Annotated in this window: 56 protein-coding genes (1 of these 56 running past the window's edge); 12 read left to right on the top strand and 44 right to left on the bottom strand. The window is 66.8% G+C overall.

Features of this window, described 5'->3' with window-relative positions:
• From purF to L810_RS47055, 12 genes are all read right to left on the bottom strand, one after another.
• Window positions 1-544, bottom strand: partial view of an amidophosphoribosyltransferase gene (gene purF / locus L810_RS12575; protein ID WP_021158732.1) — the 5' end (the start) only. Its footprint begins 989 nt before the window's first position; only the first 544 of its 1,533 coding nucleotides appear in the window; it begins with the start codon at window positions 542-544; the stop codon falls past the left edge of the window.
• A 51-nt stretch (window positions 545-595) separates the two neighbouring features.
• Window positions 596-1,090 (bottom strand): CvpA family protein, encoded by a 495-nt coding sequence (locus L810_RS12570; protein WP_006491262.1) that lies wholly within the window; start codon window positions 1,088-1,090, stop codon window positions 596-598.
• A gap of 6 nt (window positions 1,091-1,096) precedes the next feature.
• Window positions 1,097-1,936 (bottom strand): SPOR domain-containing protein, encoded by an 840-nt coding sequence (locus tag L810_RS12565; protein WP_021158731.1) that lies wholly within the window; start codon window positions 1,934-1,936, stop codon window positions 1,097-1,099.
• 29 nt (window positions 1,937-1,965) lie between these two features.
• On the bottom strand, window positions 1,966-3,276 hold the full coding sequence (gene folC, locus L810_RS12560) for a bifunctional tetrahydrofolate synthase/dihydrofolate synthase (protein ID WP_021158730.1): 1,311 nt from the start codon (window positions 3,274-3,276) through the stop codon (window positions 1,966-1,968).
• 100 nt (window positions 3,277-3,376) lie between these two features.
• Window positions 3,377-4,249, bottom strand: coding sequence for an acetyl-CoA carboxylase, carboxyltransferase subunit beta (gene accD, locus L810_RS12555; protein WP_021158729.1), 873 nt, complete (start codon window positions 4,247-4,249; stop codon window positions 3,377-3,379).
• A gap of 64 nt (window positions 4,250-4,313) precedes the next feature.
• Complete coding sequence (gene trpA, locus L810_RS12550; protein ID WP_042974247.1) at window positions 4,314-5,129, bottom strand: tryptophan synthase subunit alpha; 816 nt, start codon at window positions 5,127-5,129, stop codon at window positions 4,314-4,316.
• A 41-nt stretch (window positions 5,130-5,170) separates the two neighbouring features.
• The gene (locus tag L810_RS12545) at window positions 5,171-6,025 is read right to left on the bottom strand and encodes a DNA-methyltransferase (protein WP_021158728.1); all 855 of its coding nucleotides are present in this window, start codon (window positions 6,023-6,025) and stop codon (window positions 5,171-5,173) included.
• Between the two features lie 9 nt (window positions 6,026-6,034).
• Window positions 6,035-7,228, bottom strand: coding sequence for a tryptophan synthase subunit beta (gene trpB / locus L810_RS12540; RefSeq protein WP_021158727.1), 1,194 nt, complete (start codon window positions 7,226-7,228; stop codon window positions 6,035-6,037).
• Between the two features lie 55 nt (window positions 7,229-7,283).
• Window positions 7,284-7,985 (bottom strand): phosphoribosylanthranilate isomerase, encoded by a 702-nt coding sequence (locus tag L810_RS12535; protein WP_042974244.1) that lies wholly within the window; start codon window positions 7,983-7,985, stop codon window positions 7,284-7,286.
• Window positions 7,982-8,794 (bottom strand): tRNA pseudouridine(38-40) synthase TruA, encoded by an 813-nt coding sequence (gene truA / locus L810_RS12530; protein WP_021158725.1) that lies wholly within the window; start codon window positions 8,792-8,794, stop codon window positions 7,982-7,984. The genes L810_RS12535 and truA overlap by 4 nt, the downstream gene beginning before the upstream one ends.
• Complete coding sequence (locus L810_RS12525; RefSeq protein ID WP_042974242.1) at window positions 8,794-10,938, bottom strand: FimV/HubP family polar landmark protein; 2,145 nt, start codon at window positions 10,936-10,938, stop codon at window positions 8,794-8,796. Before L810_RS12525 ends, truA begins: the two co-directional genes overlap by 1 nt.
• A gap of 621 nt (window positions 10,939-11,559) precedes the next feature.
• A complete protein-coding gene (locus L810_RS47055; protein WP_021158723.1) occupies window positions 11,560-11,745 on the bottom strand; it encodes a hypothetical protein in 186 nt (61 codons plus the stop codon).
• A gap of 38 nt (window positions 11,746-11,783) precedes the next feature.
• Here L810_RS47055 and flgE point away from each other — a divergent pair, with 38 nt between their 5' ends.
• Window positions 11,784-13,028: a flagellar hook protein FlgE gene (gene flgE / locus L810_RS12520; RefSeq protein ID WP_021158722.1), complete on the top strand. Its 1,245-nt coding sequence runs from the start codon at window positions 11,784-11,786 to the stop codon at window positions 13,026-13,028.
• A gap of 105 nt (window positions 13,029-13,133) precedes the next feature.
• Here flgE and asd read toward each other — a convergent pair whose 3' ends face one another.
• The 9 genes from asd to L810_RS12480 form a co-directional block, all read right to left on the bottom strand.
• Window positions 13,134-14,255: an aspartate-semialdehyde dehydrogenase gene (gene asd, locus L810_RS12515; protein WP_027791140.1), complete on the bottom strand. Its 1,122-nt coding sequence runs from the start codon at window positions 14,253-14,255 to the stop codon at window positions 13,134-13,136.
• 81 nt (window positions 14,256-14,336) lie between these two features.
• The gene (locus L810_RS12510) at window positions 14,337-14,456 is read right to left on the bottom strand and encodes a hypothetical protein (protein WP_021158720.1); all 120 of its coding nucleotides are present in this window, start codon (window positions 14,454-14,456) and stop codon (window positions 14,337-14,339) included.
• A 98-nt stretch (window positions 14,457-14,554) separates the two neighbouring features.
• On the bottom strand, window positions 14,555-15,622 hold the full coding sequence (leuB, locus tag L810_RS12505; RefSeq protein WP_021158719.1) for a 3-isopropylmalate dehydrogenase: 1,068 nt from the start codon (window positions 15,620-15,622) through the stop codon (window positions 14,555-14,557).
• Between the two features lie 76 nt (window positions 15,623-15,698).
• The gene (gene leuD, locus L810_RS12500; RefSeq protein ID WP_021158718.1) at window positions 15,699-16,349 is read right to left on the bottom strand and encodes a 3-isopropylmalate dehydratase small subunit; all 651 of its coding nucleotides are present in this window, start codon (window positions 16,347-16,349) and stop codon (window positions 15,699-15,701) included.
• A gap of 68 nt (window positions 16,350-16,417) precedes the next feature.
• Window positions 16,418-16,564 (bottom strand): entericidin A/B family lipoprotein, encoded by a 147-nt coding sequence (locus L810_RS12495; protein ID WP_021158717.1) that lies wholly within the window; start codon window positions 16,562-16,564, stop codon window positions 16,418-16,420.
• Between the two features lie 3 nt (window positions 16,565-16,567).
• Complete coding sequence (gene leuC, locus L810_RS12490; RefSeq protein ID WP_021158716.1) at window positions 16,568-17,977, bottom strand: 3-isopropylmalate dehydratase large subunit; 1,410 nt, start codon at window positions 17,975-17,977, stop codon at window positions 16,568-16,570.
• Window positions 17,978-18,181: 204 nt separating this feature from the next.
• Window positions 18,182-18,358, bottom strand: a complete 177-nt coding sequence (locus L810_RS47050; RefSeq protein WP_021158715.1) for a hypothetical protein — start codon at window positions 18,356-18,358, stop codon at window positions 18,182-18,184.
• A 56-nt stretch (window positions 18,359-18,414) separates the two neighbouring features.
• The gene (locus tag L810_RS12485) at window positions 18,415-19,176 is read right to left on the bottom strand and encodes a hypothetical protein (RefSeq protein WP_042974259.1); all 762 of its coding nucleotides are present in this window, start codon (window positions 19,174-19,176) and stop codon (window positions 18,415-18,417) included.
• Window positions 19,177-19,206: 30 nt separating this feature from the next.
• Complete coding sequence (locus tag L810_RS12480) at window positions 19,207-20,028, bottom strand: hypothetical protein (protein WP_042974240.1); 822 nt, start codon at window positions 20,026-20,028, stop codon at window positions 19,207-19,209.
• Window positions 20,029-20,418: 390 nt separating this feature from the next.
• Between L810_RS12480 and L810_RS12475 the strand changes: the two genes are divergently transcribed.
• Window positions 20,419-20,742, top strand: coding sequence for a cupin domain-containing protein (locus L810_RS12475; protein ID WP_042974258.1), 324 nt, complete (start codon window positions 20,419-20,421; stop codon window positions 20,740-20,742).
• Window positions 20,743-20,874: 132 nt separating this feature from the next.
• Entirely contained in the window at window positions 20,875-21,600 is a 726-nt protein-coding gene (locus tag L810_RS12470; RefSeq protein ID WP_042974238.1) for a glutathione S-transferase, read from the top strand.
• A gap of 48 nt (window positions 21,601-21,648) precedes the next feature.
• Here the strand turns inward: L810_RS12470 and L810_RS12465 are convergent, their stop codons facing one another.
• On the bottom strand, window positions 21,649-22,047 hold the full coding sequence (locus tag L810_RS12465; protein ID WP_021158714.1) for a hypothetical protein: 399 nt from the start codon (window positions 22,045-22,047) through the stop codon (window positions 21,649-21,651).
• Between the two features lie 15 nt (window positions 22,048-22,062).
• Window positions 22,063-23,448 (bottom strand): MFS transporter, encoded by a 1,386-nt coding sequence (locus L810_RS12460; protein ID WP_021158713.1) that lies wholly within the window; start codon window positions 23,446-23,448, stop codon window positions 22,063-22,065.
• 200 nt (window positions 23,449-23,648) lie between these two features.
• On the opposite strand from L810_RS12460, the gene L810_RS12455 reads away from it, so the two are divergent.
• Window positions 23,649-24,563, top strand: coding sequence for a LysR family transcriptional regulator (locus L810_RS12455; RefSeq protein ID WP_021158712.1), 915 nt, complete (start codon window positions 23,649-23,651; stop codon window positions 24,561-24,563).
• Between the two features lie 109 nt (window positions 24,564-24,672).
• Here L810_RS12455 and L810_RS12450 read toward each other — a convergent pair whose 3' ends face one another.
• The 5 genes from L810_RS12450 to L810_RS12430 all read right to left on the bottom strand — a co-directional run bounded on the left by L810_RS12450 (window position 24,673) and on the right by L810_RS12430 (window position 29,608).
• Entirely contained in the window at window positions 24,673-26,205 is a 1,533-nt protein-coding gene (locus tag L810_RS12450; RefSeq protein ID WP_042974237.1) for an amino acid permease, read from the bottom strand.
• 102 nt (window positions 26,206-26,307) lie between these two features.
• Entirely contained in the window at window positions 26,308-26,772 is a 465-nt protein-coding gene (locus L810_RS12445) for an Lrp/AsnC family transcriptional regulator (protein WP_021158710.1), read from the bottom strand.
• 98 nt (window positions 26,773-26,870) lie between these two features.
• On the bottom strand, window positions 26,871-27,629 hold the full coding sequence (locus L810_RS12440) for a dimethylarginine dimethylaminohydrolase family protein (RefSeq protein ID WP_021158709.1): 759 nt from the start codon (window positions 27,627-27,629) through the stop codon (window positions 26,871-26,873).
• 228 nt (window positions 27,630-27,857) lie between these two features.
• A complete protein-coding gene (locus L810_RS12435) occupies window positions 27,858-29,108 on the bottom strand; it encodes a DUF1479 domain-containing protein (protein WP_021158708.1) in 1,251 nt (416 codons plus the stop codon).
• A 110-nt stretch (window positions 29,109-29,218) separates the two neighbouring features.
• A complete protein-coding gene (locus L810_RS12430; RefSeq protein ID WP_021158706.1) occupies window positions 29,219-29,608 on the bottom strand; it encodes a VOC family protein in 390 nt (129 codons plus the stop codon).
• 72 nt (window positions 29,609-29,680) lie between these two features.
• Here L810_RS12430 and L810_RS12425 point away from each other — a divergent pair, with 72 nt between their 5' ends.
• Window positions 29,681-30,646 carry a helix-turn-helix domain-containing protein gene (locus tag L810_RS12425; protein ID WP_021158705.1) on the top strand — a complete coding sequence of 322 codons (966 nt, stop codon included), beginning with the start codon at window positions 29,681-29,683 and terminating at the stop codon, window positions 30,644-30,646.
• An 89-nt stretch (window positions 30,647-30,735) separates the two neighbouring features.
• Here L810_RS12425 and gltA read toward each other — a convergent pair whose 3' ends face one another.
• The 7 genes from gltA to L810_RS12390 form a co-directional block, all read right to left on the bottom strand.
• Complete coding sequence (gltA, locus tag L810_RS12420) at window positions 30,736-32,037, bottom strand: citrate synthase (RefSeq protein ID WP_011355741.1); 1,302 nt, start codon at window positions 32,035-32,037, stop codon at window positions 30,736-30,738.
• A gap of 66 nt (window positions 32,038-32,103) precedes the next feature.
• Window positions 32,104-32,376, bottom strand: a complete 273-nt coding sequence (locus L810_RS12415; RefSeq protein WP_011548107.1) for an FAD assembly factor SdhE — start codon at window positions 32,374-32,376, stop codon at window positions 32,104-32,106.
• Between the two features lie 12 nt (window positions 32,377-32,388).
• Entirely contained in the window at window positions 32,389-33,090 is a 702-nt protein-coding gene (locus L810_RS12410; RefSeq protein WP_006479352.1) for a succinate dehydrogenase iron-sulfur subunit, read from the bottom strand.
• A gap of 21 nt (window positions 33,091-33,111) precedes the next feature.
• Entirely contained in the window at window positions 33,112-34,887 is a 1,776-nt protein-coding gene (sdhA, locus tag L810_RS12405) for a succinate dehydrogenase flavoprotein subunit (RefSeq protein WP_021158704.1), read from the bottom strand.
• A gap of 3 nt (window positions 34,888-34,890) precedes the next feature.
• Window positions 34,891-35,259, bottom strand: coding sequence for a succinate dehydrogenase, hydrophobic membrane anchor protein (sdhD, locus tag L810_RS12400; protein ID WP_011355745.1), 369 nt, complete (start codon window positions 35,257-35,259; stop codon window positions 34,891-34,893).
• Window positions 35,260-35,263: 4 nt separating this feature from the next.
• Window positions 35,264-35,680, bottom strand: a complete 417-nt coding sequence (gene sdhC / locus L810_RS12395; protein WP_021158703.1) for a succinate dehydrogenase, cytochrome b556 subunit — start codon at window positions 35,678-35,680, stop codon at window positions 35,264-35,266.
• A gap of 171 nt (window positions 35,681-35,851) precedes the next feature.
• On the bottom strand, window positions 35,852-36,676 hold the full coding sequence (locus L810_RS12390) for a GntR family transcriptional regulator (RefSeq protein ID WP_034196031.1): 825 nt from the start codon (window positions 36,674-36,676) through the stop codon (window positions 35,852-35,854).
• A 288-nt stretch (window positions 36,677-36,964) separates the two neighbouring features.
• On the opposite strand from L810_RS12390, the gene L810_RS12385 reads away from it, so the two are divergent.
• From L810_RS12385 to acnA, 5 genes are all read left to right on the top strand, one after another.
• The gene (locus L810_RS12385; protein ID WP_027791119.1) at window positions 36,965-37,951 is read left to right on the top strand and encodes a malate dehydrogenase; all 987 of its coding nucleotides are present in this window, start codon (window positions 36,965-36,967) and stop codon (window positions 37,949-37,951) included.
• Between the two features lie 186 nt (window positions 37,952-38,137).
• Window positions 38,138-39,145 (top strand): HpcH/HpaI aldolase/citrate lyase family protein, encoded by a 1,008-nt coding sequence (locus L810_RS12380; protein ID WP_042974233.1) that lies wholly within the window; start codon window positions 38,138-38,140, stop codon window positions 39,143-39,145.
• A 229-nt stretch (window positions 39,146-39,374) separates the two neighbouring features.
• On the top strand, window positions 39,375-39,890 hold the full coding sequence (locus tag L810_RS12375) for a hypothetical protein (protein WP_021158700.1): 516 nt from the start codon (window positions 39,375-39,377) through the stop codon (window positions 39,888-39,890).
• Between the two features lie 22 nt (window positions 39,891-39,912).
• Window positions 39,913-41,364 carry a bifunctional 2-methylcitrate dehydratase/aconitate hydratase gene (locus L810_RS12370; protein ID WP_021158699.1) on the top strand — a complete coding sequence of 484 codons (1,452 nt, stop codon included), beginning with the start codon at window positions 39,913-39,915 and terminating at the stop codon, window positions 41,362-41,364.
• A gap of 52 nt (window positions 41,365-41,416) precedes the next feature.
• Complete coding sequence (acnA, locus tag L810_RS12365; RefSeq protein ID WP_021158698.1) at window positions 41,417-44,134, top strand: aconitate hydratase AcnA; 2,718 nt, start codon at window positions 41,417-41,419, stop codon at window positions 44,132-44,134.
• Window positions 44,135-44,259: 125 nt separating this feature from the next.
• Here the strand turns inward: acnA and L810_RS12360 are convergent, their stop codons facing one another.
• Genes L810_RS12360 through L810_RS12350 form a run of 3 tightly spaced genes read right to left on the bottom strand, consistent with a single transcriptional unit; the run spans window position 44,260 to window position 45,442 of the window.
• The gene (locus tag L810_RS12360) at window positions 44,260-44,691 is read right to left on the bottom strand and encodes a DUF1801 domain-containing protein (protein WP_021158697.1); all 432 of its coding nucleotides are present in this window, start codon (window positions 44,689-44,691) and stop codon (window positions 44,260-44,262) included.
• A complete protein-coding gene (locus tag L810_RS12355) occupies window positions 44,688-45,119 on the bottom strand; it encodes an SRPBCC family protein (protein ID WP_021158696.1) in 432 nt (143 codons plus the stop codon). The genes L810_RS12360 and L810_RS12355 overlap by 4 nt, the downstream gene beginning before the upstream one ends.
• Window positions 45,119-45,442: an ArsR/SmtB family transcription factor gene (locus L810_RS12350; RefSeq protein ID WP_042974255.1), complete on the bottom strand. Its 324-nt coding sequence runs from the start codon at window positions 45,440-45,442 to the stop codon at window positions 45,119-45,121. Before L810_RS12350 ends, L810_RS12355 begins: the two co-directional genes overlap by 1 nt.
• Window positions 45,443-46,089: 647 nt before the next feature.
• Between L810_RS12350 and L810_RS12345 the strand changes: the two genes are divergently transcribed.
• Entirely contained in the window at window positions 46,090-47,823 is a 1,734-nt protein-coding gene (locus tag L810_RS12345; protein ID WP_042974231.1) for a S53 family peptidase, read from the top strand.
• Window positions 47,824-47,887: 64 nt separating this feature from the next.
• Here the strand turns inward: L810_RS12345 and L810_RS12340 are convergent, their stop codons facing one another.
• The 5 genes from L810_RS12340 to L810_RS12320 form a co-directional block, all read right to left on the bottom strand.
• A complete protein-coding gene (locus L810_RS12340; protein ID WP_021158692.1) occupies window positions 47,888-49,309 on the bottom strand; it encodes an MFS transporter in 1,422 nt (473 codons plus the stop codon).
• A gap of 222 nt (window positions 49,310-49,531) precedes the next feature.
• Window positions 49,532-50,368, bottom strand: coding sequence for an ABC transporter permease (locus L810_RS12335; protein ID WP_027791109.1), 837 nt, complete (start codon window positions 50,366-50,368; stop codon window positions 49,532-49,534).
• A 37-nt stretch (window positions 50,369-50,405) separates the two neighbouring features.
• On the bottom strand, window positions 50,406-51,662 hold the full coding sequence (locus L810_RS12330) for an ABC transporter permease (protein WP_042974253.1): 1,257 nt from the start codon (window positions 51,660-51,662) through the stop codon (window positions 50,406-50,408).
• Window positions 51,663-51,772: 110 nt separating this feature from the next.
• On the bottom strand, window positions 51,773-52,819 hold the full coding sequence (locus tag L810_RS12325) for an ABC transporter substrate-binding protein (RefSeq protein WP_021158689.1): 1,047 nt from the start codon (window positions 52,817-52,819) through the stop codon (window positions 51,773-51,775).
• A gap of 77 nt (window positions 52,820-52,896) precedes the next feature.
• The gene (locus L810_RS12320; protein WP_042974229.1) at window positions 52,897-54,003 is read right to left on the bottom strand and encodes an ABC transporter ATP-binding protein; all 1,107 of its coding nucleotides are present in this window, start codon (window positions 54,001-54,003) and stop codon (window positions 52,897-52,899) included.
• Between the two features lie 108 nt (window positions 54,004-54,111).
• On the opposite strand from L810_RS12320, the gene pdxR reads away from it, so the two are divergent.
• Window positions 54,112-55,635: a MocR-like pyridoxine biosynthesis transcription factor PdxR gene (gene pdxR / locus L810_RS12315; RefSeq protein WP_021158687.1), complete on the top strand. Its 1,524-nt coding sequence runs from the start codon at window positions 54,112-54,114 to the stop codon at window positions 55,633-55,635.
• 36 nt (window positions 55,636-55,671) lie between these two features.
• Here the strand turns inward: pdxR and L810_RS12310 are convergent.
• Window positions 55,672-56,531, bottom strand: an 860-nt coding sequence (locus tag L810_RS12310) for a lipase secretion chaperone (RefSeq protein ID WP_042974226.1), incomplete at its 5' end; no start/stop codon positions are given.

Genomic DNA, 56,531 nt, shown 5'->3' with positions numbered 1-56,531 from the left:
CGAGCAGGCCGTAGCCGGCGATCAGCGACACGATCGCATACGAACCCTGCAGGCGGCGATGCACGCCCGAGACGGCCTTGAACACCGAGGCCGGATCGAGCTCGAGGCCCGTGGTCGACAGTTGCAGCTCGTGCGCGAACACGTTGAGCAGCACTTCGCTGTCGGAATTGGTGTTGATGTGCCGGCGGTCGATCCGGAACATCTCGTCCTTCAGTTGCTGCCAGTTCGTCAGGTTGCCGTTGTGCGCGAGGATGATCCCGAACGGCGCGTTCACGTAGAACGGCTGCGCCTCGGCTTCGCTCGACGCCGAGCCGGCCGTCGGGTAGCGCACCTGGCCGATGCCGTAGGTGCCGGGCAGGCTGCGCATGTTGCGCGTGCGGAACACGTCGCGCACCATGCCGTTCGCCTTGTACATGTGGAAATTGCTGCCGTCCGCCGTCGCGATGCCCGCCGCGTCCTGACCGCGATGCTGCAGCAGCAGCAGGCTGTCATAGATCAGCTGGTTGACCGGGGATTGGGAGATAACGCCTACGATGCCGCACATGGCATGTCCTTCAGAATGACAAAATCGGTTCCGTCCTGCCCAGCCGCGTCGTCACACGCGTACGTACTGGGCCATGCCGTCGGGCAGGAGCTGCTTCAGCTCGTGCACGCCCTGTTCGGCGAAAGGACGCAATAGCGCATTGCGCCAGAAATCCTGTTTGGGCAGTTCGGTCAACCCGGCCGCCGCGACCAGCAGCACCACCAGCACGCAGCCGCGGACGAGCCCGAACATCATGCCCAGCGAGCGGTCGACGCCGCCCAGGCCACTGGCCTGCGCGATCCGCGACAGCAGCGCGTTCGCGACGCCGGCGACCAGCACCACGCCGATCACGACCAACGCGAAGGCGATCACCCACTGCGTCAGCGCACCGCCCGGCCAGTTCGCCGGTATATACGGTACGACCAATCCGACGTAGCGGCCCGCGATCACGATCGCCGCGATCCAGCCGATCAGCCCGAAAATCTCGGACACGAAGCCGCGCCACGCACCGCGCAGCGCCGACAACACGATCACCGCCAATACAGCGTAGTCGAAAGCCGTCAGCATCGTGCGTTACTGCGTCAGACCGGCTTCGCGCACCTTCGCGATCGCGGCGGAAGCCGCCGCGCGATCCGCGAACGGGCCTGCACGCAACAGTGTAGCCGTGCTGCCATCCGACTGCTTGCGATGCTCGACATATGCGGGCACGCCCGCCGATTTCAACTTGGTGGCCCACGAACGGGCCGTCGCGTCGTCCTTGAACGACCCGAGCTGCACCGCGAAGCGCGCACCGGCCGGCGACGACGGCGACGACGCGTCGCCGGTGTCCGGGCTCGCGGCGTCGGCATTCGCGACGGCCGCGGGTGCGGGCTTCGGCGCAGCCGGCTTCGCCGCGGGCGCAGCCGGTTTCGGCGCAGGCTTCGGCGGCGTCACGCTCGCCGTGGTCGTGGTATCGGGTTTCGCGGCCGGCTTGGCGGCATCCTTCGGCGTGGGCGCCGGTGCGGCCGCAACGGCCGTGTCGGATGCCGGCGGTTCGTCATGCGCGACGCCGGCCTGCACGTCGGACACATCGTCGTCGCGCGGCGCGACCGCCTGGTGCGCGGGCCGGTTCGGGATGTCGATCGCGATGTCGTCGGTGACCGGCTTCGGGTGCGAATCGAGCACCATCGGCAGCACGATCACCGCGGCGACGACGAGCGCGATCGCGCCGACGAGGCGACGGCGTGCGCGTTGCTTTTCTGGAAGGGTCGGATCGAGGAGCAGCGCGTCCGATTCCGGACGTTCGGTGCGGCGCGAGCGGCGCTCGACGCGTTCAGTGGTGCGCTCCGTGCGCACGTTCCGGGAGGTCCCGGTGCGACCGCCGCGCCGCGGGGGCGCGTCGTCGTCTTTCTTGCCGAACGAGAAAATTCCCATGAATGGCTGAGTCCGAAACTGCCCGTCAGTCAGTGTTGCTGCGATTTACGGTAGGCCAGCACGCCGGCAACCGTATGGAAACTGCCGAAAACCACGATTCTATCATTCTCGGATGCTCTTTTTAGTGCATCGCGAAACGCTTCGGCGGGCGACGTGTAACGCGTGACGCTCGAATCGGGCCCCTCCTCGACGCCGGCCTTGCGCAGCGCGGCTTCGAGCTGCTCGGCGGTGGCCGCACGCGGCAGCGGCAGGTCGGTCACGCACCAGTGGTCGATCTCGCCCTTCAGGTGCTGCAGCACGCCGTCGATGTCCTTGTCGTGCATCGCGCCGAACACCGCGTACGTGTACGGGAAGAAACCCATGTTGCCGAGGTTCTGCTCGAGCACGGCCGATGCATGCGGGTTGTGCGCGACGTCGAGCACGATCGCCGGCTTGCCGGGCAGCACCTGGAAGCGCCCCGGCAGTTCGACGTTCGCGAGGCCGAGCCGGATGTCCTGCGCCGACACCGGCAGCACCGGGCGCAGCGCCTCGAGCGCGGCAAGCGCGGCCGATGCATTGATCAGCTGATTCGCGCCGCGCAGCGCCGGATACGCCAGCGCCGGATAGCGCTTCTCGCGGCCGAGGTAGCTCCACTGCTGGCGCTCCGCGCCTGCCTGCGCCTCGTAGCGGAAATCGCGGCCGACGAGCCACAGGTCGGCGCCGATCGCTTCCGCGTGGTCGATCAGCGTTTGCGGCGCGGCCGGATCGCCGCAGATCGCCGGCTTGCCGGCACGGAAGATCCCGGCCTTCTCGAACGCGATCTTCTCGCGCGTGTCGCCGAGGTATTCGGTGTGGTCGATGTCGATGCTCGTGACGATCGCGCAATCGGTATCGATGATGTTGACCGCGTCGAGCCGGCCGCCGAGGCCGACTTCGAGGATCACCGCGTCCAGTCCGCGCGATGCGAACAGGTGCAGGATCGCGAGCGTCGTGAATTCGAAGTACGTGAGCGACACGGGCTCGGGCAACGACGTGCGTGCGGCTTCGACGGCCTCGAAGTGCGGCAGCAGTTCGTCATCGGTGACGTTCTGCCCGTTCACGCGCGCGCGCTCGTTGAATTCGAGCAGGTGCGGCGACGTGTGGCAGCCGACCTTGTAGCCCGCGCGCACGAGGATCGTCTCGAGGAACGCGCAGGTCGAGCCCTTGCCGTTCGTGCCGCCGACGGTAATGACGGGGCACGCGAATTCGAGCTGCAGCGCCGCCTTGACCTGCCCGATGCGGGTCAGGCCCATGTCGATGCCGACCGGGTGCGCGCGTTCGAGATGCGAAAGCCACGCGTCGAGAGTGGGAAAAGTGCTCATCGGTTCAAATCTGGATCGGTACCGCCACTACGCCAAAAAACGAAGCGCGTCGCCTGACGCGGAAGCCAGGCGACGCGCAGAGTTCACAACCTTGCGCCGGTCAAGCCAGCGCGTCGGCCGGCTGTCGCTGCAGCAGCGCGAGCAGTTGCGCGATCTCGTCGCGCATCTTGCGACGGTCGACGATCATGTCGATCGCGCCCGTCTTGATCAGGAATTCGGCGCGCTGGAAGCCTTCCGGCAGCTTCTCGCGGACCGTCTGCTCGATCACGCGCGGGCCGGCGAAGCCGATCAGCGCCTTCGGTTCGGCGATCACGACGTCGCCGAGGAATGCAAAGCTCGCCGACACGCCGCCCATCGTCGGGTCGGTCAGCACCGAAATGAACGGCAGCTTCGCTTCGGCCAGCTTGGTCAGCATCGCGGTGGTTTTCGCCATCTGCATCAGCGACAGCAGGCTTTCCTGCATCCGTGCACCGCCCGACGCGGTGAAGCAGATGAACGGCACCTGCTGTTCGAGCGCGTTCTGCGCGCCGCGTGCGAAGCGCTCGCCGACCACCGAGCCCATCGAGCCGCCCATGAACGAGAACTCGAAGCAGGCCGCGACCACCGGCAGCGTGTGGATCGCACCGCCCATCACGACCATCGCGTCGGTCTCGCCCGTGTCGTCCATCGCTTCCTTCAGACGATCGGGGTACTTGCGGCTGTCCTTGAACTTCAGCGTGTCGACCGGCACGACTTCCTGACCGATTTCATAACGGCCTTCCGGATCGAGCAGCCCGTCGAGGCGCTCACGCGCGCCGATGCGCATGTGGTGATCGCACTTCGGGCACACGTGCAGGTTCGCGTCCACGTCGTTGCGGTACAGCACGGCCTCGCAGGACGGGCACTTGACCCACAGGCCTTCCGGAATGCCCTTGCGGCTTTTCGGGTCGGTCTGCTTGATCTTCGGCGGCAACAGTTTGTCGAGCCAGCTCATCGTATGGTTTCCTGTTCCGTGGCGGGCCGGGCCGACCGGCCCGTTCCCGCTTCCTGTGTTGTGTTTATCGCGCCGTCTTGCCCGCGCCGTCCAGGGCGGCGCGCAGCTCGGCAATGAAAGTCTTCAGCGCGGCGGCGGCACCCTCCGGCGCAGCGCTTTCGAGCAGCTGCACGAGGCGGCTGCCGATCACGACCGCGTCCGACACCTCGGCCACCGCGCGCGCCGTTTCGGCGTCGCGGATACCGAAGCCGACGCCGACCGGAACCGGCACGCGCGACTTGATGGCCGGGATTTTACCCGCAATGCTCGAAACATCCAGATTTCCTGCGCCGGTCACGCCCTTGAGCGACACGTAATACACGTAGCCGCTCGCGATCTTGCCGACGTCGGCGATACGTTCATCGGTCGACGTGGGCGCGAGCAGGAAGATCGGATCGATCTGCGCGGCGCGCATTTTCTCGGCGAACACGCCCGCCTCTTCCGGCGGATAGTCGACCACAAGCACGCCGTCGACACCGGCCGCCTGCGCTTCGGCCGCGAACGCGTCGACGCCCATCCGCTCGATCGGGTTCGCATAACCCATCAGCACGACGGGCGTTTTGGGGTCGGTTTCGCGAAAGCGCTTCACGTCGGCGAGCACGCTCTTCAGCGTGACGCCGCGCGCGAGCGCGCGTTCCGACGAGCGCTGGATCACCGGGCCGTCGGCCATCGGGTCCGAGAACGGCACGCCGAGTTCGATCACGTCCGCGCCGCCTGCGGCGAGCGCGTGCATGAATTCGACGGTTTTCGCGGGATCGGGATCGCCGGCCGTGATGAACGGGATCAGGCCCTTACGGCCTTGTTCGGCGAGCGCGGCGAAGGTTTGCTGAATACGGGACATGGCAATTTTTCCTCAATGCTTCGGCGACGCGGCGGCGCGATTCACGCGCACGCCGGCGCAGCGAGCGCGTTCACACGCTCGTGCGCGATCGCACAATAGCTTTCGTTGATCTCGTAGCCGACGAAGTCGCGCCCCTGCCGTGCGCAGGCCACCGCGGTCGTGCCGCTGCCCATGAACGGATCGAGCACGCGGCCGCCCGGCGGGCAGCTTGCGAGCACCATCCGCTCGATGATTTCCAGCGGCTTCTGGGTCGGATGATCGACGCGCTCCGCGTGCTGCCGGTGCAGGCGCGAAACCGACCAGACGTCCTTCGGGTTGTAGCCCATCTCCAGCCACTTGCTGCCTTCGAACAGCTTGCGCGAGCGGGCCTTCTTCGTGTCGGCGTCGTACGGGATGCGGACCGGATCGAGATCGAAGTAATACGCCCTGGAAACCGCGAAAAAGCCGATGTTGTCGTGCACCGACGTGAAACGGCGCGTCGTGCCGCCCATGCTCGGCACGCGCCGGTCCCAGATGATCTCGTTGACCATCGTGAGCTGCGTCTTCAGGAAACTGAAGATTTCCGGCGCGTACTGCCACGTGCAGAAGATGTACATCGACCCGCTCGGCTTCAGCTTCGGAATCGCGAGCTCGAGCCACTCGCGCGTCCACGCGAGAAAGTCGTCGCCCGAACGCTTGTCCGAGTCGTTGCCGTAGTCCTTGCCGAGCCCGTACGGCGGATCGGCGACGATCAGGTCGATCGACGCGTCCGGCAGGTGCGCGGCATCGGTCAGGAAATCGCGGTTGTGCAATTCGATCCCGGACGGCAGCGCGCGCGGCACGGCGGCGGCGGGTTGAACCGCCGCCCCCGCCTCGCTCGCGGCACCGCCGCCCGGTTCTTCGATCAGGTCACGCATCGGTCGGGGTCAGAGCTCGATGCCCGATCGCTCGGCGACCGTGTGCATGTCCTTGTCGCCGCGGCCCGACAGGTTGACGAGCAGGATCTTGTCCTTCGGCAACGTCGGCGCGAGCTTCACGCCGTACGCGATCGCGTGGCTCGACTCGAGCGCGGGAATGATCCCCTCGATCCGGCAGCAGTCGTGGAACGCCTTCAGCGCCTCCTCGTCGGTAATGCCGACGTACTGTGCGCGGCCGCTGTCCTTCAGCCATGCGTGCTCGGGGCCGACGCCCGGATAGTCGAGGCCCGCCGACACCGAATGCGTCTCGATGATCTGGCCGTTGTCGTCCTGCAGCAGGTAGGTACGGTTGCCGTGCAGCACGCCCGGGCTGCCGGCGATCAGCGACGCCGCGTGATGGCCCGTGTTGAGGCCGTCGCCGGCCGCTTCGACGCCGATCAGCTGCACCGACGTGTCGTCGATGTACGGATAGAAGATGCCCATCGCGTTCGAGCCGCCGCCGACGCAGGCGATCACCGCGTCCGGCTGCCGGCCCGCGAGCTCGGGCATCTGCACCTTGCACTCGTCGCCGATCACGCGCTGGAAGTCGCGCACCATCATCGGGTACGGGTGCGGGCCCGCGACCGTGCCGATGATGTAGAACGTGCTTTCGATGTTCGTGACCCAGTCGCGCATCGCTTCGTTCAGCGCGTCCTTCAGCGTGCGCGAACCCGATTCGACCGGCACGACCGTCGCGCCGAGCAGCTTCATCCGGTAGACGTTCGCGGCCTGGCGGCGCACGTCTTCCGAGCCCATGTAGACGACGCACTCCATCCCGAAGCGGGCGCAGATCGTCGCGGTCGCGACGCCGTGCTGGCCGGCGCCCGTCTCGGCGATCACGCGCTTCTTGCCCATGCGCTTCGCGAGCAGCGCCTGGCCGATCACGTTGTTGATCTTGTGCGCGCCCGTGTGGTTCAGGTCTTCACGCTTCAGGTAGATCTGCGCGCCGCCGAGCGTCTCACTCCAGCGCTGCGCGTGATAGATCGGCGACGGGCGGCCGACGAAATGCTTCAGCTCGCGCTCGAATTCGGCGACGAAATCGGGATCGTTCTGGAATTTTTCATACGCCGCGCGCAGTTCGTCCAGCGCGTGAATCAGCGTCTCGGCGACGAACACGCCGCCATACGGGCCGAAGTGGCCGCGGTCATCAGGAAGGTTGTACATGGTGTCTCTCTCGATCGGTCGGGGCGCCCCGCTTTCGGGGCCGCGCCGGCTTGCATCACCCGGCGTCCGCTTCGCGCACCGCGCGTACGAACGCCGCCATCCGGGCGTGATCCTTCACGCCCTTCGCGCCCTCCACTTCGATGCCACTCGAGACATCGACAGCAAACGGGCGCAACTGGCGAATCGCATCACCGACGTTTTGCGCGCTCAAGCCACCACTCAAAACGGCCCGATGCGCGAGCTCTGCGGGAATAAGAGACCAATCGAAGACCTTGCCGCTACCGCCGTAATCCGGCACCAGGGTGTCGAACAGGAGGCCGCGCGCTTTCGAATAATGAAGTGCCGATTCTACCAAATCGGCACGCTGCGTCGAGGGGCCGACGCGCACCGCGCGCAACCACGGCAGGCGGGCCGCGCGGCCGAGCGCGTCGCACTGTTCCGGCGTCTCGTCGCCGTGGAACTGCAGCAGCGTGAGCGGCACGTCGCGCACGACGGCTTCGATCTCGGCTTCGGTCGCGTTCACGAACAGCCCGACCACCGACACGAACGGCGGCGCGAGGCGCGCCAGCTCGGCCGCCTGCGCGATCGTCACCGCGCGCGGGCTCTTGGGGTAGAACACGAGACCGATCGCGTCGGCGCCGAGCGCCGCCGCGTGCAGCACGTCCTCGGGACGCGACAGCCCGCACAGCTTGATGCGCGTGCGCGGCGGCAGGCCGGCCGCGGCGGGAGTCGAAGGAGACACGGCGTGATCCGTCATGGTTGAGGGTCCAGGTCGGCCCAGACGCTGCTCCACGGCACGCTGCCGAGCTGCGCGGGCGGGACGGCGAATTCCGCCGGGTAGCCGACGTGGGCGAGGTACAGCCCGTCGGCCATGAACGTGGGCGCCGCGAGAGTGCGATCGCGCCCGGCCAGCACGTCGGCAAGCCAGCCGGCCGGATAACGACCGCGGCCGACCGCGACGAGGCAGCCCATCAGGTTGCGCACCATGTGGTGCAGGAACGCGTTGGCGCGGAACCGGAAATGAATGAAATGGCCCACGCGCCGCACGTCGATCTGGTACAGGTGTTTGACCGGCGTCTTCGACTGGCATTCCGACGACCGGAACGACGAGAAGTCGTGCTCGCCGATCAGGTGCGCGGCGGCGGCGCGCATCGCGTCGTCGTCGAGCGGCGTGTGGATCCAGCCCGCGCGCCCCGCCAGCATCGGCGAGCGCACGGGATGCACGTACAGCGCGTAGTAATAGGTGCGCTCGAACGCCGAGAAACGCGCGTGGAACGTCTCCGGCATCGGCTTCGCCCATTGCACCGCCACGGTCGGCGGCAGGAACGCGTTGGTCCCGCGCACCCACGAGAACACCTCGCGATCCAGGTCGGTATCGAAATGCACGACCTGCCCGAGCCCGTGCACGCCCGTGTCGGTCCGCCCGGCCACCGTCGTATGCAGCGGCACGCGCGCGAACTCGGCCAGCGCGTGCTCGAGCCGGTCCTGCACCGTCTTGCCGTGCGGCTGCGCCTGCCAGCCGCAGAACGCCGCGCCGTCGTACTGAATGCCGAGCGCGATCCGCATCACGCCTCGTCCGCCAGTTTCGCGAGCAGCGCACGCGCATCGTCGCGCGTCGCGGTGTCGTTTGCGTCGACCACTTCCTGCAGCAGCGTCCGTGCGCCGGACAGGTCGCCCAGCTCGACATATTCGGTCGCGAGGTCGAGCTTGTTGCGCGCGATGCGGGCAAGTTCGTCCGGCGTCAGCGCCGGCAACGCGGCGCCCGGCGTGGACGGCAGGTCCAGATCGAAGTCGAGCTTCAGCGCGCCGAACTGCGCGCCGCCGAGCGGCGGCAGCGACGACGTCGCGAACGGGCTGCCCGCCTGGCCGGCAGGCGTCGCCGCGTCCGGATCCCAATCGAACTCGTCGTCCTGGTCGGCCGGATGTTCAGGGGCCGGATCGATCGCGCCAATCGGGAGGCGCTGGCCGGCTTGACCGTTAGTTGCAACTTGATCGATGTCGGACTGCGTTGCCTGCGCGGCAGACTCGTCCGTCGCCAGCGACGGCTCGTCCTGCGTGCGCGGCGGCAGCGGCATGTCGAGGCTGTTGAGCGCGCTGATCGCGTTCTGCATCAGCGCCGCGTGCTGCGTTTCGGTGGCCGCGGGTGCGATCGGCGTCTCGGCAGGCTGTTCCGCGGGCTTTTCGGCAGCGATCTTCTCTACCGGCTCGGCATCGTGCGGAGCCGGAGCCGCCTCGCTCACGGTCGGCACAACGGCGTGCGCAGCCGGCAATTCGGACTGCTCGTCATGCGGCGGCACCACTTCCGGCGCCGGCGACACATCCGTGTCAGGCGCCTCGACCGTCTCCGCCGCTGCGGCAGTGGCCGCGGCAAGGCTCAAGTCGGAAGCCGCGTCGCGTGCGACCGGCATCTCGGGCCGGATCGGCAGTTCCGGCTCGACGGACGGCGCGGCGTCGGTTTCTGCCGCAGCAGCCGCGGCCCCGCCCGCGACGACCGCAGCAGCCGTCGCGCTCGTACCCGCATCACCCGCTTCTTCCGCGCGCCGGCCCTTCCGGCGCTTGCGCCACGCAAAACCCGCGGCGAGGACGATCACGGCCGCACCGGCCACCGCGGCCGGACGCCAGTCCATCTGCCCGGTACTGCGCGCAGGTGCCGCCACCGGCGCTGCCGGTTGCGCGGGCGCCGTTACCGATGCCGGCTGGACTGCGCTGGCAGCAACGCCGGACGCGGCTTCACCTGCCGTCGGCGCGGCAGCGGACGCGCCCGTATCGTTCGCGGCCGGACGCGGCGCAACAGGTGCCGGCGCCAGCGCCGGCGTGACCTCGTTCGTCGTGGCCGGCTTGCCGATACCGTGCTTCTGCAGTTCCATCAGCACGCGGTTCTTCAGCGCCAGCAGTTGCTGCAGGCTCGACGGCCGCGGCTGCGACGCGCCCGTGGCGGGCGCCGCGCCGGCCGGTTCGTTCATGCCCGAAACCTGGCTGCCCGCAACAGGCGGAAGCGCGGCGCCACTCGCGGACGACGGCACCGACTGGATCGCGCCGCTCCACACATGCGGACCGCTTGCACCGGCAACGGGCGCCGCCGGCTGCGTGCTTTCGACGGCCGATGCGCCGTGTGCCGTCGAAGCGCCGAGCGATGCCGCCGCACCGGCGGCCGTCGCGACGCTCGCACCGCTCACCGGAGCCGCATGCACGGCCGGCGCCACCGGCGCGGATGGCACGGTCGCCGCCGGGGTCGACCCCGGATGCGGCGCCGACGCACCATGCTGCGCGACCGCCGTGCCGCCGGATGCCGAGACGGGCGCGGACGCTGCCGTCGTACCCGATGCACCGGATGCACCGGATGCAGCGGCCGGCACGAGTGCCGCGCCTGTCGCATCGAGCGCCGGCACGGTCAGCGTCGCGCCGACTTTCAGGCGGCTCGCGTCGTGCTTCATGAACGCCTGCGGATTGGCGTCGAACAGCGCGCGGCCGGCGCGCGCGAGCACACCGGGATCGCGCGACTGCGTGGCCGCTTTCGCGATGTCGTTCAGCGACTGGCCGGGCTGGACCGTCACGGTAAGCGGCACTGCACCGCCGGCAGCGGACGCCGGCAGTTCGCCGGTGCCTGCCGCCCAGGCCGATGCGGTTGCGCCGAGCGCCAGGATCGCCAGCGCGCCACGCACGGCGCGCGACAGACGGGACTGACGCGGAAACAAGGAAATTCGGGACATCGTTGGCTCTATCGCCGCGCGCGGGCGCGGCTCGGATTCGCGGTTGAAAGCGTCAATAAAGTTGCCGCAGAAATGCAAAAGCGTCGCGTTGAACGCGACGCTTTCGGCGGGTCTGTGCGTCGTAACCGCGTAGTTTACTTCACGTGATCGGGTTCGGGCCGAATTCGTCGCCGATGGGTGCAACCGGCCGCGTTCGCGCGTCCGCGCACCCGCCGGCCGGGCCGCTCCGATGCCCGGGTTCACACGGTGCGACCAGCGTTCCCGATCGGTCGGAAGCACACCTCCCTCGACTGAAAAACGCCCGGCCGCATCCCGTCCCGAACGAATGGCGCGCCCCTTGCCGCTCACCCGGCGGCCTGCCCACTCCGGGGCTCGATGCCGCGCCACGACTGCGAAATCGGACACGTTTGCTCAATAAATCGCGCCACCTGCCGTTAATGAATTAGCAATATCCAATAAAAACAAATCCCGCCGCTCCCCAATCCATTCAAATAAATTTCAATTGATCGATAAGAGGCCAATTCCCCTCTCTTATCGTCGGATTGGACATTTCCACCACCAACCCCCCGCCGCACAAGGCTTCCAGGCCTTACCCCCGTTTCATTGCTCATACGAAATCGATCATTTCGACAGCAATTCAATTACATTACACAAAATTACACAGATCGAATAATTGCCGTCGTTACGATCGACTTCAAACAAGAATCGGCGCAGTTCGACCATCGCGCACGCACCTGCCGGAAAGGCGGGCACGCGCGTGGCCGGGCTGACGTCGTCAGGTGCCAGGGAGGCATCGCGCAGTCGCACGACTGCATCTACTCACCAGCTCGTTACGGGGATCGAACATGGGCTATCAGCAGGGTTTGAGCGGGTTGGCCGGCGCGGCGAACCATCTCGACGTGATCGGCAACAACATTGCGAACGCAAACACGGTCGGCTTCAAGCAGGGGCGCGCGAACTTCGCCGACATGTACGCGAATTCGGTTGCGACGTCGACCAACACGCAGATCGGCATCGGCACGCGGCTCGCGTCGGTGCAGCAGCAATTCGGCCAGGGGACGATCAACACGACGAAGTCGTCGCTCGACATCGCGATCAACGGCAACGGCTTCTTCCAGATGTCGAACAACGGCGTGACGACGTACTCGCGTGACGGCGTATTCCACCGCGACAAGAGCGGCGCCATCGTCGATTCGCAAAACCGCAACCTGATGGGCTATGCGGCAGGCCCGGGCGGCGCGATCAATACCGCGGCGACCGTGCCGCTGCAGGCGCCGACCAACAACATCGCCCCGCAGGCGACGACGAAGATCACCGGCCAGTTCAACCTGAATTCGCAGGACAAGGTGCCGGCCAAGACGCCGTTCAACCCGGGCGACAACACCACGTACAACTACAATTCGTCGATCCAGGTGTACGACACGCTCGGCGGCTCGCAGCAGGTGTCGATGTACTTCTCGAAGAACGCGGCCGGCACCTGGCAGGCCTACGCGGGCGTGCAGGGCCAGACGCCGACGAATCTCGGCACCGTCACGTTCGACACATCGGGCCGGATCACCTCGACCACGTCGGCCGCCACCGGCCAGCCGACGCCGAGCCTCGGTCAGTTCGCGTTTTCGATCCCCAACGCGTCGGGCGGCGCCAATCCGCAGAACCTGACGCTCGACCTGGGCGGCACGACGCAGTTCGGCGGAAAGAGCGGCGTGACCAACCTCGCACAAGACGGCTTCGCGAGCGGCACGCTGACGACGTTCTCGATCGGCACCGACGGCAAGCTGACCGGCAACTACTCGAACGGCCAGAGCGCGGTGCTCGGCCTGATCGCGCTCGCGAACTTCAACAACCCGAACGGGCTCGAGAACATCGGCGGCAATCAGTATGTGGAAACCGCCGCGTCGGGCGTGCCGCAGATCTCCGCGCCGGGCAGCACGAACCACGGCACGTTGCAGGGAAGTGCGCTGGAAAACTCGAACGTCGACCTGACGACCGAGCTCGTGAACCTGATCAAGGCGCAGCGCGATTACCAGGCAAATGCGCAGACGATCAAGACCCAGCAGACCGTCGACCAGACGCTGCTGAACATGCGCTGACGCGCACATGAAAAACGCGCCGCGCCGGCCCTGATATCGTCAAGGCCGGCGCGGCGCGCCATCTTGTGCAACGCGGCCCGCGCATCGCGGGCCGGACACACGAGCTTACTTGTCGAGCAGGATGCGCAGCATGCGGCGCAGCGGCTCGGCCGCACCCCACAGCAGCTGGTCGCCGACCGTGAACGCCGACAGGTATTCGCCGCCCATCGCGAGCTTGCGCAGGCGGCCGACCGGCACCGTCAGCGTGCCCGTGACGTTCGCCGGCGACAGGTCGCGCATCGACGCTTCACGCTCGTTCGGCACGACCTTCACCCAGTCGTTCGCCGACGCGAGGATGCCGTTGATCTCGTCGAGCGGCACGTCCTTGTTCAGCTTGATCGTCAGTGCCTGCGAGTGGCAGCGCATTGCGCCGATCCGCACGCACAGGCCGTCGACCGGGATCGAACCCGGCTCGCCCATTGCCGGCTTGCCGAGGATCTTGTTGGTTTCCGCGCCGCCCTTCCACTCTTCCTTCGACATCCCGTTGCCGAGATCCTTGTCGATCCACGGGATCAGCGAGCCGGCGAGCGGCACGCCGAAGTTGCTGGTCGGCATCGCGTCGCTGTTCATCGCGGCCAGCACGCGGCGGTCGATGTCGAGGATCGCGGATGCCGGATCGGCGAGTTGCTCCTTTACCGCGCCGTTCAGCGTGCCCATCTGCGACAGCAGTTCGCGCATGTTCTGCGCGCCCGCGCCCGATGCGGCCTGGTAGGTCATCGCCGTCATCCAGTCGACGAGGTTCTCGCGGAACAGGCCGCCAAGCGCCATCAGCATCAGGCTGACCGTGCAGTTGCCGCCGATGAAGTTCTTCGTGCCCTTGACGAGCGCGTCCTTGATCACGTCGAGGTTGACCGGATCGAGGATGATGACCGCGTCGTCCTTCATCCGCAGCGACGATGCCGCATCGATCCAGTAGCCGTTCCAGCCCGCCGCGCGCAGCTTCGGGAACACGTCGTTCGTGTAGTCGCCGCCCTGGCACGTGATGATCACGTCGCACTTCTTCAGCTCGTCGACGTTGGTCGCGTCCTTGAGCGTAGTCTCGTTTTTCGCGAACGACGGCGCTTTGCCGCCCGTGTTGCTGGTGCTGAAAAACACCGGTTCGATCAGGTCGAAATCGCCCTCTTCCTGCATGCGCTGCATCAGGACGCTGCCGACCATGCCGCGCCAACCTACGAGACCTACGTTCATGACTAACCCTTTGATGGAGCTTCCCCGCCATTTCCGTCCCCGGTGTGACCGCGCGGGGAAATAGGCGGGCACGACGGACGATCAGCGTTTAATGATCGTTTTCGTGGTAATGGTTTTCGTGATGACGATGGCGCGCGCACCCGCACGGGCAATGTTGCCGTGGAGTTTCAAGACCGGGGAGATCAGGGAAATTTGCGCCATCGTTCGAGTCTACACAAAGCCGGTTGCCCGCACAACGGCCAACCGCGCGCGAACCGGCCGATTTCGCGGCCCGTTCGCGCCCTTTCTACTTGCCTGCGTTACAGCGCCGCGACCACCGCGTCGCCCATCGCCGTCGTGCCGACCTGCTTGCCACCCGGCGTCGCGATATCGCCCGTGCGGTAGCCCTGTTCGAGCACCGTTTTCACTGCGCGCTCGATGCGATCGGCCTGCTCCGCACGATTCAGCGAGTAACGCAGCATCATCGCGGCCGACAGGATCGTCGCGAGCGGGTTCGCGATGCCCTTGCCCGCGATGTCCGGCGCCGAACCGTGCGACGGTTCGTACAGGCCCTTGTTGTTCTTGTCGAGCGACGCCGACGGCAGCATGCCGATCGAGCCCGTCAGCATCGACGCTTCATCCGACAGGATGTCGCCGAACATGTTGCCGGTGACGATCACGTCGAACTGCTTCGGCGCCTTCGCGAGCTGCATCGCCGCGTTGTCGACGTACATGTGCGACAGCTCGACGTCCGCGTACTCCTTCGACACGTCGATCATGATGTCGCGCCAGAACTGCGACGTTTCGAGCACGTTCGCCTTGTCGACCGACAGCAGCTTCTTCGCGCGCTTGCGGGCCGCCTGGAACGCGACGTGCGCGATACGGCGCACTTCAGGTTCCGAATAGCGCATCGTGTCGAAGCCTTCGCGTTCGCCCGCGAACAGGCCGTCCGGTGCGGCACGCACGCCGCGCGGCTGGCCGAAGTAGATGTCGCCGTTCAGTTCGCGCACGATCAGGATGTCGAGGCCCGCGACCAGCTCCGGCTTCAGCGGCGACGCATCGACGAGCTGCGGGTAGCAGATCGCCGGGCGGAAGTTCGCGAACAGCTCGAGATGCTTGCGCAGCCCGAGGATCGCCTGCTCGGGGCGCAGCGCGCGCTCGAGCGAGTCGTACTTCCAGTCGCCCACGGCGCCGAACAGGATCGCGTCGGCTTCCTTCGCGAGCGCAAGCGTCGCGTCCGGCAGCGGATGACCGCTTGCCTCGTAGCCCGCGCCGCCAACCGGCGCCTGTTCGAGTTCGAACTTCTCGTCGAGTGCGTTCAGCACCTTCACCGCTTCATTGACGATTTCCGGACCGATGCCGTCGCCGGGCAGCACTGCAATCTTCATGCGAAATTCCTGACTGGATAGGTTTTATGAGGCAGGCCGGCGAGCGCGCCACCGGCGCGCCCGCCCGAAAGGCACGTCAGCCGACCAGCTTGGTATTGAGCCACGGCTGCTTCACGAGGCGCTCGGCCTCGAACTGGCGAATCTTGTCCGCGTGGCGCAGCGTGAGGCCGATGTCGTCGAAGCCGTTCAGCAGGCAGTACTTGCGGAACGCGGCGATCTCGAACGGATATTCGCGGCCGTCCCCCGCACGCACGACCTGTGCGTCGAGGTCGATCGTCAGCTGAAAACCGTTGAACGCAGCCGTCTCGTTGAACAGGTGATCGACCTGCTGCTCGGTCAGCACGATCGGCAGCAGCCCGTTCTTGTAGCAGTTGTTGAAGAAGATGTCCGCGAAGCTCGGCGCGATGATCGCGCGGAAGCCGTACTGCTGCAGCGCCCACGGCGCGTGCTCGCGCGAGCTGCCGCAGCCGAAGTTCTTGCGCGCGAGCAGCACGGATGCACCCTGGTAGCGCGGCTGGTTCAGCACGAAGTCGGGATTCAGCGGGCGCTTCGAGTTGTCCTGGCCCGGCTCGCCGTGATCGAGGTAACGCCATTCGTCGAACGCGTTCGGACCGAAGCCCGTGCGCTTGATCGACTTCAGGAACTGCTTCGGGATGATCGCGTCGGTGTCGACGTTCTCGCGATCGAGCGGCGCCACGACGCCGGTATGCACAATGAATTTTTCCATGATCCGTCTATCCGGTTGAAGGGCCGGCGTTCAGCCGGCGCACATCGACAAATTCTCGGCGGGAATCGTCACTCCGCGGCGCGCTTCAGCGCATTGCCGGCGGCGTTGACGTCCTGCCCGAAGCCCTGGACGGTATTGCAGCCCGCAAGGCCGAAACCCAGCCCCGCCAGCGCCAGCGCGGCAACCAGCCGCGCGATGACCTTCGATGCCGTCACGCGTCACCCCAGCTTGCGAATGTCGACGAAGTGACCTTCGATCGCCGCGGCCGCCGCCATCGCGGGGCTCACGAGGTGCGTGCGACCGCCCGCGCCCTGCCGGCCTTCGAAGTTGCGGTTCGACGTCGACGCGCAGCGCTCGCCCGGATCCAGCCGGTCGGCGTTCATCGCGAGGCACATCGAGCAGCCCGGCTCGCGCCATTCGAAACCGGCATCCGTGAACACCTTGTCGAGCCCTTCGCGCTCGGCCTGCGCCTTCACGAGGCCCGAGCCCGGCACGACCATCGCGAGCCGCACGTTCGACGCGACGCGACGGTTCAGCTTCTTCACGACGTACGCGGCTGCGCGGATGTCCTCGATGCGCGCGTTCGTGCACGAACCGATGAAGATCTTGTCGACCTTGATCGACTCGATCGGCGTGTTCGGCTCGAGCGCCATGTAGGCCAGCGCACGTTCCATCGCGTCGCGCTTGACCGGATCCTTCTCGCGTTCGGGATCGGGCACGCGACCGTCGATCGACGTGACCATTTCCGGCGACGTGCCCCACGTGACCTGCGGCACGATCTCGGCCGCGTTCAGCTCGACCACGCGATCGAACTGCGCGCCTTCGTCCGACTTGAACTGACGCCAGTATTCGACGGCCTGATCCCATTCCGCGCCGGTCGGCACGAACGGACGGCCCTTCAGGTAATCGATGGTCGTGTCGTCCACCGCGACCATGCCCGCGCGCGCGCCGGCTTCGATCGCCATGTTGCAGACGGTCATGCGGCCTTCCATCGTCAGCGCGCGGATCGTCGAGCCGCCGAATTCGATCGCGTAGCCCGTGCCGCCGGCCGTGCCGATCTTGCCGATGATCGCGAGCACGATGTCCTTCGCGGTACATCCGCGCGGCAGCGCACCCTCGACCTTCACGAGCATGTTCTTGCTCTTCTTCTGCAGCAGGGTTTGCGTGGCGAGCACGTGCTCGACTTCCGACGTGCCGATGCCGTGTGCGAGCGCGCCGAACGCGCCGTGCGTCGACGTATGCGAATCGCCGCACACGATCGTCATGCCCGGCAGCGTCGCGCCCTGCTCCGGCCCGATGATGTGGACGATGCCCTGGCGCACGTCGTTCATCTTGAACTGCGTGATGCCGAACGCATCGCAGTTCGCGTCGAGCGTGTCGACCTGCAGCTTCGAGACGGGATCAGCGATGCCGTGGCTGCGATCGGTGGTCGGCACGTTGTGGTCCGACACGGCCAGGTTCGCGCTGATGCGCCACACCGGACGCTGCGCGATCTTCAGCCCTTCGAATGCCTGCGGGCTCGTGACTTCATGCAGCAGCTGACGGTCGATGTAGAGCAAAGTCGTGCCGTCTTCCTCGGTGTGGACCACGTGGGTGTTCCACAGTTTGTCGTAGAGAGTCTGTGCCATGGGTATGCGGGGTCGTTGTGACTACAAGCCTTGCGGATGCGGTCGATTATGCCACGCAGAACGCGTCACGGCGCGGGCCGCACGCGAAAAAACCCATTAAAAACAGTGGTTTGGCTGGTAGTGCCAATACCTGTATCGGCATTACCCGGCAAATGCGGGCGCGCACGGCGCGACGGCGGTTGCAGCCGTCGCGTGGGATGCGTGTCACGGCGACACGCGCCGGCTGGCCGCCTTCGTGGGGTCGGTATCGCGCTGCACGCGGAAGCGCTGCGTGTCCTCCGGCAAGTGGAAGCGGCCGTTGCGGAACAACGCCCTTCGCTGCGACGTGTCGTGCGGCGAAGGCGTCTTGAACGGCCCGTAGCTCGCGATTGCGCCGCACACCGGGCGCCCGGAACGTGAAGTCGTTCGGCAGCGGATACCGCGAGTGCCCCGCAGCGTCAGCCGTTCGGGTATTCGCGGTTGATCAGCTCGAGCCGCAGCATCCCGAGTTGCACCCCGACGTTGCTCAGCAGGTAAAGATCGCGGCGCCGCAAGGCCGGCATCTGCGCGGACGCGTCGTAGAGCGACGGCAGCGTCAGGCCCGCCGGCACCGCGGCCTGCATCCCCGCGGCATTCGACACGCGCACGGCAATCGACGCCTGATCCGAATGCGTGACGACACCGACGTTGCCGAGTGCCGACGCCGAGCCGGCCTGCCTGACGATCGCGGTTACGACGCCGTCAGGCGTCGGTATCGGGCTGCCGGCGGCCGGCGCCGGTGTCGCGATCGACGTCACGCCGGCCGTCAGCCCGTATTTCGACGCGAGCACGCTCGCGACTTCCTGCTGCGCAAAGATCCGCGCGGCAACCTTCTGGCGCAGCACGAACACGGCGTCTGCAATCGCCTCGTTCACGGGGCCCGGCACGGGCGCGGCGCCGGACGACGGCGCGGCGCGATTGCCCAAAGCGAATGCGGCAATCGTGTTGATGGCCGTGGCCTGGACGGTCGGCGGCGTCCACGAGAAAAACGTCTCGAACAGGTAACCGGCCTCGTCGGCGGCGGCTGCGCGGTCGTTCAGTTCGTTCGTCAGCTTGCCGAACATCTGGCGTTGCAGTTCGGCGTCTGAAACGGGAGCGTCGCCGGCGAAGCCCGGCGTGCTGGCGGTACCGGTCGCGGCAAGCGCGGCAGCGGAAGCGAGGAAATGGCGGCGGGTCTGCATGGTCATCGGAATCGGGAGAAAGAAAGTGCGTCAGCCCTTCGGGAACGCCTGCATCGTCGCGCCGACCGCGCGGGCGAGCATCTGCGCATACATGTCGTGCACGAGGTACAGGCTGCGGTTGCGCGTCCACGGCTGGCCCGACTGCGGGTCGTAGCGCGTCGGCAACGGCACCTCGGCAACCGCGGCCGCCTTCATGCCCGCCTGCTGCGAGGTCTGGATGCAGCGCTTCGCATGATCCCGATGGCCGACCACCGCGACGCTGCCCATCGCCGCCGCGCCGCCCGCGCGCGACACGGCCTCGGCGGCCACGCCGGCCGTGCTGAGGTACACGATCGTGCCGTCGCTCGCGATCACGGGCTCGATCGACGACAGCACGTCGGCGCCCATCCCGTATTTCGACACGAGAAAGCGGGCGATCTCCCACTGCGCGTAGACCTTGACCGGCTTCAGTTGCCGAATGCGATAGACGGCATCCGCGAGCGCTTCGTTGACGGGCCCCGGATCGGGCAGCGCGGACTGGTTGCCGCCCGTGCTCGACGTATTGCCGCTTGCCGCGTTCGGGCGATTGCCGAAGCTGTACGCGACGATCGCGCCGGCCTGGGCCGCCGGCATCGTCGGCAGGTCCCACGCAAACCCGACGTCGGTCAGCGCCGGCTGGATCGCGCCGACCGTCGCGGCATCGCCGAGCTGCGCATTCAGCTTCGCGGACATCTGCGCGGCCAGCGCGGCGTCGGTAACGGGCATCGACGTGACGTCGTCGCCGCCGCATGCGCTCAGCAGCGGCACCGCCGCGACGGCCGGCGCGGCGGCCAGGAATTTTCTGCGTGAAGAAGCCAGCGGATTCAGTTTCATGAGAAATACGAAATGATGCGAATGACGTCGACGCGATACCCCGGCGTCGCATTCACGGTCACGGGAAATCGCAGTCGGGCGAGTCGCACAGGTGGCGACGGACGGCAGTACCGCAGCGCGGGTCTAATCGCCGCGCCTCCATCGATTGACGAGCCCGGATCGTAGTCGGCGTTTGTTAAATTGCGGTGAAGCTTGCGAGCCAATACGCGCAATCGCGCCTTCGTTTCACGGATGGATGCCCGCGTTTCACATAGGGTGAGCGCCTGCGCGATTCGTTCCACGGATGGCGATCATGCGCCCCGCACGCCGCGCGACTTCCCCCGCATGACGCGCTACGATGGCGCAACGCACATGGGCAATCCCCACGACCCGGACCCGGAGTACACGACGATGAAGCTCGGCCTGAACGAATCGCTCGCCCGTCTCGACGAAGCAGGCACGCTGTTCACGACGCTGTTTCGCCACGGCACGCTCGACGTCGAGCTGTACCGGCCGCGCGTCGAGGACAAGCAGAAGCCGCATACGCGCGACGAGGTCTACGTGATCGCCACCGGCACGTCGCACTTCGTCGTCGACGGACGCGAATGCGCGGTCGCGGCCGGTGACGTGCTGTTCGTCCCGGCACACGCCGACCACCGCTTCACCGGCTTCTCCGGCGACTTCTCGACCTGGGTGTTCTTCTACGGCCCCGAGGGCGGCGAGCGCGGCGCGTAGCGCGTGATGGTGACGCGCGGCACTTTCTCCGCGATCGCCTAGACTGTCTATTCGCAGCGGGCGGCGCGCGACGCGCGGCCGCCCGATCGTCACGATGTCTGTGGCGGCCGCTTCAACGAACGGGAAAACAGCATGCGATACGAACTGTATTACTGGCCCGAGATCCAGGGCCGAGGCGAATATGTGCGGCTCGCGCTCGAGGCGGCGGAAGCCGACTACGTCGACGTCGCGCGTGAATCGGGGCGCGGCATGGGAGTGCCGGCGATGATGCGCATGATGGACAGCGCGAAGGCGGAATGCGTGCCGTTTGCGCCGCCGTTCCTGAAAGCCGGCGATCTGGTGATCGGGCAGACCGCGAACATCCTGCTGTTTCTCGGCGCGCGGCTCGGGCTCGCGCCGGACGACGAAGCCGGCAGGCTGTGGGTGCACCAGCTTCAGTTGACCGTCGCCGATTTCGTCACCGAGATCCACGACACGCACCATCCGATCGCAAGCGGCCTCTACTACGAGGACCAGCAGGCGGAAGCCGCCGAGCGCGCAGCCGATTTCCGCGAGAACCGGCTGCCGAAATTCCTCGGTTACTTCGAGCGCGTACTCGACCAGAACCCGCACAAGAGCGGCTACATCGCCGGCCACGCACTCAGCTATGCGGACCTGTCGATGTTCCAGTTGATCGAGGGGCTGCGTTACGCGTTTCCGAAGGCGATGAAGCGCGCGGAGCGGAAAATCGCGGCGCTGGTCGCGCTGCACGACCGCGTCGCAGAGCATCCGCCGGTGGCGCGTTATCTCGCGTCGGAACGCCGCATCCCGTTCAACGACATGGGCATCTTCCGGCACTATCCGGAGCTGGACAAGTAACGCCGGCACCGCATCCGCGCCGCTTCAGGCGGGGCGCCGATGCCCCGCTCACGCGGCGACCGGCGTCTCGTGCAAATGGCGCCACACGATCAGCCCGTCCGCCTCGCGCCGGAACACGACCGTCGAGCGCCGCACCGTGCGCTGCCCTTGCGCGTCGGTCTGCGTCTCGCGATAGCCGATCGTCGCGCCATCGGACCACACGGCAAGCCCGCGCAACTCGTCGATGTCGATCACCAGCCCCGGGCGCGCGCCGTGCCCGTGTGAAAACAGCGCATCGATGCCCGCGTAATCGAGCACCGTGCCCGACATCGTGATCATCGAAAATCCCGGCGAAAAACGCGCCATCAGCGTCGCGAGCCGCTCGGGGCCGGCACGGCCGGACAACCAGCACGCGATGTCGGCAACGGTGTCGACGACTTCCTTGAAATACGGATTCGGCAAATTCATAAGGCTCTCAGGTTCTCACGAATGGGATGAAACGGGTTGCGCGACCGGCGCACGGTATGCGGGAAGCCGTGCAATCAGACCCAGCGGCAGCAACGTCAGCAGCACCGCCAGGCCGAAGCACCAGCGGTACGGCGCGAGCGACGGCCCGCCCGCGTCGAACGCCAGCAACGCATTGAGTGCGCTGCCGAGCACGGCCACGCCGACGCAGAAGCTCAACTGGCGGTTGATGTTCCACAGCGCGCTCGCGTCGCCCATCCGGTCGGCAGGCACATCGACGAACGCCGCGCTTTGCGACGTGCTCGTGCACAGGCTCGCACCGAAACCCATCGCCGCGAATGCCGCGATGCGCACGGCTTCGACGTCGGCCCAGGGCGTCGCGAGCAGTGCGATGCCGACGCAATCGATCGCGATGCCGCTCGCGAACAAGGGTTTCGCGCCGTGGCGCGCGAAGCAGCGGCGCGTGGTCGCGATCGCGAAGCACGCCGCGATCGCCCACGGCAGCATCAGCGCGCCGGCATGCGCGGCGCTCAACCCGAGCGCGTTCTGCAGATAGAGCGACGCGACGAGGTTGACGCCCGTGAAGATGCCCGGCACGCACAGATAGACCACCACGCCGGTTCGCAGCAGCGGCTGCGCGAGCAGGCGCAGGTCGACGACCGGCGACAGGGCGCGACGCGCATGCGCCGCATAGCCCGCGCCCGCCGCGCTCGCGACGGCCAGCATCGCGAGCGGGAATGCCGCGCCGCCGGGCTGCCCCGCGGCGGTCAGCCCGAGCAGCAGCGCGACGAGCGTGACCGCACTCAGGCCGAGCCCCAGCCAGTCGAGCCGCGGCGGCCGATCGCGCGCGCCGTCGCGCGGCAGCCATGCGAACGCGAGCGCGCAGGTCGCGGCCGCGATCGGCAACATCGCGAAGAAGATCGCGCGCCACGAACCGCGATCGACGATCGCCCCGCCGATCGCCGGCGACAACGCCGGCACGAGCAGCGCCACCATCATCACGACCGACGTGAGCCGTGCCCGTGCCTGCGGCGGATACGCGCGATAGGCCATCGTCTGCCCGACCGGTATCAGCAGCCCGCCGCCGAGCCCCTGGACCAGCCGCCACGCGAGCAGCGTCTCGATCGACGGCGACGCGCCGACGCCGGCACTGCCGAGCCCGAACAGCAGCAGCGATGCCGCGAACACGCGCCGCTCGCCGCAGCGGCGCGCGAGCCACGTGCCGAACGGAATCACGACGGTCAGGCCGAGCACGTACATGTTGCCGACCCACGCAAGCTGCGCGACCGACGCGTGCAGTTCGCGCTGCAGCGCCGGATACGCGGCGTTCAGCATGAACATGTTCGCGAGGTCGATCGCGAAGCCGAGCAGGTAGACGGCGGCGATTCTGGAACGGTCTGACATGGCGGCGGGAACATCACGAAACGCCGCAGTGTAGAAGCCGGCACGCGTATCGGTAAGCGGCCGGATGCGACGAGTCCCGTCGCAATTATTTGACAATCGGATCGCGCCGCCACGATGCCACGACGACGCAACGCCGCACGGCCGTACATTCGGGTACCCTTCGAGCGATCCAACACCCAGACAGGACCCACGCCCCAACCATGGTGAGCCTCGATCGTTTCGCCGTTTTCCGTGCCGTGGTCGAAGCCGGTTCGTTCACGGCCGCCGCCACCGCACTGAACCAGGCGCGGGCGGCCGTCAGTTTCAACGTGAAGCAGCTCGAAGCCGAGCTCGGCGTCACGCTGTTCACGCGCACGACCCGGCGTGTCGAGCTGACCGACGCCGGCGAGCGCTTCTACCAGCGCTGCCTGCGCGTGCTCGACGAAGCCGAAGGGGCGATCGACGAAGTGCGCGGCGAGCATGGCGGGATGCAGGGCATGCTGCGTGTGACGTCGACCGTCGAGTATGCGGCGCGCGTCCTCGCACCGATGCTGCATGCGTTCACCGCGCAGCATCCCGCGTTACGCGTGCGGCTCGAAACGCATACGTCGCAGGCCGATCTCGTGCGCGACCGCTTCGACGTCGCGATCCGGCTCGGGCGTCACGAGCATTTTCGCGACCTGCCCTATCGCGGCGTCTGCCTCGCCACCTACGACGTCCTCGCCGTGATGGCGCCCGACCTGCCGGCGAAGGCCGGGCGCCCGAAACCGGCGTCGCCCGACGACCTCGCCCGCCTGCCGCAGCTCGGCCACAGCCGGCTCGAGCGGATCGCGGAATGGACGCTCACCGATCGCGCGGGCAACGAACATGCGTTTCGACCGGCCGCGAAGCCTCGCGTCGTCGTCGACAACGCATCGGTGTTGACCGAACTCGCGCGCCGGGGCAGCGGCGTCGCGCTGCTGCCCGAATGGCTCGTGCGCGACGATCTCGAAAGCGGCACGCTGGTCGATGCGCTGCCCGCGTACCGGTTTCCGCAGCAGAACGTCTACGCGCTGTACGTCGCGACGCGGCACGTGCCGCAGAAAGTGCGCGCGTGGGTGGACTTCATGAAGGCGCGGTTGCAGCACGCGCACTGAGCGCGGTTTGCGTGCGCCGCCCCGCGCGGGCCGTCGTTGCGGAGCCGGCCGTCCGATACGACCGGCTTCCGTTGCCGCGCTTTCGGTGCCGCGCCTTCATACCGACAAGTCAGTGCGGGTGCCCGTGCTGCGTGGCCGCCGCATCGACGGCCTCGACCGAGCGCGTCAGCCACGGCCCAATGTCCATCTCCTCGTAGCGCACGAGCCGGCTCTTGCGCGCCCGGCGATATGCCCACCAGATCGCGACGAACAGCGGAATCCACACGTAGATCGACAGCACTTCCATCCAGTCGATGCGGGCCGCGAAGAACGCCTGGTAATCCTGCCCGAGCGAGATCACGATGCAGATCGCGATCGCGAACAGCGGCCCGAACGGGAACCATTTCGCGCGGTACGGCAGCTGATCGAGCCGGTAGCCCTGCTTCAGGAACCCCTTGCGGAACCGGTAATGGCAGACCGCGATGCCGAGCCACGCGATGAAGCCCGTGATGCCGACCGTGTTCAGCAGCCACAGATAGATGCTCTGGTTGTTGGTCAACGACGTGAGGAAGCACAGCCCGCCGACGGCCATCGTCGCGTACAGCGCGTTGCGCGGCACGCCGCCCGGCGACAGCGTCGCGAACATCGCCGGCGCGCGCCCTTCCGACGCGAGGTTGTACAGCATCCGCGTCGCCGCGTAGGTGCCGGAGTTGCCGGCCGACAGCACGGCCGTCAGGATCACGAGATTCATGGCGCCGGCGGCGAGCCGGAAACCCGCATGGCTGAACACCAGCGTGAACGGGCTCACGCCGATGTCGGTCACGTCGCTCTTCAGCAGGTTCGGGTCCGTGTACGGCACCAGCAGGCCGATCACGAAGATCGCGAGCACGTAGAACAGCATGATCCGCCAGAAAATCTGCTTCACCGCACGCGGGATCGTCTTGCGCGGATTCTCCGATTCGCCGGCGGTGATCCCGACCAGCTCGGTGCCGAGAAACGAGAATCCCGCGATCAGCGCGACGCTCATCATCGCGTGCACGCCGCCGACAAACGGCGCGTCGCCGGTCGTGAAGTTGCGCAAGCCGACCGGATGCCCGTTCCCGATCAGGCCGGCGGCGATCAGCAGCCCGGCCGCGATGAACGCGACCACGGTCACGACCTTGATCAGCGAGAACCAGTATTCCGACTCCCCGAAGCCGCGCACCGACAGCGTATTCAGCAGGAAGATCAGCACGAGGAAGCCCGCGCCCCACCAGATGCCGGGTATGGTCGGAAACCAGTAGCGCATCACGATCTGCGCGGCGACCAGCTCGATCGCGATCGTCACGGCCCAGCTGTACCAGTAGGTCCAGCCGAGCGCGACGCCGAAGCCTTCGTCGACGTACTTCTCGCCATAGATCGCAAACGACCCCGACACCGGCATCAGTGCGGCCATCTCGCCGAGGCCCGTGACGACGAAGTACACCATCAGCCCGATCGCGATATACGCGGCGATCGCACCGCCCGGCCCCGCCTGCGCGACCGACGCACCCGACGCGACGAACAGCCCCGTGCCGATCGAGCCGCCGATCGCGATCATCGCGATGTGGCGGCCCTGCAGACGGCGCTTCAGCGTCGTGCCCGACGGCGCGGCCGTCTCCACTGCCGCTTGCATAGCATCCATAGTGTTCACCCTGATTGGATTCGGGCCGGACAATTTGATTCGGAATACAAATCGTCAGGCCCGGTCATTCGCGTCGAAACCGGCCGTTCCCCGCCGGACGCATCACACGACGCTGCGCTTGATCGCCTGCAGTTCGGCCGTCGTCACGATCTTCTCGATCCGGAATCGCGGGCTTTCCAGCCACACGTTCGCGATCCGCCGGTACTCGTCGAGATCCTCGCACGCGAGCCGCACGAGAAAATCGAACGTGCCGCTCACGAGCCAGCAATCGAGCACGGCCGGATTCGCACGCATCTCGTCCTCGAACGGCGCCTGCGAACGCCCGTGGTCGGCCAGCACGATCTGCGCGATCACGACGATCGGCTTGGTCGCGCGCGGCGCCTTGATCACCGCACGGTAGCCCTCGATCACGCCGAGCGCCTCGAGCCGCTCCACGCGCGCCTGGCAGGGCCGCGGCGTGAGGTTCACGAGCTCCGACAGCTTCCGGTAGGAAATGCGCCCGTCGGTGCGCAGGATGTCGAGGATCCGGAGATCGATCTTGTCGAGCTGCATCTTCTTGTCGGTCATCCGCGTTCGCTCCGGTCGGGTCGTGGCTGGTGCGCGGAACGTCTCCTGTTCCGCGCGGGGGCCACATTATCCGGCCGAAGCGGCCGCGCGCCAATCGGCTAGAACCGCAGCGACAGGCAGGTCAGGCCGCCGTCCATCTTGCGGAACTCGCTCGTGTCGATCACGTGCAGCGGCAGCCCGAGCGACGCGATCGCGTCGTGCACGCGCGGGTAGCCGGCCGGCGTGATCAGCGTGCCGTTCACGCGCAGCGTGTTGCCCGCGTATTCGTCGGCGGCCGAGATCGCGATCCGGCGATAGTCGGCGAATGCCGGATGCGCGGCCAGCGCTTCGGTCACGAGCAGCGTGTCGTCGCCGAGTGCGTTGACGACCGACTTCAGATGCAGGCCGGCACCCACCGGCACCGCGACGACCGAATAGCCGTAGCGCGACACGAGCGATTCGAACGCGGCGATGCCTTCGGCGTCGGTACGGCCTGTCAGGCCGATGTAGAAGCGCTTGCCGACCAGCATTACGTCGCCGCCGTCGAGACGGCCGTCCTGCATCGGCAGCAGGTCGCGATGCGCGGCGAGCGCCGCTTCGATGTGCGCCGTCTCGCCGCGCCGGGCGGGTGCACCGGGTCGCGTGATCACCGCAAATTCCGGCGTCACGACCGCGACGTCCTCGACGAAGTGCGAATCGGGAAACGCGTCCAGCGGCGGCAGTTCGGTCAGCTCGACGCCCAGCGTACGCAGCGCGTCGCAGTATGCGTGGAACTGCGTGAGCGTCTTGTCGTAGTCGGGCGCGCCGAGCGCGGCAGTGGTCAGGCCCGCGCCACAGGACGGCGCGGGACGGCGAACGATCGCTTGCGTGAATTGCATCGACTCCTCCATGGTCAGCGCCACACCCGTGCGGCACACGGGGCGGCTGCGTTGTGTCCGGACCATTATCGGAAGCCAAATTGCGCAATTCGCGTCGATTTCGGCTGCGCCGACAGCCGATTGCGTCGAATTGAACGCTGCCCGCAGCGGATTCGGCAGACGGCCGTTCGCTCATGTTGCGCAACGCGCAACCGCGTGGCGAACGGCCGCTTTCCCGTGCGACGCGGGCTAAGCGCCCGGCCCGAACCCCATCTGCGAACGGCCGAGCGCCGAGAGATCGCCCTCCCCGCCGCGTCCGTCGAATTCGACCTCGAAATGGTCGGCCGGAAAATCGGGCGGGCTCTCGCCGCGCAGGAACGCGGCCCGCTGGCGCAGCAGGTACGCGTCGTTCTTTGCGCAACCGGGCGCGGCCGCGATGTACATCACGTTGCTGTCGCCGCTGCCGCGGTGCGCATCCTCGACCGCGTGCACGACGTCGCCATGCCAGAACACCGCGTCGCCCGGCTCCATGTGCGGGATCGGCACCAGCGCATCGAGCAACAGTGCGTGCCATTCAGGCCGGATCGACAGCGCGCGACCCGGACGCGCGCCGCACAGGTCGTCGTCGGCGACGTCGTCCTGCAGCGCGCGCAGCACGACATAGGCCATCGCGTTCGCAACCGGGATCAACTGCAGCGTGCCGTCGCCCGGCCCCTGCGGCGTGAGCGCGGTCCAGCCCTGGAACGTGCGGAACATCGAGCACACGGCCGGCGACGGAATCTCCTCGACGTCCGGACGGAACGCCGCATCGAATGGGTCGTAATCACGCCAGCGGCCGGCCAGCACGTGACGGTAGACCCGGCGGAAGTTCGCGCCGAGCCAGCGTTCGACGGAACCGCCGTCGACATGCGGCGACAGCCCGAGCGACGTCGAGCCGGGCGGGCGGCGGCGAATCCGGTCCGCATAGGCCGGCACCTGGTCGGGATCGAAGTGCGTACGCCCGCCGTCGGCGTGCCGCCACAGGCGGTTCAGGAACACGCGCGCCTGCGTCAGCGCCGGCGACTGGCGCGCAGCCACCTGCGGCTTCGACCAATAAACGCCGTAGATCTGCGGCTTGCCCGACGCAAGGTTGCCGAAATAGCGGTCCTCGGCGCGCACATCGAGCCGCTCGGCGAAGCGGTTCGCGTCCAGGTACGCGCCGATCTCGTCGTTCCAGTCGCGCGCCTGCCGCGCATCGAATACGCGACGGATCACGACCGCGCCATGCGCGCGGATCGCTGCGACCGCGCGCGGATCGACGGTCCCGCCCGCGATGTCCGCGAACGGCACCACCGGAATCACGTCGTGGCCATGCGCATGCGCGCGGCGGATCGCGTCGACCTGCCGCGCGATGTCGCCCTCCAGCTCGCGGAACGTCGCCGCATAACCGGGCAGGTCGGCGCGCAGCCGCTTTTTCGCGTCGCGAATCGCGGCTGGCAAATCGTCAATCGTCAGTTGCATCGTGGTCTCCTCGCTGACAGGTGTCGTGATGTGCCGTCAGCGTACGGCCGGCGCGCAGCCGAGATCACCGTTATCCGGCCAACTATCGATACAATCCTGACAACCCTGGATCACTCGGGACGATGACAGACCACGCACAGCTTGTTGCCGTCCGGATCGCGGAAATAGGCGCCGTAGTAATCGCGGTGATAGTCCGGCCGCAGGCCCGGCGGCCCTTCGCAGGTGCCGCCGTGGCGCAGCGCGAGCGCGTGGCAGCGATCGACGTGCGCGCGCGTCGGCGCAACGAACGCGATCGTGTGGCCGTTGCCCGGTTCGGGCGCGCGGCCGTCGAGCGGCTGGCCGAAGAAGAACAGCGGCCGGTCGGCGTCGGCCGGCATCCAGCCCGACCAGCCGTCCGGCTCGCGGAATTTCAGGCGCAGCCCGAGTTCCGCGAATAGCGGCGCGTAGAAATCGTAGGCGCGCGCTGTGTCGCTGACGCCCACGCAAACATGTGAAAACATGGCATTGCTCCGTCGTGACGATCGCCCTCGATCATGCCATGGCGCGATGCCCGCCCTCTCCCGGAGGCCGCGATGAAACCGCAGTACGAGCACGTGACGTTCGCCCCCGGCTGTTCGATCCGTGTCTATCACCGCCAGCTCGCGCGCATTCCGTTCGAATGGCATCGCCATCCCGAGTACGAACTGACGCTGACGCTCAACAGCCGCGGCCGGCGCTTCATCGGCGATCACGTCGCGCACTATGCGGACGACGACCTGGTGCTCGTGCCGCCCAACCTGCCGCATACCTGGTCGTCGAACGCACGCATCGATCACGATGCACCCGAAGTCGCCGTCGTCATCTGGTTCGACGGCGACTGGGCGCGGCGGCTGGCCGACTGTTGTCCCGAATACGCGCCGCTGCGTTCGCTGCTGCGGCGTGCCGCACCGGGCCTGCGCTTCGACCCGGACACAGCCCGCGCGATGCGGGCGCGGCTGCCGCACCTGCTCGATCCGTCGCCCCGCACCAGGCTCGCGGCCGCGCTCGACACGCTCGCCGATCTCGCGGAAGCCGGCGGCGAGCCGCTCGCCACAGCGCACGCATACGACCGGACCGAACGCACGACACCGCACGCCGATACGGCCGCCCCCGAAGCCGAGCGCCTCGACCGCGTGCTCGACGCGATCGACCGGCACTTCCACGAACCGCTGCGCATCGACGCGCTCGCCGCCGCTGCGCACATGTCCGAACGCACGCTGCAGCGCCTGTTCGTCCGGCATCTCGGCGAAAGCGTCGGGCGCTACGTGCAGCGGCTGCGGCTCGCGCACGCGTGCCGTCATCTCGTCGGCACCGACTGGCCGATCGCGACCGTGGCCGCGCGCTGCGGCATTCCGAATGCCGCGAACTTCAACCGCCAGTTCCTCGCCGCACGCGGGATGACGCCCGGCGCCTACCGGCAGTTCTTCGTGCGGCACGGCCACGCGCCCGATGACGACGCGCCCGCACTCGACACACGCCCGCCGTCGCTGGAGCATCGCGCCGATCCGGCGCGCAAATGAAAACACCCCGACGGGATGACCCGTCGGGGTGTCGTGGCGTTGCGATTGCCGACGCGAGCGGCCTGCCGGCCGTTCGCGCCAAACACGGCTTAACGTGCGTTGAGCGGCTTCGCTTCGCGCGGCGTGTCGCCGATGAACAGCTGACGCGGACGGCCGATCTTCTGCTCCGGATCGCCGATCATTTCGTTCCACTGTGCGATCCAGCCGACCGTACGTGCCATCGCGAAGATACACGTGAACATCGACGTCGGGATGCCCAGCGCGCGCTGAACGATGCCCGAGTAGAAGTCGACGTTCGGGTACAGCTTGCGCGACACGAAGTATTCGTCTTCCAGCGCGATCTTCTCGAGCTGCATCGCGAGCTTGAACAGCGGGTCGTCATGCAGGCCCAGTTCGTTCAGCACTTCGTAGCACGTTTCGCGCATCAGCTTCGCACGCGGGTCGTAGTTCTTGTACACGCGGTGACCGAAGCCCATCAGCTTCACGCCCGAATTCTTGTCCTTCACCTGCTTGATGAATTCGGGGATGTTGTCCGGCGAACCGATCTGCTCGAGCATGTTCAGCGCGGCTTCGTTCGCACCACCGTGCGCCGGGCCCCACAGACACGCGATACCGGCCGCGATACATGCGAACGGGTTCGCGCCCGACGAACCGGCCAGGCGGACGGTCGACGTCGATGCGTTCTGCTCGTGGTCGGCGTGCAGGATCAGGATACGGTCGAGTGCGCGAACGAGCACGTCGTTGACCTTGTACTCTTCGCACGGGTTCGAGAACATCATGTGCATGAAGTTCGCGCTGTACGACAGCGAGTTCTTCGGATACACGAACGGCTGGCCGATGCTGTACTTGTATGCCATCGCGACGAGCGTCGGCAGCTTCGCGATCATGCGGATCGCCGACACTTCACGGTGACGCGGATCGTTGATGTCGAGCGAGTCGTGGTAGAACGCCGACAGCGCGCCGACTGCGGCGACCAGGATCGCCATCGGGTGCGCGTCGCGGCGGAAGCCACGGAAGAAGAAGTGCATCTGCTCGTGCACCATCGTGTGCTTCGTGACGGTGTCGACGAATTCCTTCTTCTGCGCTGCGTTCGGCAGTTCGCCCTTCAGCAGCAGGTAGCAGCTTTCGAGGAAGTCCGCGTTTTGCGCGAGGTTGTCGATCGGGTAGCCGCGGTACAGCAGCTCGCCCTTGTCGCCGTCGATGTACGTGATCGCCGAATTACAAGCTGCCGTCGACATGAAGCCCGGGTCGTACGTGAACTTGCCGGTCTGGCCGTACAGCTTGCGGATGTCGATCACGTCCGGGCCCATCGTGCCCTTGTAGATCGGCAGTTCGACGCTCGGCGAGTTGTCGCTGAACGATAGCGTGGCTTTAACATCAGACGGAGTCATGGCACATCCTCAATCGAAATAAAGAAACGGGATTCGATAACGGGCACAACGTGTCACACCTTGGCGTTACACGTTGCGCAGCATCTCCAACAGCCGGTGAATGTCCGGGCTGTCTAGGTCGCCTTCTGGTTCCTTGCGCGCGAGGAGCAAGTCCATCAGGTCGTTGTCGCTCAGATCGAGCAGGCGCGACAACGCGCCTACGTCTGCATCGGTGAGGTCATGCTCGTATCTGCCGAAGAAACGCTCGAATACGATGTCGTTTTCCAGCAGACCCCGCCGCGCGCGCCAGCGAAGGCGCGCGCGACGGTGCGGGTCGGATTGATGCGAATCGTCGCTCATTGCAGCCCGGCCTTAAACCGCGCGGCGAACCATCAGTTCCTTGATCTTGCCGATCGCCTTCGTCGGGTTCAGGCCCTTCGGGCAAACGTCGACGCAGTTCATGATCGTATGGCAACGGAACAGACGGTACGGGTCTTCCAGGTTGTCGAGACGCTCGCCGGTAGCGGTGTCGCGGCTGTCCGCGATGAAGCGGTAAGCCTGCAGCAGGCCGGCCGGGCCGACGAACTTGTCCGGGTTCCACCAGAAGCTCGGGCACGACGTCGAGCAGCTCGCGCACAGAATGCACTCGTACACGCCGTCGAGCTCGTCGCGCTCTTCCGGCGACTGGAGGCGTTCCTTCTCCGGCGGCGGCGCGTCGTTGATCAGGTACGGCTTGATCGAGTGGTACTGGTTGAAGAAGTGCGTCATGTCGACGATCAGGTCCCGCACGACGGGCAGGCCCGGCAGCGGACGCAGCACGATCTTCTGCGGCAGGTCGTTCAGGTTCGTCAGGCACGCGAGACCGTTCTTGCCGTTGATGTTCATCGCGTCCGAGCCGCACACGCCTTCACGGCACGAACGGCGGAACGACAGCGTCTCGTCCAGTGCCTTCAGCTTCACCAGTGCGTCGAGCAGCATGCGCTCATGCTGGATCTCGAGCTCGTACGTCTGCATGCGCGGCGCTGCGTCCTTGTCCGGATCGTAGCGGTAGACTTCAAAAATGCGTTTTGCCATTTCGGATTCCTTTGACTCGGCTTAGAACGTGCGCGGCTTCGGCGGCACGGAGTCGACCGTCAGCGGCTTCATTTGAACCGGCTTGTAGTCGAGGCGATCGCCTTCGCTGTACCACAGCGTGTGGCGCAGCCAGTTCTCGTCGTCGCGGTGTTCGTAGTCGCTGTGTGCGTGCGCGCCACGGCTTTCCTTGCGCGCTTCCGCCGACACCATCGTGGCGCGGGCCACTTCGATCAGGTTCTCCAGCTCGAGCGCTTCGACGCGCGCGGTGTTGAACACCTTCGACTTGTCCTTCAGGTGGATGTTTTCCACGCGCGCCTTCAGGCCGGCCATCTGGTCGACGCCTTCCTTCAGCAGCTCCGACGTGCGGAACACACCTGCATGCTTCTGCATCGTCGAACGGATGTCGTTCGCGACGTCCTGCGTGTATTCGCCCGAGGTCGACTTGTCCAGCTTCGCCAGGCGCGCCAGCGAGAATTCGCCTGCATCGGCCGGCAGCGGCTTGTGTTCCTTCTGGCTCTTCACGTGCTCGACGATGTGGTTGCCGGCCGCACGGCCGAACACCACGAGGTCCAGCAGCGAGTTCGTGCCGAGGCGGTTCGCGCCGTGCACGGACACGCACGAGCATTCGCCCACTGCGTAGAAGCCGTTGACCGGATCCTTGTGACCGCGCGACGTGCCGACGACCTGGCCGTGGATGTTGGTCGGGATGCCGCCCATCTGGTAGTGGATCGTCGGGACGACCGGGATCGGTTCCTTGATCGCGTCGACGTTCGCGAACTTCAGCGCGATTTCGCGGATCGACGGCAGACGCTTCATGATCGTCTCGGCGCCGATGTGCGACAGGTCGAGCAGCACGTGATCCTTGTTCGGACCCACGCCGCGGCCTTCCTTGATTTCCTGGTCCATCGAACGCGACACGAAGTCACGCGGCGCCAGGTCCTTCAGCGTCGGTGCATAGCGTTCCATGAAGCGCTCGCCGTTCGCGTTGCGCAGGATACCGCCTTCGCCGCGCACGCCTTCGGTGATCAGCACGCCCGCGCCGGCCACGCCGGTCGGGTGGAACTGCCAGAACTCCATGTCCTGCAGCGCGATGCCCGAGCGCGCAGCCATGCCGAGGCCGTCGCCGGTGTTGATGAACGCGTTGGTCGATGCCGCGAAGATCCGGCCTGCGCCGCCCGTCGCGAACAGCGTCGTCTTGCCTTCCATGATGTAGACGTCACCCGTCTCCATCTCGAGGGCCGTCACGCCGAGCACGTCGCCGTCCGCGTCGCGGATCAGGTCGAGCGCCATCCATTCGACGAAGAACTGCGTCTTCGCTTCGACGTTCTGCTGGTACAGCGTGTGCAGCAGCGCGTGACCGGTACGGTCGGCGGCCGCGCATGCGCGCTGGACCGGCTTCTCGCCGTAGTTCGCGGTATGGCCGCCGAACGGGCGCTGGTAGATCGTGCCGTCCGCATTGCGGTCGAACGGCATGCCGAAGTGTTCGAGTTCGTACACGACGTTCGGCGCTTCACGGCACATGAACTCGATCGCGTCCTGGTCGCCGAGCCAGTCGGAGCCCTTGATCGTGTCGTAGAAGTGGAAGTGCCAGTTGTCTTCGCTCATGTTGCCGAGCGACGCACCGATACCGCCCTGCGCGGCCACCGTGTGCGAACGCGTCGGGAACACCTTCGACAGCACGCCGACCGACAGGCCCGCGCGCGACAGTTGCAGCGCTGCGCGCAAGCCGGAGCCGCCCGCGCCGACGATCACGACGTCAAACTTGCGGCGCGGGAGATTAGTTTTGATTGCAGCCATTCTTTACACTCTCCAGAGAATCTGCGCGGCGTAGCCCGCACATGCGAGCAGCCAGACGATGGTCAGCGATTGCAGCAGCAGGCGCACACCGACGGGCTTCACGTAGTCCATCCAGATGTCGCGCACGCCGACCCATGCGTGGTAGAAGAGGGAAAGCAGCATCACGAAGGTCGCGAGCTTCATCCATTGCGCGGCGAAGATCGATGCCCAGCCTTCGTACGAGAAATCGTGCGCGCCGAAGAACAGGACGAGCAGAATGACCGTGTAGACCGCCATGATCGTGGCGGTGATGCGCTGCGCAAGCCAGTCGCGCAGGCCGTAATGTGCGCCGACGACGAGGCGCTTCGAGCCGATTCGGTTATTGGCTGCCATTTTCTTAGAATGCTCCGAACAGTTTGAGTGCCATGGCGATCGTCAGGGCGATCGAGACGACAAAGACGACGACTGCCGTCCGCTTGCCGCCTTCCTTCGTGACGGCGTCGTGGTTGACGTCCATCAGCAGGTGGCGAATGCCGGCGCAGAAATGGTGGAAGAAGGCCCACGACAGTGCGAGGACGATCAGCTTGACGATGATGTTGGAGAGGAAAGCCTTGAAGACTTCGAAGCTGAGCTCGGACGTGAGGCTCTGGTCGAAGAGGAACAGCAGGAACGGCAGGAACAAGAACAGCAGCGCGCCGCTGACTCGATGGAGAATCGACAATATCGCTGCCAGCGGCATGCGATATTTCATCGTGATATCGGCGAATCCGATGTTCCGGTATTCCGGCCTCGGCTTTCTTACTGCATCAGTCATGCTAGACCCCTACTATGTTGTCACACTAATCCGCGATTTTAGCGCCTTTTTATATCGCGCTGCAGCGAAAGTCTGCTCTGGATAGTTGCGCGAACTAGAACAAAAGGCGGCCCGAAACGTGCTTCGCGAGCGTGGGAAACGCGAACGCACTCGGCTTGAGCCGAAACTCCGTCAACTCAAGTCATTCTGATAGTAGTACCCGGTTGTGACATACCAGCCGCGACGCACCTCCACCGGCCGGTCACCATATGTATAGGACACGCGCTCGACCGACAGCAACGGAAAACCCGCCGGCACGTGCAGCAGGTCGGCCACCGCCGGCTCCGCCGCCACCGCGCGGATCTTCTCCGTCGCGCGAATCATCCGCGTGCCGAACTCCGTCTCGAACATCGCGTAGAGCGGCCCCTTGTACTCGCTCAGCCGCTCGAACGTGAGCCCGCGGAACATCGCGCCCGGCAGCCAGATCTCGTCGAGCACCGTCACTTCGTTCTCGAACTCCAGCAGGCGGCGCACCTGCACGACCGGATCGGCCGGCTTCAGGTCGAGCTGCCGCGCGATCTCGGCCGGCGCGCGCAGGCGCCGGCATTCGAGCAGGCGGCTCACGTGCGGATGCTCGGCACCGTCGTCGGCCAGCAGGCGCAGGAAGCGGAACTGCGCGCGATCTTCATTGTGCGTCGCAACAAAAGTACCCTTACCCTGCCGCCGGACCACGAGGTTTTCCGCGGCCAGTTCGTCGATCGCCTTGCGGACGGTGCCCTGGCTGACCTTGTAGCGGGCCGCGAGCTCCACCTCGCTCGGGATGATCTCGCCCGGCTTCCATTCACCGGATTCGAGACTTTGCGTGATCAATGACTTAATCTGCTGGTATAACGGGCTGAACGTCGGCGACGGCGGCGCCGCAGGCGAAGGCGCGGGATCGCTCGCGCCCGGCTGCCCTGGGCCGCCTGCGCCGGTCTGATTCGCGGTATTCGCCTGGTTCGATGTCATGGCGCGCATTTCATCACAAACCGCACTTTTTCGTCCACTCAATTTCCGCAAAACATCTGTCTTATATAAGACATATGATACCGTTTGACTTTGCGCGTGACGGCTCCTACACTCCCGGTCGAGCAAGGGTTCGCGGGTGCAAAAGCGCGTCCCCGGCTACGTGCCACGGCCGTCTCCAGGTTCACCGCGTCTGCCATCGCGAGTCCTCCGCCCTGCTTCAATGCAACGCTTCGCACAACGCGCATAGAATGGCGTTTTCGCTAGCGTCCAACGCTTCACCCGTCCTGGAGATTTTCAATGGCTAAGCCCGCAAAGCGCGTTGCCGTCACCGGCGCCGCAGGTCAAATCGCTTACTCCCTGCTGTTCCGCATCGCGAACGGCGACCTGCTCGGCAAGGACCAGCCGGTCATCCTGCAACTGCTCGACCTCCCGCAAGCCCAAGCCGCCGTCAAAGGCGTCGTGATGGAACTCGACGATTGCGCGTTCCCGCTGCTGGCGGGCGTCGTGATCACCGACGATCCGAAGGTCGCATTCAAGGATGCCGACGTCGCACTGCTGGTCGGCGCACGTCCGCGCTCGAAGGGCATGGAGCGCAAGGACCTGCTGTCGGCGAACGCCGAAATCTTCACGGTTCAGGGCGCTGCGCTGAACGAAGTCGCCAGCCGCGACGTGAAGGTGCTGGTCGTCGGCAACCCGGCGAACACGAACGCCTACATCGCGATGAAGTCGGCGCCGGATCTGCCGAAGAAGAACTTCACGGCGATGCTGCGCCTCGACCACAACCGCGCGCTGTCGCAGCTCGCAGCGAAGTCGGGCAAGCCGGTCGCCTCGATCGAGAAGCTCGCCGTGTGGGGCAACCACTCGCCGACGATGTACCCCGACTTCCGCTTCGCGACCGCCGAAGGCGAATCGCTGCTGAAACTGATCAACGACGACGTGTGGAACCGTGACACGTTCATCCCGACCGTCGGCAAGCGCGGCGCGGCGATCATCGAAGCGCGCGGCCTGTCGTCGGCAGCGTCGGCAGCCAACGCGGCGATCGACCACGTGCGTGACTGGGTCCTCGGCACGAACGGCAAGTGGGTCACGATGGGCATCCCGTCGGACGGCTCGTACGGCATCCCCGAAGACATCATCTACGGCGTGCCGGTCGTGTGCGAAAACGGCGAGTACAAGCGCATCGAAGGCCTGGAAATCGACGCATTCTCGCGCGAGAAGATGGACGGCACGCTGGCCGAGCTGCTCGAAGAGCGCGATGGCGTTGCCCACCTGCTGAAGAACTAAGCATCACGTGCCTTTGCCGGGCGGCTCTCGGGCCGCCCGGTTCCGGCCCGGGCCGGCGCCAGCCGCCGGCCCGGCCGAACGATCGGATCCGCGCCCGTTTTGCCGCCCCGCGCCCGCGCGCACGGGCCCAGAACGCGCCCGAATCCGATTTTCTCCACGTTGACCCGCTTCCCTGACGTAGACGAGATGGCCGCGCTCACTCCTGCACAAGTGCTGTACGACGGGGCGTCCCCGCCCGCGATCCTGCCCTGTTGCGATCACTACGCGGGCAGCGAAAAGCTGATGCGCAAGTCGCTCGCGCTGCAGGCCGAAACGGGCCCCGTGTTCGACATCACGCTCGACTGCGAAGACGGCGCGGCCGTCGGCCAGGAAGCCGCGCACGCGGCACTCGTCGCCGACATGCTCGGCAGCGACGAAAACCGCTTTGGCCGCGTCGGCGTCCGCATCCACGACTTTTCCCATCCGCACTGGCGCGACGACGTGCGCATCGTGCTGCGCGCGTCGCGCGCCCCCGCCTACATCACGCTCCCGAAGATCGCGAGTGCCGCCGACGCAGCCGAAATGACCGCGTTCATCGAAGGCACGCGCCGCGAGCTCGGCATCGCGCAGCCGATCCCGGTCGACGTGCTGGTCGAGACGCACGGCGCGCTCGCGCAGGCGGCCGCCCTCGCCGCGCTGCCGACGGTCGGCACGCTGAGCTTCGGGCTGATGGATTTCGTCTCCGCGCACCATGGCGCGATTCCCGATGCCGCGATGCGCTCGCCCGGCCAGTTCGAGCACCCGCTCGTGCGCCGCGCGAAGCTGGAAATCGCCGCGGCCTGCCACGCGCACGGCAAGACGCCGTCGCACAACGTGACGACCGAGGTGCGCGACATGAGCGTCGTCGCCGCCGATGCACGCCGCGCGCGCGACGAATTCGCCTTCACGCGGATGTGGAGCATCCACCCCGCGCAGATCCGGCCGATCGTCGACGCATTCGCACCGCGTACCGACGAGGTCGCGCTGGCCGCCGAGATCCTGCTGGCCGCGCAGGCCGCCGACTGGGGACCGACACGCCACGGTGACACGCTGCACGATCGCGCGAGCTACCGGTATTACTGGTCGGTGCTGCGCCGCGCGCGGGCCACCGGCCAGCCCGTACCGGCCGAGGCCGCGCCGCTGTTCGGCCCGGCCGCCGCGGGCAGCGCGCCGTAAGCGCGCGGCGGCCGCCGATACACGAGTTTCATGCATTCGACGACACGCGAACCGGATAGAGGTTTGCGAAACGACAAAAAACGTAACGGAGCCCGAAAACCTGATATGGACGCGGCCAAATAGGTGAAAATAGCGGCCGCTGCGCGCTTTCGGGGCGCGTGCAGTTTCAAACCGGCCGGCAATTCGATTGCCGGCCCTTGTCAACTGATTATCGAAAGGTTCTGACTCCATGAAGAAACTCCTGATCGCTACCGCCATCGGCGCCTTGTCCGCCACGATGCTGGTGTCGGCTCCGAGCGCGTTTGCCCAGGGTGCGACCACGACGACCGCGAAGAAGGCAACGGCCAAGCGCCCGGCGCCGGCCAAGCGCATCATCCCGCGCAGCAAGAAGGCACAGGCACGCGCCGCAGCCAAGGTCGATCCGGTACCGGACGGCGCGGTCAAGTGGTCCTGCAAGGAAGGTCTGTCGTTCGACCTCGCCGGTGACATGAAGCGCGACCAGGTGGTCACGGTTCACTGGGCGAAGAAGAACTACAAGCTGCCGCGTCAGGCCACGACGACGGGCGCGGACACGTTCTACGATCCGGCAGCAGGCTTCAAGCTGATCGTGATCCCGACCAAGGCGATGCTGTTCTCCGACGCAAACGGCGGCGAGCGCCTCGCGGACGAATGCGTGACGCCGGAAATGGCACAAGGCACGCCGGCACCGACGCAGTCGAACGAGCTGAAGCCGGCAACGAACTAAGCGCGTTCCCATCGGCCCCTCGATGTCCGCCCCGGTCTCCAACGTCCGCCCTGCTCCGGATACGGTACTCGTCGATATCGTCGACTACGTGCTGAATGCCGGCATCGACAGCGCGCTCGCGCTGGAGACGGCGCGTCATTGCCTGATCGACACGCTCGGATGCGGACTCGAGGCGCTGTCCTACCCTGCCTGCACCAAGCTGCTCGGCCCCGTCGTGCCCGGCACGATCGTGCCGAACGGCGCGAAGGTGCCCGGCACGTCCTTCCAGCTCGATCCCGTCCAGGCCGCGTTCGGCATCGGCGCGATGATCCGCTGGCTGGACTTCAACGACACCTGGCTCGCCGCCGAATGGGGCCATCCGTCCGACAATCTCGGCGGCATCCTGGCGACGGCCGACTGGCTCTCCCGCACGGCCGTCGCGGCCGGCAGGAAGCCGCTCACGATGCGCGACGTGCTGGTCGCGATGATCCAGGCCCACGAGATCCAGGGCTGCCTCGCACTCGAGAATTCGTTCAATGCGGTCGGGCTCGACCACGTGCTGCTCGTGAAGGTCGCATCGACGGCCGTCGTCGGCCGGCTGCTCGGGCTCACGCGCGACGAGCTGATCAACGCGGTGTCCAACGCGTTCGTCGACGGCCAGGCGCTGCGCACCTACCGCCACGCGCCGAACACGGGCTCGCGCAAATCATGGGCGGCCGGCGACGCGACCTCCCGCGCGGTGCGCCTCGCGCTGATCGCGAAAACGGGTGAAATGGGCTACCCGTCGGCACTCACCGCCAGGACCTGGGGCTTCTACGACGTGCTGTTCGACGGCAAGCCGTTCCGCTTCCAGCGCCCGTACGGCACGTACGTGATGGAAAACGTGCTGTTCAAGATCGCGTTCCCCGCCGAATTCCACGCGCAGACGGCCGCCGAGGCCGCGTTGCAGCTGCATGCGCAGCTCGCCGCCGCGGGCCGCACGACCGACGACATCAGCCGGATCACGATCCGCACGCATGCGGCCGCGATCCGCATCATCGACAAGCAGGGCCCGCTCGCCAATCCGGCCGACCGCGACCACTGCATCCAGTACATGGTCGCCGTGCCGCTGCTGTTCGGCCGGCTGACCGCGGCCGATTACGAAGACTCGGCCGCCGCCGATCCCCGCATCGACGCGCTGCGCGCGAAAACGGTCTGCGTCGAGGATCCGCAGTTCACGAAGGATTACCACGACCCGGACAAGCGCTCGATCGCGAATGCACTGACGATCGAGTTCACGGACGGGTCGAAGCTTGCCGAGGTGGCGGTCGAATACCCGCTCGGCCATCGGCGGCGGCGTGCGGAAGGCATCCCGCTCCTGGTCGAGAAGTTCAGGACCAACCTTGCCCGCCGCTTCCCGGCAAAGCAGCAACAAGCGATTCTCGACGTGTCGCTGGACCAGGCAAAGCTCGAAGCGATGCCGGTCGATGAGTACGTCGACTTGTATGTGATATAGCCGTCATTTACAGGACACGTAGTTTCCTAGCCTTAAACCCAGGAAAATCACCATGGCCCACAATCTCCACAAGACCCTCAAGGAATTCGACAGCGGTTCCGGCAAAGGCAAGTTCTACTCGCTGCCGCAGCTCGGCAAGGAACTGAAGACGAAGATCGAACGCCTGCCGGTGTCGATCCGTATCGTGCTCGAGTCCGTGCTGCGCAACTACGACGGCAAGAAGATCACCGAAGAGCACATCGAGCAGCTCGCGAACTGGAAGCCGACCGCGAAGCGCGTCGACGAGATTCCGTTCGTGGTGTCGCGCGTCGTGCTGCAGGACTTCACGGGCGTGCCGCTGCTCGCCGACATCGCGGCCATGCGCGGCGTCGCGGAGCGTACGGGCAAGAACCCGAAGAAGATCGAGCCGCTGGTCCCGGTCGATCTCGTCGTCGACCACTCGGTCCAGATCGACTACTTCCGCCAGAAGGACGCGCTCGACCTGAACATGAAACTGGAATTCCAGCGCAACAACGAGCGCTACCAGTTCATGAAGTGGGGCATGCAGGCATTCGACACGTTCAAGGTCGTGCCGCCGGGCGTCGGCATCGTCCACCAGGTGAACCTCGAATACCTGGCGCGCGGCGTGCACAAGAAGGCCGACGGCGCGGACACCGTGTACTACCCGGACACCCTCGTCGGCACGGACAGCCATACGACGATGATCAACGGCATCGGCGTGGTCGGCTGGGGCGTGGGCGGCATCGAGGCGGAAGCCGGCATGCTCGGCCAGCCGGTGTACTTCCTGACGCCGGACGTCGTCGGCGTCGAGCTGAAGGGCAAGCTGCGCGAAGGCGTGACGGCCACCGACCTGGTGCTGACGATCACCGAAATGCTGCGCAAGGAGAAGGTCGTCGGCAAGTTCGTCGAGTTCTTCGGCGAAGGCACGAAGTCGCTGTCGCTGCCGGATCGCGCAACGATCGGCAACATGGCGCCGGAATACGGCGCGACGATGGGCTTCTTCCCGGTTGACGAAAAGACGATCGAATACTTCGAAGGCACGGGCCGCACGAAGGCGGAAATCGCCGCGTTCGAAAACTACTTCAAGGCGCAGAAGCTGTTCGGCATCCCGAAGGCCGGCGACATCGACTACACGAAGGTCGTGACGCTGGACCTGACGACGGTCGCCCCGTCGCTGGCCGGCCCGAAGCGCCCGCAGGACCGCATCGAGATCGGCCACGTCAAGTCGACGTTCACCGACCTGTTCTCGAAGCCGGTCGCGGAAAACGGCTTCGCGAAGAAGGCGGACGACCTGGGCACGCAATACACGACGAGCAACGGCGTCGACGTGAAGAACGGCGACATCCTGATCGCCGCGATCACGTCGTGCACGAACACGTCGAACCCGAGCGTGCTGCTGGCCGCCGGCCTGCTCGCGAAGAAGGCGGTCGAGGCCGGCCTCACGGTCGATCCGAAGATCAAGACCTCGCTCGCGCCGGGATCGCGCATCGTCACCGAATACCTGACGAAGACGGGCCTGCTGCCCTACCTGTCGAAGCTCGGTTTCGAAGTCGCGGCGTATGGCTGCACGACCTGTATCGGCAACGCGGGCGACCTGACGCCGGAGCTGAACGAAGCGATCACGAAGAACGACATCGTCGCGGCAGCCGTGCTGTCGGGCAACCGTAACTTCGAAGCGCGTATCCACCCGAACATCCGCGCGAACTTCCTCGCGTCGCCGCCGCTCGTCGTCGCATACGCGATTGCCGGCAACATCACGCGCGACCTGATGACCGAGCCGGTCGGCAAGGGCAAGGGCGGCCGCGACATCTACCTCGGCGACATCTGGCCGACGAGCGACGAAATCCACGCGCTGCTCAAGTTCGCGCTCGATCCGAAGAAGTTCGAGGACAACTACTCGAAGCTGACCAAGAAGGGCGACCTCTGGAGCAAGATCGAGGGCGAATCGGGCCAGGTCTACGACTGGCCGAAGTCGACCTACATCGCCGAGCCGCCGTTCTTCGGCAACGACTTCTCGATGGAACCGGCTGCATCGATCCCGACGGTCAAGGGCGCGCGCGCGCTGGGCATCTTCGGCGACTCGGTCACGACCGACCACATCAGCCCGGCAGGCTCGATCAAGGAAGACTCGCCGGCGGGCAAGTGGCTGAAGGAAAACGGCGTGCAGAAGGCCGACTTCAACAGCTACGGCTCGCGCCGCGGCAACCACGACGTGATGATGCGTGGTACGTTCGCGAACGTCCGGATCAAGAACCTGATGATCCCGGCGAAGGCGGACGGCACGCGCGTCGAAGGCGGCCTGACGATCCACCAGCCGAGCGGCGAACAGCAGTCGATCTACGATGCAGCGATGCAGTACGTCGCAGCAGGCACGCCGACCGTCGTGTTCGCGGGCGAAGAATACGGCACGGGCTCGTCGCGCGACTGGGCCGCGAAGGGCACGCAGCTGCTCGGCGTGAAGGCCGTGATCGCACGCAGCTTCGAGCGTATCCACCGCTCGAACCTGGTCGGCATGGGCGTGCTGCCGCTGCAGTTCAAGGGCTCGGACAGCGTCCAGTCGCTCGGCATCACCGGCGACGAGACGTTCGACATCGAAGGCCTCGGCGACGACTTCAAGCCGCAGCAGGACGTCACGCTCGTGATCAACCGCAAGAACGGCGAAACGCAGCGCGTGCAGGTCCTGCTGCGCATCGATACGCCGATCGAAGTCGACTACTACAAGCACGGCGGTATCCTGCCGTTCGTGCTGCGCTCGCTGCTCGCAGCGTAAGCGCCCTGCTTTTGCAGGTGCCGCAGCCGCCTCGCGGGCGGTTGCGGCCGATTTGGATGCCCGACCTCGTGTCGGGCTTTTTTTTGCCTGTTCGCGTCACGCAATGTTGCCGATTGTCAGGCTCGTCACGCCGCCTTGTCGCCGCGCGCCTTCGCGCCCGCTCCCCGTGCGTTCTTCTTCAAGTGGGTGCGGTTGTATTCGATCGCCGCGCGCACGAGGGTCTTCAGCGCTCGCTTGTCGAGCCGGTCGCCTTCGAAGAAGTCGATCGCGCGCCGCGCATTGCCGTCCAGGCCGTCGTTGAACAGCCCGCCGGGATCGGGCAGATGCGCGCCATGCATGAAGGTCAGCTTCACCTTGCCCTTGTGCGCGTTCGCCACCGCGATCATCCCGTCGCACGACCATACGGGGCTGCCCATCCACTTCCATTCCTCGACGATGCTGTCGTCGGCGGCGAGGATCGTCTGACGGAGGTCGGCAAAGAGCGGGCCGCGCCAGTCGGCGATGCCGGCGATCAGCGCGTCGATGCGCTCCGACGGCGTGAGGTCCGTTGCGTTCATGCGCGGGCCTCCGTGCCTTCGTCGGGACGCGCCAGCACCTGTTCGAGCGACTCGAGGAACCGCACCCAGCCGTGCTGCGCGCCGCGGTACGCCTGCTCCTGGTCCGTGCGGAAGCCGACCTGCTCCATCCGCAGGTGCGTGCCGGCCGGCGTCGGCGTGAGCGTCCACGTGACGACGCTTTCGAGGCCGTACGCGGCCCACGTGTAGGACAGCACGCGCGGCGGCTCGATCGTCAGCACCGTGCAGTCGACCGAGCCCCAGTCGGCGCGGAAGCTGAAGGCGCGGCCCGCGACGGGTTCGAAGTCGCTCTTCATCAGCCACGCCTCGATCAGGTGCGGTTGCGTGAGCGCGCGCCAGATCTTCTCCGGCGGATGCGGCAGCTCGCGGTCGACGACGACGGAACGCGTTTCGGTGGTGGTCTGGTTCATTACTGGTCGATCCTTTTCAGAAGATCTTCGAGGGCGTCGAACCGGTTCTGCCAGAAACCTGCCATCTGGCTCGTCCAGTCGATCAGCGGGGCCAGCGCTTGCGGCTGTGCGCTGTAGTGCGTCTGCCGGCCTTCGTGACGGTCGTTCACGAGCCCGGCCTGCTTCAGGACACCGAGATGCTTCGACACGGCCGGCTGCGACACACCCGCATGGGCCGTCAGCGCGGCAACCGTCAGCTCGCCGTCCGCGCACAGCCGCTCGAACAGCGCGCGGCGGGTGGGATCGGCAAGGGTTCTGAAAAGCATGTCGTGTGTGTTCTGCATGTCGTTCAAAATTCATAACTCGCTGGTTATGGATTGAAGGATAGCCGCCGATCGATGCGCGTCAAGGCGGAATTTCACGAGCCGCGTCGTGCAATCCGGTGCGGTTCTGCCGCTCACCCACCGGCACGCACGCGCGCCCCGGATTCGAGTGTTTCATCTAATCCGCATGGGCGACACGCGATCCGAAAGCCGCCTGCAAGACTGCCCGACGCGCTGTTCCACAGTTCGGGAAACGTTTGCGTTCGACCGGCCCGTTTCTTGTGCACGCGCGAATCCGTTCCTGCCGCATCGCTTCGTTTGACCACATAGTGCGACGCGGCATGCGGCAACGACCGGTCGCATGCCACGCGTTCACGCGTCGATCCACTCCGCGATCGCGCACGTTCCGGCGCGGCGACGAGCGACTCGTGCGTGCGAACGTCGCGCTTTGCCGCGCCGTCGTGCCGCGAACCGGTTCCGTTCGCCACGCCCACGATCGCCTGCGCATACGACGCTGCGCGTGCACACCCACACCCCGATGTCAGAACTGACAGCTATGGAAACTGGCAGCTACCTGAACGGTAGCGACGCCCTACGCTCGTCACCGCTCGCGACCCCACAAGGGTCGAGGGCTCCAGCAACGTCGTCTCTCCTAAAAAGGACTCCCGATGAAAAGGAACGCCTGGTTTGCCCTGCCCCTGCCGTCGCCCCGCCGCCTTGCGTGCGTGGCCCCCCTCGTGTTCGCTGCCGCTGCGGCGCATGCGGCGACGGACTGGGTCGATACTCATACGAAGGCCTTTCTGACCGGCCCGCAGTTGATGGCGCGCAGTGCGGCGCCGTCGCTCGAACTCGCGGCCGGCGAAACGACCGACGTCGTCGTCAGCCTGAAGCTGCGCAATGCCGCGCAGCTCAAGCAACTGGCGCGCGACGTGAACCGGCCCGGCAGCGCGCATTACCGCCAGTACCTCACGCACGAGCAGTTCCTCGCCAACTACGCGCCGACCGATGCGCAGGTGAAGTCGGTCGTCGACTATCTGCACAAGAGCGGCTTCGTGAACGTCGAGGTCGCACCGAACCGGTTGCTGGTGTCCGCACGCGGCACGGCCGGCACCGTGAAGACCGCATTCAACACGTCGCTCGTGCACTTCGAATACGCGGGCCGCTCGGGCTTCGCCAACACGTCGACCGCGCAGGTGCCGCGCGCGCTCGGCGATGTGGTCGGCTCGGTGCTCGGGCTGCAGAGCGTCGCACGCGCGCGGCCGCTGCTGCGCATCGGCAACGTGTCGAAGCCGCAGGCGCTCGCGGCCGGCACGGCGACCGGCCACTATCCGAAGGAATTCCCGGGCCTCTACAACGCGACCGGCGTGCCGACCGCAGCCGGTGTCACCGTCGGCATCATCACGATCGGCGGCGTGTCGCAGACGCTGCAGGACCTGAAGCAGTTCACGTCGAGCAACGGTTACGGCACCGTCTCGACGCAGACCGTCAAGACCAACGGCTCCGGCGGCAGCTACACCGACGACCAGGACGGCCAGGGTGAATGGGATCTCGACAGCCAGTCGATCGTCGGCTCGGCCGGCGGCCAGGTCGGCAAGCTCGTGTTCTACATGGCGGACCTCAACGCCAGCGGCAACACGGGCCTCACGCAGGCGTTCAACCGCGCGGTGTCGGACAACACCGCGAAGGTGATCAACGTGTCGCTCGGCTGGTGCGAAACCGACGCAAACGCGGACGGCACGCTCGACGCCGAGGAACAGATCTTCACGACGGCAGCGGCGCAAGGCCAGACCTTCTCGGTGTCGTCGGGCGACGAAGGCGTGTACGAGTGCAACAACCGTGGCTATCCGGACGGCTCGAACTACACGGTGTCGTGGCCGGCTTCATCGCCGCACGTGCTCGCGATCGGCGGCACGACGCTCTATACGACGTCGTCGGGTGCGTTCTCGAACGAGACGGTGTGGAACGAAGGGCTCGACGGCAACGGCAAGCTGTGGGCGACGGGCGGCGGCGTCAGCACGATCCTGCCCGCACCGTCGTGGCAGTCGGGCAGCAACCGCCAGTTGCCGGACGTGTCGTTCGACGCCGCGCAAAGCACCGGCGCGTACATCTACAACTACGGCCAGTTGCAGCAGATCGGCGGCACGAGCCTCGCCGCGCCGATCTTCACGGGCCTCTGGGCACGCCTGCTCGCGGCGAACGGCACGGGCCTCGGCTTCCCGGCCGGCAATTTCTATGCGGACATTCCGTCGCGTCCGTCGCTCGTGCGCTACGACGTCGTGTCGGGGAACAACGGCTATCAGGGGTATGGCTACAACGCAGGCACCGGCTGGGATTACACGACCGGTTTCGGCAGCCTGAACATCGCGAACCTCAACCAGCTGATCAAGTCGGGCGGGTTCTGAGCGAAGCCTGAAGGCCGGTGCGCGGCGGCAGGTTGCCGCGCACCGGCTCGTGACTTGCCCTTGCCTATTCCGCCGCGCGCTCGCTCACGCGCTCGGTGGTCGCCGCCGCCACGCCGGCCCGATGCGACGGCGCAAAGAGCCGCAACCCGCTCGCGACACTCGCCGCCCCGGCGAACCCCGCACCGAGCATCAAAGCAAGCGTCGGCCCGTGGCGCCCCGCGATCCCGAACGACAGCGCGACGAGCGCAGCACCGGTCGCCTGCCCGATCAGCCGCGCGGTCGCGATGATCCCGCTCGCGCCGCCGCTGCGCTCGGGCGGCGCGCTCGACATCAGCGCCTTCAGGTTCGGCGACTGGAAGAAGCCGAAGCCCGCACCGCACAGCATCATCCGCCAGCCGATGTCGATCACGCCCGGCGCCGCCGGCAATGCGGCGAGCGACACCATGCCCGCGCTCAGCAACGCCAGACCGATCGCGCCGAGCAGCCCCGGCGGATAACGGTCCGACAAGCGCCCCGCGATCGGCGCGGCGAGCGCGACGATCGCCGACCACGGCGTCATCAGGAACCCCGTCTCGACCGCGTTGCGATGCAGGACGGTTTCGAAATAGAACGGCAGCGACACGAACGCGAGCCCCTGCGCGGCGAACGCGCACACGGCGGTCAGCGCGGACAGCGTGAACACCGGCCGGCGAAACAGGTCGACCGGCAGCATCGGCGCCGGGTGCCCGGCCTGACGGCGAATCAGCAGCCAGCCGAATGCGAGCGCGACCGCGGCCGACGCGAACACGATCGAAAGCGGCCCACGCTGCGCGAATTCGCCGAGCGCGAAGATCAGCGACGCGAACGTGATCACGTTGAACAATGCGGCGACCGGATCGAATACGTGCTTGCCGCGCGCCGTCTGCGGCAGCGACGGAATCGCCACGGCCAGCGCGAACACGCCGAGCGGCACGTTCACCGCGAACAGCCACGGCCACGCGGCGACCGACAGGATCAGCGACGCGATGGTCGGCCCCACCGCGAACGACACGCCGACGACGAGCGCGTTGAAGCCGACGCCGCGCCCGAGCCGGTGCGCGGGGAACAGGCCGCGGATCAGCGCGACGTTGACGCTCATGATCGCGCTCGCGCCGAAGCCCTGCACGATCCGCGCGGCCGTCAGCATCGGCAGCGTCGACGCGAGCGAGCAGCCGAGCGACGCGAGCGTGAACACCGCGAGCCCGGCGATATACACGCGCTTGTGGCCGACGATGTCGCCGAGCGACGCGAACGGCAGCAGCGTCGCGACCATCGCGAGCTGGTATGCGTTGATGATCCATACGGACGCGGCCGGCGATGCATGCAGGTCGGCGGCGATCGCGGGCAGCGCGGTGTTCGCGATCGCGGTGTCGAGCGTCGCGAGCGCGACGGCCAGCAGCACGGCGGACATCGCGCGCCAGTTGACGGCCGGCTCATGCGCGCCGGCGGGGGTAGCGAATTCGGACAAGATGACGGCTCGGCTGACGAGCGACGCGTTGCGCCGCGTCGCGGATTGGACTCGCGGCGGCGTTCCGGTCGCACCGCACGGAACGCGCGCCGCCGCGCCCCGTATTGTTGCAGAGCCGCATCGAACGTGCAGGCGGCCGCCTCGTCAGTCAGCGAAATGAAAGCAATGCGCGACCACGCATGACACGTGGCGACTCGGGTGCCGGGGGGCAAGCCCGCCCGCTCAGCTCACCGCGCGCCGCGCATTGCGTCCGCGCAGCCATTCGAGCGCAAGCAGCAGGCTCGTCGAGAAGATGATCAGGATCGTGGCAAGCGCGGCGATCGTCGGGCTGATGTTCTCACGGATGCCCGTGAACATCTGGCGCGGCAGCGTGGTCTGGTCCGCACCGGCGAGGAACAGCGTGACGACGACTTCGTCGAACGACGTCGCGAACGCGAACAGCGCGCCCGACATCACGCCCGGTGCGATCACCGGCAGCGTCACGCGGAAGAAGGTCGACACGGGATTCGCGCCGAGCGACAGGCTCGCGCGCACGAGGTTCTGGTTGAAGCCCTGCAGCGTCGCCGCGACCGTCGTCACGACGAACGGCACGCCAAGCGCCGCGTGCGCGGCGATCAGCCCCGTGTAGGTGTTCGCGAGCCCGAGCGGCGCGAAGAACAGATACATGCCGACGCCGACCACGACGACCGGCACGATCATCGGCGACAGCAGCACGGCCATCAGCAGCCCCTTGCCGCGGAAGTCGGCCTTCGTGAGACCGATCGCGGCGAGCGTGCCGAGCACCGTCGCGACGACGGTGGCCGACGGCGCGACGATGAAGCTGTTCTTCGCGGCCATCCGCCACTCGTCCGACGCGATCAGGTTCTCGTACCAGCGCATCGAGAAGCCCGGAATCGGATAGACGAGGAACGTGCTCGACGAAAACGACAGCGGCACGATCGCGAGCACCGGCAGGATCAGGTACAGCAGCGTCAGCACGACGAGCACGCGCAGCGCGACGTACCACGCGCGCTCGACGAACGACATGTGCGGCGCGAACAGCGGCCTGGCGAGTTTCATGGTCGGATTCCCCTTCCCGTTTCGTTGTGCGCGGCGCTCAGCCGAGGCTCACGTTCGTGCGCGTGAAGCGCCCGTACACCGCGTACAGCACGAGCGTCGCCGCGAGCAGCAGCCCGCCGAGCGCGCACGCCATGCCCCAGTTGATCGTCACGTTCGTGAAGTACGCGACGTAGTAGCTGACCATCTGGTCGTTCGGCCCGCCGAGCAGCGCGGGCGTGATGTAGTAGCCGATCGCGAGGATGAACACCAGCAGCGCGCCCGCGCCGACGCCCGGGTAGGTCTGCGGCACGTACACGCGCCAGAACGCGGCGAACGGATGGCTGCCGAGCGACACGGCTGCACGCTGGTAGGTCGGCGGAATCGACTTCATCACGCTGTAGAGCGGCAGGATCATGAACGGCAGCAGGATGTGCGTCATCGAGATGTACACGCCGACGCGGTTGAACAGCAGCGTCAGCGGATGCGAAATCAGCCCGCTGCCGATCAGCGCCGTGTTGATGAGCCCTTCGCTCTGCAGCAGCACGATCCACGCGGCGACGCGCACCAGCACCGACGTCCAGAACGGAATCAGCACGAGGATCATCACGAGGTTCGCGCGGCGCTCCGACAGCGTCGAGATCCAGTACGCGAGCGGATAGCCGAGCAGCAGCGCGAACAGCGTGACGGCAACGCCGATCACGAACGTGCGGCCGAAGATCGCCAGATAGATCGACTGGTCCGGATCGGCCTGCACGATGTGGCCGAAGCCGTCCTGCTTGTGGTCGAGCGCGGCGAGCAGGTAGAACGGCGACACGGTGCTGCCGTTCTTCGCGATCGACTGCCAGTACGCGACGTCGCCCCAGCGCGCATCGAGGTCGATCAGTTTCGCGCGCGTCTGCGCGGGCGTCAGTGCCGCATCGCTGTCGCCTTTCAGCGGCATCGCGCGCGCCGTCTTCGCGACGAGCGAGCGATAACCGGGAATCTCGGTGTTCAGGCGCCGCGCGAGCGCACCCATCGCCTCGCTGTCGGCCACCTTCGTCATGTCGGCCGCGAGCGCGACATACGCGGCGTCGGCCGGCGGTGCCTTGCGGTCCCAGCCCGACAGCGCGACGACCGTATTCGGCAACGCGGTCGCGATCTCCGGGTTCTGCACCGCGCGCGTAAGCAGCGTGCCGATCGGCACGACGAAGATCAGCAGCAGGAAAATCGCGAGCGGCGCGACCAGCAGCAACGCCATCGTGCGCTTGCGGGCTTCGGCGGCCTTCAGCTCGCGCTTGAGCGCGGCGGTCGACGGCGAGGAAGACGCGATCGTCATCGTATTCAACGTTTCTCTCCGGCCGGGCACGTTCCGGCGGAAAGCCGCGCGACGCGATCGACGCGCCGCGCGGCAGGTTGCATCAGGGCACCTTCAGGATGCCTGACCGGTTACTTCGTCGCCCATGCGGCGAAACGCTGCTCGAGCTCGTCGCTGTGGTCGGTCCAGAAGCCGATGTCTTCCAGCACGGCGTTCTTGCCGTTGGCCGGCGAGTTCGGCAGGTTCGCGAGTGTCTTCGCGTCGAGCGACTTGATCGCCGCGATGTTCGCGGGGCCGTACGCGATGTGCTGCGCATAGCCTTGCTGCGGCTTCGGCGTGAGCGTGTACGCGATGTACTGCTCGGCCAGCGCCTTGTTCGGCGAGCCCTTCGGAATCGCCCAGTAGTCGAGGTCGTAGATGCTGCCGTTCCACACGACCTTCAGGTTCTTGCCTTCCTTCTGCGCGGCGTCGATGCGGCCGTTGTATGCGGTCGACATCACGACGTCGCCGGCGACGAGGAACTGCGGCGGCTGCGCGCCCGCTTCCCACCACTGGATATACGGCTTCAGCTCGTCGAGCTTCTTGAACGCGCGGTCCTGGCCGGCCTTCGTGCCGAGCACCTTGTAGACGTCCTTCGGCGCGACGCCGTCGGCCATCAGCGCGAATTCGAGGTTGTAGCGCGCACCCTTGCGCATGCCGCGCTTGCCGGGGAATTTCTTCACGTTCCAGAAATCGGCCCAGCCGGTCGGTGCCGACTTCAGCTTGTCCGCGTTGTACGACAGCGCCGTCGACCACACGAAGAAGCCGACGCCGCACACCTGCGGCGATTCCGGAATCAGGTCGGACTTCTTCGCGATCTTCGACCAGTCGAGCTTCTCGTACAGCCCTTCGTCGCAGCCGCGATTCAGGTCGCCCGACTCGACTTCGACCACGTCCCAGTTGACGTGCTTCGCCTCGACCATCGCCTTCACTTTCGCCTGCTCGCCGTTGTATTCGACGGCGGTGACCTTGTTGCCGGTCGCCTTCTCGAACGGCTGGTTGAACGCGGCCTTCTGCGCGTCGCCGTTCGCGCCGCCGAAGTTGACGACCGTGAGTTCGGCAGCCGATGCCGATACGCCGACGACGGCGAGCGCGAGTGCCAGCGCGGTACGACGCGCGGTAATGCTTGCTCGGTTCATGGTGGTTCCTCTCCTCTCGTGGTGGAAGTGGGCAGTTGTTGTTGACGACGTACAGCGGAAAATGGGGAAAACCCTGCTCAGGCGAACACGCGCAGGTGTTCGGGTGCGAACGCGAGCGCGACCGGTGCGCCGGGCGAGAACGCATCGAGCGCGCCGGTGCCGAGCGGCACCTTCACGAAGCACTCGTCCTGGCCCGGCAGCGCGCAGCGCATGCGCACGTGATCGCCGAAATAGATGAGGCTGCGCGCCTCGCCGCTCAACCGGTTGGCGGCCGCGCCGTTCGCGTGCCCGTTCGCGTCGTGCGCGGCGAGGCTCATGCGCTCGGGGCGGATGCACGCGACGGCCGGCGCGCCCTCGGCCGCATCGCCGATGCGGCGGCCGACGAGCTGCGTGCCGTCGTCGAGCCGGAATTCGCAGAATTCGCCGTCGACGCGCGCGATGGTGCCGCGCAGCCGGTTGCTGTCGCCGATGAAGTTCGCGACGAATTCGTTGCACGGCGACTCGTACAGGCGGTCGACGGTGTCGAGCTGCTGCACGATGCCCTTGTCGAACACGGCGACGCGATCGGACATCGTCAGCGCCTCGCCCTGGTCGTGCGTCACGTACACGAAGGTCACGCCGAGCTTTTCGTGCAGCGCCTTCAGTTCGTACTGCATGTGCTCGCGCAGCTGCTTGTCGAGCGCGCCGAGCGGCTCGTCCATCAGCACCAGTTTCGGCTCGAACACGAGCGCGCGCGCCAGCGCGATGCGCTGCTGCTGGCCGCCCGACAGTTGCGCCGGGTAACGTTTCGCGAAGCGCTCCATCTGCACCATCTTCAGCGCATGCGCGACGCGTTCCGCACGCTCCGCGGCCGGCAGCTTGCGCACGGTCAGCGGATACGCGACGTTCTGCTCGACCGTCAGGTGCGGAAACAGCGCGTAGTTCTGGAACACCATGCCGATGTTGCGCTTGTGCGGCGGCACGTTGTTCAGCAGCTCGCCGTCGAGGCGGATCTCGCCGCCGGTCGGGAATTCGAAGCCGGCCAGCATCATCAGGCAGGTCGTCTTGCCGGAGCCCGACGGCCCGAGCAGCGTCAGGAATTCCCCGCGGTGGATATCGAGGTCGAGCGATTTGACGACCAGCGTTTCGCCGTCGTAGGTCTTCCGCACGCCGCGAAAGCTGACGATCACATCATCGGACTTCATCGTGGCTGTCCCCTTGCTTCGCGACAATTGATTTTGAGATGCGAGCCACTATACGGCGCCCACGGTTCTACAATAGGGAACCATTTCAATATTACTAGTAGGACCACTTTGGATACCGTGATCCTCGCCGACTGGCTCTCCGCCCGTCTCGACCGTAGCTCACCCGAGCCGATGTACCGGCAGTTGCTGCAGTGGATGCAGCAGGCCATCCTGACCGGAGAATTGGGGCCAGGAACGAAGCTGCCGAGTTCCCGCACGCTCGCGGCCGACCTGTCGATCGCGCGCAATACCGTGCTGCACGTGTACGACCAGCTGACCGCCGAAGGCTACGTGCTGACGACCACCGGCAGCGGCACCTATGTGGCCGACACGCGGCCGGATGCCGCCGCGATCCACGTGCCGGGCGCCGCGCCGCCGCCGTCGAGCGCCGATGCGGCGCCGCAGCCGGACGCGCAGGGCGGCCTGTCGATGCGCGGCCGGCAACTGATCGAGCATGCGGGGGTATCGCGACGCCAATGGGGTGCGTTCATGCCGGGCGTGCCGGACGTGTCGGAGTTCCCGAGCCGGACGTGGAGCCGCCTGCAGGCGCGGCTGTGGAAGGAAGCGAACCCCGAGCTGCTGACCTATGCGCCGGGCGGCGGCTACCGGCCGTTGCGGCGCGCGCTCGCCGATTACCTGCGCGTCGCGCGCTCGGTCAAGTGCTCGCCGGACCAGGTGATCATCACGACGGGCATCCACCAGTCGATCGATCTCGCGGTGCGGCTGCTCTCCGACATCGGCGATCGCGCGTGGGTCGAGGAACCCTGCTACTGGGGTGTGCGAAGCGTATTGCAGGCGGCGGGCCTCACGCTGACGCCGGTGCCGGTCGACCAGGAAGGCCTCGACCCGCGCGCCAGCGACATGCAGCATCCGCCCCGGCTCGTACTCGTCACGCCGTCGCACCAGTACCCGCTCGGGATGGTGATGAGCCTCGCACGGCGCCGGATGCTGCTCGAATACGCGCGACAGCACCGCTGCTGGATCATCGAGGACGACTACGACAGCGAGTTCCGCTACGGCAGCCGCCCGCTCGCGTCGCTGCAGGGGCTCGACGACGGCGGCCGCGTGATCTACGTCGGCAGTCTCGGCAAGATGCTGTTCCCGGGGCTGCGGATGGGCTACATGGTCGTGCCCGAGCATCTGGTCGACACGTTCCGCACCGGGTTGTCGGAGCTGTATCGCGAGGGCCAGTTGATGCAGCAGGCCGTGCTCGCCGAATTCATCATGGACGGCCACCTGACTTCGCACGTCAGACGGATGCGCACGCTGTACGGCGAGCGCCGGCAGCTGATGATCGACGCGATCCGCGCGCGCTTCGGCGACGCGCTGCCCGTGATGGGCGACGAGGCCGGCCTGCATCTCGTGCTCGGCCTGCCCGACGCCTGCGACGACCGCGCGGTCACGCAGAGCGCGTTCGATGCGGGCGTGATCGTGCGCCCGCTCACCAGCTACTACAGCAGCGTCGACACCGCGCGGCGCGGCCTGTTGCTCGGATATGCATGCGTCGCGCACGAAGGCATCCGGCCGGCGTTCGACACGCTCGCGAATACCATCGAGCAACACCTGCCTCGCGATCTCACGCGCGCGGCATAACGACCGTCATGCGCCGCGCCGCCCGCGCCGCCCGTGTCACTGCGTGCTGCCGGCCCCGCGATCGAGCGACGCCGCGCGCACGGCTTCGCCGGGCTTCGTGAACACGCGCTGCCGCAGCGCGGCGATCTGCGCGTCGCGATCCTGCGGCGACAGGCCGGCCGACTCGATCTGCGCACGCTGCGCCGCATAGTCCGCGTAGCGGCTCTGCCACGATGCGTCGTCCTGCTGCATCTGCGCGACGCGCGCGGCCGCTTCGGGGCCGAGCGTCTGCGTCAGTTGTGCGCGCATCGCGTCGGGCGTCGCCCCGCTCTTCTGCAATTGCGTGATCTGGTCGATCGCCGCCCGCTGCTGGTCGACGCGCTGCTGCGCCGCGCGTTCGTCGGCCGGCATCTGCTGTTCGAGCGCCGCGAGCCGTTCGGCCTTCTGCGCATCCGTCAGCGCGGGGTCTCGCGCGATCTTCAGCCGCGCGAGGTCGTAGCGCTGCCGCCATTGCTCCGCACCGAAGAACGGCTGGCTCCAGTCGCCGAGCGTGCGGTACGCGATCGACGCGCGCTGGTCGAGCGCGAGCTGCAATGCCCCCAGGTCCGACTTGTCGACCGCGCCGGCATCGCGCAGTTTCGCGAGTGCGTCGAGATACGCGCGATACCGGTGCCACACGTCGAGCGTCTCGGCCTGCGCAACGGTACCGTCGAGCTGCGCGGCAATCTCGCGCACGACGAACGCATCGAGCCCGGCCGCACTCAGGTCGCTCTGCGCGGTCAGGCAGTAGTCGAAGAAATCCCGCACCGCGCGCGCCTTCGCGAGATGGCCGCCGGCATCGAGCGGCAAGCGGGGCGCGCTGGAGCCGGCGAGCGACGGCGGCAGGCCCGTGCTTGCCGGCACGGCAGCCTGCGGCG

The organism is Burkholderia sp. AU4i (genome assembly GCF_000466765.1).
Lineage (GTDB): Bacteria > Pseudomonadota > Gammaproteobacteria > Burkholderiales > Burkholderiaceae > Burkholderia > Burkholderia cepacia.
This window is presented reverse-complemented; position numbering and strand designations above follow the sequence as displayed.

Excerpts from the sequence above, each read along its gene's own strand:
- L810_RS12390 (WP_034196031.1), bottom strand. The coding sequence starts at position 36,676 with ATGCGCGCCATGACATCGAACCAGGCGAATACCGCGAATCAGACCGGC.
- L810_RS12355 (WP_021158696.1), bottom strand. The coding sequence starts at position 45,119 with ATGAACCAGACCACCACCGAAACGCGTTCCGTCGTCGTCGACCGCGAG.
- L810_RS12460 (WP_021158713.1), bottom strand. The coding sequence starts at position 23,448 with ATGTCAGACCGTTCCAGAATCGCCGCCGTCTACCTGCTCGGCTTCGCG.
- sdhA (WP_021158704.1), bottom strand. The coding sequence starts at position 34,887 with ATGGCTGCAATCAAAACTAATCTCCCGCGCCGCAAGTTTGACGTCGTG.
- L810_RS12445 (WP_021158710.1), bottom strand. The coding sequence starts at position 26,772 with ATGACCGACAAGAAGATGCAGCTCGACAAGATCGATCTCCGGATCCTC.
- L810_RS12475 (WP_042974258.1), top strand. The coding sequence starts at position 20,419 with ATGAAGCTCGGCCTGAACGAATCGCTCGCCCGTCTCGACGAAGCAGGC.
- L810_RS12350 (WP_042974255.1), bottom strand. The coding sequence starts at position 45,442 with ATGCAGAACACACACGACATGCTTTTCAGAACCCTTGCCGATCCCACC.
- L810_RS12320 (WP_042974229.1), bottom strand. The coding sequence starts at position 54,003 with ATGAAGTCCGATGATGTGATCGTCAGCTTTCGCGGCGTGCGGAAGACC.
- truA (WP_021158725.1), bottom strand. The coding sequence starts at position 8,794 with ATGCGGATCGCGCTCGGCATTCAGTACGACGGCGCGGCGTTCTGCGGC.
- leuB (WP_021158719.1), bottom strand. The coding sequence starts at position 15,622 with ATGAAGATTGCAGTGCTGCCCGGCGACGGCATCGGTCCGGAAATCGTC.
- leuD (WP_021158718.1), bottom strand. The coding sequence starts at position 16,349 with ATGGAAAAATTCATTGTGCATACCGGCGTCGTGGCGCCGCTCGATCGC.
- L810_RS12565 (WP_021158731.1), bottom strand. The coding sequence starts at position 1,936 with ATGGGAATTTTCTCGTTCGGCAAGAAAGACGACGACGCGCCCCCGCGG.
- L810_RS12325 (WP_021158689.1), bottom strand. The coding sequence starts at position 52,819 with ATGAACCGAGCAAGCATTACCGCGCGTCGTACCGCGCTGGCACTCGCG.
- L810_RS12545 (WP_021158728.1), bottom strand. The coding sequence starts at position 6,025 with ATGCGTGACCTGATCGAAGAACCGGGCGGCGGTGCCGCGAGCGAGGCG.
- L810_RS12470 (WP_042974238.1), top strand. The coding sequence starts at position 20,875 with ATGCGATACGAACTGTATTACTGGCCCGAGATCCAGGGCCGAGGCGAA.
- L810_RS12465 (WP_021158714.1), bottom strand. The coding sequence starts at position 22,047 with ATGAATTTGCCGAATCCGTATTTCAAGGAAGTCGTCGACACCGTTGCC.
- flgE (WP_021158722.1), top strand. The coding sequence starts at position 11,784 with ATGGGCTATCAGCAGGGTTTGAGCGGGTTGGCCGGCGCGGCGAACCAT.
- trpB (WP_021158727.1), bottom strand. The coding sequence starts at position 7,228 with ATGTACAACCTTCCTGATGACCGCGGCCACTTCGGCCCGTATGGCGGC.
- L810_RS12380 (WP_042974233.1), top strand. The coding sequence starts at position 38,138 with ATGGCCGCGCTCACTCCTGCACAAGTGCTGTACGACGGGGCGTCCCCG.
- acnA (WP_021158698.1), top strand. The coding sequence starts at position 41,417 with ATGGCCCACAATCTCCACAAGACCCTCAAGGAATTCGACAGCGGTTCC.
- L810_RS12335 (WP_027791109.1), bottom strand. The coding sequence starts at position 50,368 with ATGAAACTCGCCAGGCCGCTGTTCGCGCCGCACATGTCGTTCGTCGAG.
- sdhD (WP_011355745.1), bottom strand. The coding sequence starts at position 35,259 with ATGGCAGCCAATAACCGAATCGGCTCGAAGCGCCTCGTCGTCGGCGCA.
- L810_RS12370 (WP_021158699.1), top strand. The coding sequence starts at position 39,913 with ATGTCCGCCCCGGTCTCCAACGTCCGCCCTGCTCCGGATACGGTACTC.
- leuC (WP_021158716.1), bottom strand. The coding sequence starts at position 17,977 with ATGGCACAGACTCTCTACGACAAACTGTGGAACACCCACGTGGTCCAC.
- L810_RS12525 (WP_042974242.1), bottom strand. The coding sequence starts at position 10,938 with ATGTCCCGAATTTCCTTGTTTCCGCGTCAGTCCCGTCTGTCGCGCGCC.
- L810_RS12480 (WP_042974240.1), bottom strand. The coding sequence starts at position 20,028 with ATGAAACTGAATCCGCTGGCTTCTTCACGCAGAAAATTCCTGGCCGCC.
- L810_RS12485 (WP_042974259.1), bottom strand. The coding sequence starts at position 19,176 with ATGCAGACCCGCCGCCATTTCCTCGCTTCCGCTGCCGCGCTTGCCGCG.
- L810_RS12425 (WP_021158705.1), top strand. The coding sequence starts at position 29,681 with ATGAAACCGCAGTACGAGCACGTGACGTTCGCCCCCGGCTGTTCGATC.
- folC (WP_021158730.1), bottom strand. The coding sequence starts at position 3,276 with ATGAGCACTTTTCCCACTCTCGACGCGTGGCTTTCGCATCTCGAACGC.
- accD (WP_021158729.1), bottom strand. The coding sequence starts at position 4,249 with ATGAGCTGGCTCGACAAACTGTTGCCGCCGAAGATCAAGCAGACCGAC.
- L810_RS12330 (WP_042974253.1), bottom strand. The coding sequence starts at position 51,662 with ATGACGATCGCGTCTTCCTCGCCGTCGACCGCCGCGCTCAAGCGCGAG.
- L810_RS12450 (WP_042974237.1), bottom strand. The coding sequence starts at position 26,205 with ATGGATGCTATGCAAGCGGCAGTGGAGACGGCCGCGCCGTCGGGCACG.
- asd (WP_027791140.1), bottom strand. The coding sequence starts at position 14,255 with ATGAACGTAGGTCTCGTAGGTTGGCGCGGCATGGTCGGCAGCGTCCTG.
- L810_RS12360 (WP_021158697.1), bottom strand. The coding sequence starts at position 44,691 with ATGAACGCAACGGACCTCACGCCGTCGGAGCGCATCGACGCGCTGATC.
- L810_RS12375 (WP_021158700.1), top strand. The coding sequence starts at position 39,375 with ATGAAGAAACTCCTGATCGCTACCGCCATCGGCGCCTTGTCCGCCACG.
- L810_RS12570 (WP_006491262.1), bottom strand. The coding sequence starts at position 1,090 with ATGCTGACGGCTTTCGACTACGCTGTATTGGCGGTGATCGTGTTGTCG.
- L810_RS12510 (WP_021158720.1), bottom strand. The coding sequence starts at position 14,456 with ATGGCGCAAATTTCCCTGATCTCCCCGGTCTTGAAACTCCACGGCAAC.
- L810_RS12455 (WP_021158712.1), top strand. The coding sequence starts at position 23,649 with ATGGTGAGCCTCGATCGTTTCGCCGTTTTCCGTGCCGTGGTCGAAGCC.
- sdhC (WP_021158703.1), bottom strand. The coding sequence starts at position 35,680 with ATGACTGATGCAGTAAGAAAGCCGAGGCCGGAATACCGGAACATCGGA.
- L810_RS12410 (WP_006479352.1), bottom strand. The coding sequence starts at position 33,090 with ATGGCAAAACGCATTTTTGAAGTCTACCGCTACGATCCGGACAAGGAC.
- L810_RS12415 (WP_011548107.1), bottom strand. The coding sequence starts at position 32,376 with ATGAGCGACGATTCGCATCAATCCGACCCGCACCGTCGCGCGCGCCTT.
- L810_RS12535 (WP_042974244.1), bottom strand. The coding sequence starts at position 7,985 with ATGACGGATCACGCCGTGTCTCCTTCGACTCCCGCCGCGGCCGGCCTG.
- L810_RS12385 (WP_027791119.1), top strand. The coding sequence starts at position 36,965 with ATGGCTAAGCCCGCAAAGCGCGTTGCCGTCACCGGCGCCGCAGGTCAA.
- gltA (WP_011355741.1), bottom strand. The coding sequence starts at position 32,037 with ATGACTCCGTCTGATGTTAAAGCCACGCTATCGTTCAGCGACAACTCG.
- L810_RS12345 (WP_042974231.1), top strand. The coding sequence starts at position 46,090 with ATGAAAAGGAACGCCTGGTTTGCCCTGCCCCTGCCGTCGCCCCGCCGC.
- trpA (WP_042974247.1), bottom strand. The coding sequence starts at position 5,129 with ATGTCCCGTATTCAGCAAACCTTCGCCGCGCTCGCCGAACAAGGCCGT.
- L810_RS12440 (WP_021158709.1), bottom strand. The coding sequence starts at position 27,629 with ATGCAATTCACGCAAGCGATCGTTCGCCGTCCCGCGCCGTCCTGTGGC.
- L810_RS12435 (WP_021158708.1), bottom strand. The coding sequence starts at position 29,108 with ATGCAACTGACGATTGACGATTTGCCAGCCGCGATTCGCGACGCGAAA.
- L810_RS12430 (WP_021158706.1), bottom strand. The coding sequence starts at position 29,608 with ATGTTTTCACATGTTTGCGTGGGCGTCAGCGACACAGCGCGCGCCTAC.